The organism is Streptomyces sp. NPDC002867, from assembly GCF_053591895.1.
Window position 1 is genome coordinate 1 of sequence record NZ_JBSFUR010000041.1, and the last position, 54,953, is coordinate 54,953.

At 68.7% G+C, this 54,953-nt stretch carries 44 protein-coding genes and 7 pseudogenes; 25 read left to right on the plus strand and 26 right to left on the minus strand.

What is annotated here, in order from left to right:
- Positions 1-530 precede the first annotated feature (530 nt).
- Positions 531-1,457, minus strand: a complete 927-nt coding sequence (locus ACWD0A_RS27720; RefSeq protein ID WP_451302418.1) for a universal stress protein — start codon at positions 1,455-1,457, stop codon at positions 531-533.
- A gap of 396 nt (positions 1,458-1,853) precedes the next feature.
- Between ACWD0A_RS27720 and ACWD0A_RS27725 the strand changes: the two genes are divergently transcribed.
- Both ACWD0A_RS27725 and ACWD0A_RS27730 read left to right on the plus strand, forming a co-directional pair.
- Entirely contained in the window at positions 1,854-2,183 is a 330-nt protein-coding gene (locus ACWD0A_RS27725) for a DUF1490 family protein (RefSeq protein WP_451302420.1), read from the plus strand.
- Positions 2,184-2,185: 2 nt separating this feature from the next.
- Positions 2,186-4,375, plus strand: coding sequence for a heavy metal translocating P-type ATPase (locus ACWD0A_RS27730; protein WP_451302422.1), 2,190 nt, complete (start codon positions 2,186-2,188; stop codon positions 4,373-4,375).
- Between the two features lie 218 nt (positions 4,376-4,593).
- Here the strand turns inward: ACWD0A_RS27730 and ACWD0A_RS27735 are convergent.
- A pseudogene (locus ACWD0A_RS27735) lies at positions 4,594-5,409 on the minus strand (helix-turn-helix domain-containing protein); the annotation flags it as partial.
- A gap of 43 nt (positions 5,410-5,452) precedes the next feature.
- A complete protein-coding gene (locus tag ACWD0A_RS27740) occupies positions 5,453-6,361 on the minus strand; it encodes an aldo/keto reductase (protein ID WP_451302424.1) in 909 nt (302 codons plus the stop codon).
- Positions 6,362-6,428: 67 nt separating this feature from the next.
- On the opposite strand from ACWD0A_RS27740, the gene ACWD0A_RS27745 reads away from it, so the two are divergent.
- Complete coding sequence (locus ACWD0A_RS27745) at positions 6,429-7,424, plus strand: ArsR/SmtB family transcription factor (RefSeq protein WP_451302426.1); 996 nt, start codon at positions 6,429-6,431, stop codon at positions 7,422-7,424.
- Positions 7,425-7,611: 187 nt separating this feature from the next.
- Here the strand turns inward: ACWD0A_RS27745 and ACWD0A_RS27750 are convergent, their stop codons facing one another.
- Entirely contained in the window at positions 7,612-7,905 is a 294-nt protein-coding gene (locus ACWD0A_RS27750) for a hypothetical protein (RefSeq protein WP_451302428.1), read from the minus strand.
- 137 nt (positions 7,906-8,042) lie between these two features.
- Entirely contained in the window at positions 8,043-8,585 is a 543-nt protein-coding gene (locus tag ACWD0A_RS27755) for a GNAT family N-acetyltransferase (protein WP_451302430.1), read from the minus strand.
- 297 nt (positions 8,586-8,882) lie between these two features.
- Here ACWD0A_RS27755 and ACWD0A_RS27760 point away from each other — a divergent pair, with 297 nt between their 5' ends.
- The 4 genes from ACWD0A_RS27760 (at position 8,883) to ACWD0A_RS27775 (ending at position 11,814) form a co-directional block, all read left to right on the plus strand.
- Entirely contained in the window at positions 8,883-9,497 is a 615-nt protein-coding gene (locus tag ACWD0A_RS27760) for a maleylpyruvate isomerase N-terminal domain-containing protein (RefSeq protein WP_451302502.1), read from the plus strand.
- Positions 9,498-9,523: 26 nt separating this feature from the next.
- Positions 9,524-10,177: a M15 family metallopeptidase gene (locus ACWD0A_RS27765; protein WP_451302432.1), complete on the plus strand. Its 654-nt coding sequence runs from the start codon at positions 9,524-9,526 to the stop codon at positions 10,175-10,177.
- Positions 10,178-10,210: 33 nt separating this feature from the next.
- On the plus strand, positions 10,211-11,152 hold the full coding sequence (locus tag ACWD0A_RS27770; protein WP_451302434.1) for a MerR family transcriptional regulator: 942 nt from the start codon (positions 10,211-10,213) through the stop codon (positions 11,150-11,152).
- 77 nt (positions 11,153-11,229) lie between these two features.
- Entirely contained in the window at positions 11,230-11,814 is a 585-nt protein-coding gene (locus ACWD0A_RS27775) for a GNAT family N-acetyltransferase (protein WP_451302436.1), read from the plus strand.
- Positions 11,815-12,239: 425 nt separating this feature from the next.
- Here ACWD0A_RS27775 and ACWD0A_RS27780 read toward each other — a convergent pair whose 3' ends face one another.
- The 3 genes and pseudogenes from ACWD0A_RS27780 to ACWD0A_RS27790 form a co-directional block, all read right to left on the minus strand.
- Positions 12,240-12,395: a hypothetical protein gene (locus ACWD0A_RS27780; RefSeq protein WP_451302438.1), complete on the minus strand. Its 156-nt coding sequence runs from the start codon at positions 12,393-12,395 to the stop codon at positions 12,240-12,242.
- 361 nt (positions 12,396-12,756) lie between these two features.
- Entirely contained in the window at positions 12,757-13,506 is a 750-nt protein-coding gene (locus ACWD0A_RS27785; protein ID WP_451302440.1) for an MASE1 domain-containing protein, read from the minus strand.
- Between the two features lie 297 nt (positions 13,507-13,803).
- Positions 13,804-14,013 (minus strand): annotated as a pseudogene (locus ACWD0A_RS27790) (transposase); the annotation flags it as partial.
- Positions 14,014-14,324: 311 nt separating this feature from the next.
- Here ACWD0A_RS27790 and ACWD0A_RS27795 point away from each other — a divergent pair.
- From ACWD0A_RS27795 to ACWD0A_RS27805, 3 genes and pseudogenes are all read left to right on the plus strand, one after another.
- Positions 14,325-15,233 (plus strand): RNA polymerase sigma factor SigF, encoded by a 909-nt coding sequence (locus ACWD0A_RS27795; RefSeq protein ID WP_451302442.1) that lies wholly within the window; start codon positions 14,325-14,327, stop codon positions 15,231-15,233.
- A 454-nt stretch (positions 15,234-15,687) separates the two neighbouring features.
- Entirely contained in the window at positions 15,688-17,655 is a 1,968-nt protein-coding gene (locus ACWD0A_RS27800; protein WP_451302444.1) for a hypothetical protein, read from the plus strand.
- A gap of 150 nt (positions 17,656-17,805) precedes the next feature.
- Positions 17,806-18,393 (plus strand): annotated as a pseudogene (locus ACWD0A_RS27805) (Tn3 family transposase); the annotation flags it as partial.
- 424 nt (positions 18,394-18,817) lie between these two features.
- On the opposite strand, the gene ACWD0A_RS27810 reads toward ACWD0A_RS27805, so the two are convergent.
- Positions 18,818-19,006 (minus strand): hypothetical protein, encoded by a 189-nt coding sequence (locus ACWD0A_RS27810; protein ID WP_451302446.1) that lies wholly within the window; start codon positions 19,004-19,006, stop codon positions 18,818-18,820.
- 84 nt (positions 19,007-19,090) lie between these two features.
- Between ACWD0A_RS27810 and ACWD0A_RS27815 the strand changes: the two genes are divergently transcribed.
- Both ACWD0A_RS27815 and ACWD0A_RS27820 read left to right on the plus strand, forming a co-directional pair.
- Complete coding sequence (locus tag ACWD0A_RS27815) at positions 19,091-19,300, plus strand: hypothetical protein (protein ID WP_451302448.1); 210 nt, start codon at positions 19,091-19,093, stop codon at positions 19,298-19,300.
- A 398-nt stretch (positions 19,301-19,698) separates the two neighbouring features.
- Complete coding sequence (locus ACWD0A_RS27820; RefSeq protein WP_451302450.1) at positions 19,699-20,022, plus strand: hypothetical protein; 324 nt, start codon at positions 19,699-19,701, stop codon at positions 20,020-20,022.
- A gap of 471 nt (positions 20,023-20,493) precedes the next feature.
- Here the strand turns inward: ACWD0A_RS27820 and ACWD0A_RS27825 are convergent, their stop codons facing one another.
- The 7 genes from ACWD0A_RS27825 to ACWD0A_RS27855 form a co-directional block, all read right to left on the minus strand.
- A complete protein-coding gene (locus tag ACWD0A_RS27825; RefSeq protein WP_451302452.1) occupies positions 20,494-22,104 on the minus strand; it encodes an ADP-ribosyltransferase domain-containing protein in 1,611 nt (536 codons plus the stop codon).
- A gap of 61 nt (positions 22,105-22,165) precedes the next feature.
- A complete protein-coding gene (locus ACWD0A_RS27830; RefSeq protein ID WP_451302454.1) occupies positions 22,166-22,843 on the minus strand; it encodes a macro domain-containing protein in 678 nt (225 codons plus the stop codon).
- A 349-nt stretch (positions 22,844-23,192) separates the two neighbouring features.
- Positions 23,193-23,696, minus strand: coding sequence for a hypothetical protein (locus tag ACWD0A_RS27835; protein WP_451302456.1), 504 nt, complete (start codon positions 23,694-23,696; stop codon positions 23,193-23,195).
- 263 nt (positions 23,697-23,959) lie between these two features.
- Positions 23,960-24,100 carry a hypothetical protein gene (locus ACWD0A_RS27840; protein ID WP_451302458.1) on the minus strand — a complete coding sequence of 47 codons (141 nt, stop codon included), beginning with the start codon at positions 24,098-24,100 and terminating at the stop codon, positions 23,960-23,962.
- Between the two features lie 823 nt (positions 24,101-24,923).
- Entirely contained in the window at positions 24,924-25,832 is a 909-nt protein-coding gene (locus tag ACWD0A_RS27845) for an NAD-dependent epimerase/dehydratase family protein (RefSeq protein ID WP_451302460.1), read from the minus strand.
- 64 nt (positions 25,833-25,896) lie between these two features.
- The gene (locus ACWD0A_RS27850) at positions 25,897-27,018 is read right to left on the minus strand and encodes a polysaccharide pyruvyl transferase family protein (protein WP_451302462.1); all 1,122 of its coding nucleotides are present in this window, start codon (positions 27,016-27,018) and stop codon (positions 25,897-25,899) included.
- The gene (locus tag ACWD0A_RS27855) at positions 27,015-28,178 is read right to left on the minus strand and encodes a glycosyltransferase (RefSeq protein WP_451302464.1); all 1,164 of its coding nucleotides are present in this window, start codon (positions 28,176-28,178) and stop codon (positions 27,015-27,017) included. The genes ACWD0A_RS27850 and ACWD0A_RS27855 overlap by 4 nt, the downstream gene beginning before the upstream one ends.
- Positions 28,179-28,578: 400 nt before the next feature.
- Here ACWD0A_RS27855 and ACWD0A_RS27860 point away from each other — a divergent pair, with 400 nt between their 5' ends.
- The 5 genes from ACWD0A_RS27860 (at position 28,579) to ACWD0A_RS27880 (ending at position 34,267) form a co-directional block, all read left to right on the plus strand.
- The gene (locus tag ACWD0A_RS27860) at positions 28,579-30,006 is read left to right on the plus strand and encodes a carbamoyltransferase C-terminal domain-containing protein (RefSeq protein ID WP_451302466.1); all 1,428 of its coding nucleotides are present in this window, start codon (positions 28,579-28,581) and stop codon (positions 30,004-30,006) included.
- Positions 30,007-30,014: 8 nt separating this feature from the next.
- Positions 30,015-30,713: a DUF6071 family protein gene (locus ACWD0A_RS27865; RefSeq protein ID WP_451302468.1), complete on the plus strand. Its 699-nt coding sequence runs from the start codon at positions 30,015-30,017 to the stop codon at positions 30,711-30,713.
- Complete coding sequence (locus ACWD0A_RS27870) at positions 30,698-31,585, plus strand: glycosyltransferase (RefSeq protein ID WP_451302470.1); 888 nt, start codon at positions 30,698-30,700, stop codon at positions 31,583-31,585. The genes ACWD0A_RS27865 and ACWD0A_RS27870 overlap by 16 nt, the downstream gene beginning before the upstream one ends.
- Before the next feature lie 425 nt (positions 31,586-32,010).
- Positions 32,011-32,442: a hypothetical protein gene (locus ACWD0A_RS27875; protein WP_451302472.1), complete on the plus strand. Its 432-nt coding sequence runs from the start codon at positions 32,011-32,013 to the stop codon at positions 32,440-32,442.
- A 592-nt stretch (positions 32,443-33,034) separates the two neighbouring features.
- On the plus strand, positions 33,035-34,267 hold the full coding sequence (locus ACWD0A_RS27880) for a cytochrome P450 family protein (protein WP_451302474.1): 1,233 nt from the start codon (positions 33,035-33,037) through the stop codon (positions 34,265-34,267).
- 445 nt (positions 34,268-34,712) lie between these two features.
- Here ACWD0A_RS27880 and ACWD0A_RS27885 read toward each other — a convergent pair whose 3' ends face one another.
- Together ACWD0A_RS27885 and ACWD0A_RS27890 are read right to left on the minus strand one after the other, a co-directional pair.
- On the minus strand, positions 34,713-35,528 hold the full coding sequence (locus ACWD0A_RS27885) for a hypothetical protein (RefSeq protein WP_451302476.1): 816 nt from the start codon (positions 35,526-35,528) through the stop codon (positions 34,713-34,715).
- 246 nt (positions 35,529-35,774) lie between these two features.
- A complete protein-coding gene (locus tag ACWD0A_RS27890; RefSeq protein WP_451302478.1) occupies positions 35,775-36,434 on the minus strand; it encodes a hypothetical protein in 660 nt (219 codons plus the stop codon).
- A 1,677-nt stretch (positions 36,435-38,111) separates the two neighbouring features.
- Here ACWD0A_RS27890 and ACWD0A_RS27895 point away from each other — a divergent pair.
- Entirely contained in the window at positions 38,112-38,894 is a 783-nt protein-coding gene (locus ACWD0A_RS27895) for an alpha/beta fold hydrolase (protein ID WP_451302480.1), read from the plus strand.
- Between the two features lie 127 nt (positions 38,895-39,021).
- On the opposite strand, the gene ACWD0A_RS27900 is transcribed toward ACWD0A_RS27895, so the two are convergent.
- Both ACWD0A_RS27900 and ACWD0A_RS27905 read right to left on the minus strand, forming a co-directional pair.
- Positions 39,022-39,285, minus strand: a complete 264-nt coding sequence (locus ACWD0A_RS27900) for a hypothetical protein (protein ID WP_451302482.1) — start codon at positions 39,283-39,285, stop codon at positions 39,022-39,024.
- Between the two features lie 590 nt (positions 39,286-39,875).
- Entirely contained in the window at positions 39,876-41,078 is a 1,203-nt protein-coding gene (locus tag ACWD0A_RS27905) for a heparin lyase I family protein (protein WP_451302484.1), read from the minus strand.
- 472 nt (positions 41,079-41,550) lie between these two features.
- Here ACWD0A_RS27905 and ACWD0A_RS27910 point away from each other — a divergent pair.
- Positions 41,551-41,758: pseudogene (locus ACWD0A_RS27910) on the plus strand (ATP-binding protein); the annotation flags it as partial.
- Between the two features lie 39 nt (positions 41,759-41,797).
- On the opposite strand, the pseudogene ACWD0A_RS27915 reads toward ACWD0A_RS27910, so the two are convergent.
- A pseudogene (locus ACWD0A_RS27915) lies at positions 41,798-42,581 on the minus strand (GNAT family N-acetyltransferase).
- A 259-nt stretch (positions 42,582-42,840) separates the two neighbouring features.
- On the opposite strand from ACWD0A_RS27915, the gene ACWD0A_RS27920 reads away from it, so the two are divergent.
- Positions 42,841-44,010, plus strand: a complete 1,170-nt coding sequence (locus tag ACWD0A_RS27920) for an IS110 family transposase (protein ID WP_451302486.1) — start codon at positions 42,841-42,843, stop codon at positions 44,008-44,010.
- 71 nt (positions 44,011-44,081) lie between these two features.
- Here the strand turns inward: ACWD0A_RS27920 and ACWD0A_RS27925 are convergent.
- Positions 44,082-44,326, minus strand: a pseudogene (locus ACWD0A_RS27925) (transposase family protein); the annotation flags it as partial.
- Positions 44,327-44,547: 221 nt separating this feature from the next.
- On the opposite strand from ACWD0A_RS27925, the gene ACWD0A_RS27930 reads away from it, so the two are divergent.
- The gene (locus tag ACWD0A_RS27930) at positions 44,548-46,665 is read left to right on the plus strand and encodes a SpoIIE family protein phosphatase (RefSeq protein WP_451302488.1); all 2,118 of its coding nucleotides are present in this window, start codon (positions 44,548-44,550) and stop codon (positions 46,663-46,665) included.
- 526 nt (positions 46,666-47,191) lie between these two features.
- Here the strand turns inward: ACWD0A_RS27930 and ACWD0A_RS27935 are convergent.
- A pseudogene (locus ACWD0A_RS27935) lies at positions 47,192-47,364 on the minus strand (class F sortase); the annotation flags it as partial.
- Between ACWD0A_RS27935 and ACWD0A_RS27940 the strand changes: the two are divergent.
- On the plus strand, positions 47,312-47,950 hold the full coding sequence (locus ACWD0A_RS27940) for a hypothetical protein (protein WP_451302490.1): 639 nt from the start codon (positions 47,312-47,314) through the stop codon (positions 47,948-47,950). The pseudogene ACWD0A_RS27935 and the gene ACWD0A_RS27940 sit on opposite strands and share 53 nt — an antisense overlap.
- Here ACWD0A_RS27940 and ACWD0A_RS27945 read toward each other — a convergent pair.
- Together ACWD0A_RS27945 and ACWD0A_RS27950 are read right to left on the minus strand one after the other, a co-directional pair.
- Entirely contained in the window at positions 47,887-48,066 is a 180-nt protein-coding gene (locus ACWD0A_RS27945) for a hypothetical protein (RefSeq protein ID WP_451302504.1), read from the minus strand. The genes ACWD0A_RS27940 and ACWD0A_RS27945 overlap by 64 nt on opposite strands.
- Before the next feature lie 169 nt (positions 48,067-48,235).
- The gene (locus ACWD0A_RS27950; protein ID WP_451302492.1) at positions 48,236-49,354 is read right to left on the minus strand and encodes an NADH:flavin oxidoreductase; all 1,119 of its coding nucleotides are present in this window, start codon (positions 49,352-49,354) and stop codon (positions 48,236-48,238) included.
- Positions 49,355-50,353: 999 nt separating this feature from the next.
- Here ACWD0A_RS27950 and ACWD0A_RS27955 point away from each other — a divergent pair.
- From ACWD0A_RS27955 to ACWD0A_RS27965, 3 genes are all read left to right on the plus strand, one after another.
- A complete protein-coding gene (locus ACWD0A_RS27955; RefSeq protein ID WP_451302494.1) occupies positions 50,354-50,908 on the plus strand; it encodes a hypothetical protein in 555 nt (184 codons plus the stop codon).
- Positions 50,909-51,236: 328 nt separating this feature from the next.
- A complete protein-coding gene (locus tag ACWD0A_RS27960; RefSeq protein WP_451302496.1) occupies positions 51,237-51,818 on the plus strand; it encodes a protoglobin domain-containing protein in 582 nt (193 codons plus the stop codon).
- 827 nt (positions 51,819-52,645) lie between these two features.
- The gene (locus tag ACWD0A_RS27965) at positions 52,646-53,623 is read left to right on the plus strand and encodes an alpha/beta fold hydrolase (RefSeq protein WP_451302498.1); all 978 of its coding nucleotides are present in this window, start codon (positions 52,646-52,648) and stop codon (positions 53,621-53,623) included.
- A 474-nt stretch (positions 53,624-54,097) separates the two neighbouring features.
- Here the strand turns inward: ACWD0A_RS27965 and ACWD0A_RS27970 are convergent, their stop codons facing one another.
- Positions 54,098-54,784 carry a CPBP family intramembrane glutamic endopeptidase gene (locus tag ACWD0A_RS27970; RefSeq protein WP_451302500.1) on the minus strand — a complete coding sequence of 229 codons (687 nt, stop codon included), beginning with the start codon at positions 54,782-54,784 and terminating at the stop codon, positions 54,098-54,100.
- Between the last annotated feature and the right edge of the window lie 169 nt (positions 54,785-54,953).

The following is a 54,953-nucleotide window of genomic DNA, read 5'->3' on the forward strand; positions in this document are numbered from 1 at the left end:
ACGGCCTCATCGCGCGGCGTTGTCCCAGAGGGCTTGATTTCGGACTGGGCTTTGGCCTCAGCGTGACGGGCCGCGTGCGCCGGTGCGAACGGCGCGGCGGGTGCCAAGAACGGGAGAGCGAGCAGGAGGGCAGCGAGGACCGCGAGCATGGTCCGGGCCGTCGCACCTCGGAACATTCGCCCCCTCCAGGCAGTTCACACTTCTTACGCGTGCCAACGATTGGTCAATGACTGGTCAAGAAACACGTTAACTGGGCGGAGTTGTTTGCTGGGTTAACGCAACGTTTCCTGCTGGAGAGAGCCCGAAAATGGCGGCCAGGTTGGCCTGAACTGGCTCTTGATCTGGGAGTATCGGCACGGTATGAGATGCTCCGTTTCCCGTCACCGCCCCCACCGGGCTGTACACCCGCACACCCTCCAGTCCGGTCGGCTGACGTATCCGGGGCCCTCCCGGCCGCCGCTGGCCGGCGGAAGTGGCTCGCCCGAGGGCTCGCTGGTCTGCCGGGCGCTTCCGCCGTGGCCTGGGCTGCTTCAGGATGCGGCTCCGCGTTGCGGCACCACAGCGACAGGGCAGTCGGCATGCTGGAGCGCGGCGTGCGCCACACGACCGAGGGGCAGTGCGAGAGGCGGGTGGCGTCGAGGGGCTCCGAGGACGAGCAGGTCGGCCGTGGCCGAGTGCGTGAGCAGGACGTGGTGGGCCGGGCCCTCGGCGGTGACGCGGTGCACCAGTACGTGAGGGTGTTCGTGCTCTGCGGCGCGCAGGGCGTCGTCGAGCAGAGCCAATATCTGATCCTCGTAGTGGTGGGCGGGATCGCCGACGAGCAGCGGATGCGCCAGGGGTTTGTGGGCGGAGCGTCGCCAGGCGCGTACGGCGTCCAGCGCGCAGCGCCGTGCTTCGGCCTCGCGGAACGCGAACCGTATCGCCGCCGTGCTGGTTGCGGCATCGCCCACGCCGAGCACGATGCGGCCATTGGCTCCTTGCCGGTTGTGCGGGGTGCCACGTACCACGACCACCGGGCTGGAGGCATGTGTCGCCAGGGAGCGGCTGACCGAGCCCAGCAGCGCACCCGTGATCGGTCCTCTGCCCCGGCACCCGGTCACGACGGCGGCGGCGCGGCGTGCCTCCCGCAACAGGGCTGTCTCGGCGTCGTCAGGAATGATGTCGACCGTGATCTTGACGTCCGGGTTACGCTGCCGGGCCCGTTCGGCAGCGCGGCCGACGATGTCCTGTGCGAGGGCGTGCTCGGCGGGGACCTCGTCGGAGTCAGGGAAGACGGGGCCTTCGTAGCGTTCCCACAGGGAGGCGTGCACGATGCGCAGCTCTAGGCCGTGCAGGGCCGCCTCGTCCGTGGCCCAGTCTGCCGCCCAGAGGCCGGCCTCTGATCCGTCCAAGCCCACGACCAGGGGCAGCGTCATCGATCCCAGCGCCTTCGGCACGCGCCAGGATGTTGCCTTCATTCTCCCGCGCCTTCAGAACCCTGGCAGGGATCCTGAAAGCACGGCCGCTGATACGGGTTCGCGCACCGAGGAAGGCCGTCTCGCGCATCGCTCACGCGCGGTCCACGATGTCGTGGCCGGCGATCGACTTGTACGTGTCCGAAGGCACCGAGGCATGCCGAGACGAAGGCGTACCGATGGCCTTACGAGGACACACCCTGCCCTCTGCGGCTCACCCGCGCGCCCGAACCTGCTGCTGCCGGACCGTCTCCCAGAGGGTGGCAGGCATGTATCTCGCATCGCAGCGCCATCGGGCATGCGCCAGCAGCATCCGGCGGCGTTGGTTGCCAGTTACTTGTCCAGAGGTTCACAATTGATAAAGGTTGGGCTGGGGGCGCACTCGTAGAAGGAGCGCTCATGCATCCCGCTGCTCTGGTCGGTTCTGCCGCAGGTCGTGTGGCTCACTTCGCCGTCTCCGGCGTGGTCGGTGGACTGATTTTCCGTGGCGCGGCCAAAGCGGCGCCGACGGTGAAGCCTGTTGCTCGCAGGGCGCTGGTGGGTGGCATTGCTGGAGGGATCGTGGCGAGCCGGTGGCTCGGCTCCGCCGCCGAGGAAGCTCGGCTCAAGGCGGGGGACATGCTGGCTGAGGCCAGGTCCACCCTGGGGGAGGAAGCGCCGCCGCCGTCCGCGGTCGATGTGGAAGGCCACACCCACGACCACGAGCACGAGCACGAGCACGAGCACTGATCATGGCCGGAATCGTCGTCCGCTCCGTCGCCGCGGGCCGTGTGCGCCTCACCGTGCCGTGGCTTCAGGCCCGGCCCGGCTGCGCAGGACTGGTCGACGAGAGGCTCGCGGATGTCCGGGGGTTTCGTGCGCTGCGGATCTTTCCGCGTACCGGGAGTGTGGTGGTCTGGGTGGCGCCAGACCACCTGGACGTGGACGGGCTCGTAGCGGCTCTCCAAGAGGCGCCACTCCCGTCTGCCGTGCCCAAAGCAAGCCGCGCCACCCCCGACTCCTCCACGGGCGAGGTCGCCCGGCTGGTCGTCGGCGGCGCCGTACTCGCCGTCGTGGCCGTACACCGACTGCTGCTGCGTCGCCCGCCCTGGTCGTCCGGCGCCCCTCTCGGCTTCCTGCGCGTCGCCACGGTCTTCAGCGGCCTGCCCTTCTTCCGCGGGGCAGTGCATACCGTCCTGGGCCGCCGATATCCCGGGACGGACACGTTGGTCACCGCCGCGACGCTGATCTCGCTGGTGCTGCGCGAGAACGTGGTGGCGCTGACCGTGCTCTGGCTGCTGAACATCGGCGAGTTCCTGCAGACCCTCACCCTCCGCCGTACCCGCCGCGCCATCGAGGAGCTCCTGAGCGTCGGTGAGGAGCGGGTGTGGCTCGTACGGGACGGTGTGGAGATCGAGGTGGCCCTGGAGACCGTGGAACCGGGCGACCTCGTCGCCGTCTACGAGCATCACAGGATCCCGGTCGACGGCACCGCCGCCGCAGGCGCGGCACTGGTGGACCAGGCGGCGATCACTGGTGAAGCCCTTCCGGTCTACGTGCAGGAAGGCGGCGAGGTCTACGCCGGCACCATCGTCACCAACGGCTCCCTCACCATCCGCGCGACCGCCGTCGGCCGTGACACCACGGTCGGCCGCATCATCGGCCGGGTGGAGGAGGCGCAGGCCGACCGGGCGCCGATCCAGACCGTGGCCACACGTTTCACCCGCCGCTTCGTTCCCGTCTCCTTTGCGCTGGCAGCAGGCACGTATGCGCTGACCCGTGACCCCAGGCGCGCCATGACCATGCTGCTGATCGCCTGCCCGTGCGCAGCCGGTCTGGCCACCCCGACAGCGATCAGCGCGGCCATCGGCAACGGCGCCCGCCACGGCACCCTCATCAAGGGCGGCACCCATCTGGAAGGCGTCGGACGCGTGACCGCCGTGGTCTTCGACAAGACCGGCACCCTCACTCTCGGCCGTCCGCTGGTCACCAGCGTGGTCACCTTCCACGAGCACTTCACGGCCGACGAGGTGCTGAGCCTGGCCGCCTCGGGCGAGCTCCACGCTCGGCATCCGCTCGCCGAAGCCATCGTGCGCCGCACCGAGGAACAGCACCTGCACGTGCCCATCCACCAGGCGTGCGAGGTCGTCCTCGGCATGGGAATGCGCGCCGAACTGGACGGCAGCCGCCTCCTCGTCGGCAGCCCCGCCCTTCTGCGCCAGCACGGCATGGAGCTGCCCGACACGGCACAGCACTGGACGGAACACCTACGCGCCCAGGGTGAGACGGTCATCTGCCTGGCCCATGACGAAGATCTGATCGGCATGCTCGGACTCTCCGACGCCGTACGCGGCGGAGCCGAGACCATTGTCCGGCAACTCCAGGACCTGGGGGTCCAGCGCCTCATCCTGATGACCGGCGACTCCCCGGAGACGGCGCAGGCGGTCGCCGACGCCCTCGGCATCACCGAGGTGCATTCCCACGCCCTGCCCGAGGGCAAGCTCCAGCTGATCCGCGATCTGCAGGACGAGGGCCACCTCGTGGCCATGGTCGGGGACGGGACCAACGACGCCCCCGCCCTCGCCCTGGCGGATGTCGGCATCGCGATGGGCGCACATTCCTCGCACGTGGCGCTGGAGACCGCGGACATCGCGCTGGCGGGCAACGACCTCCAACAGGTCGCCGCTGTCGTCGAACTCAGCCGTCACACGCTCCGCGTCGTGCGGCAGAACTACGGTCTCGCCATCGGCGTCAACCTCATCGGCCTGGGCGCCGGAGCGGGAGGCTCGATCAACCCGGTGGTGGCCGCCCTGCTGCACAACACGAGCAGCATCGCGGTGGTCGGCAACTCGGCCCGGCTGGTCAACCACACCCCGCGCCTGCCGGGCGAACGAGGTCCGGCGCTGCACGCTGCGCCTCTCGAAGATCGCAGGGTGATTTGACCGGGCAGTCCAGACAGGCGTCGGCAAACCGGGCCTGGCCCGTGGCGCCTGTTCCCGGGGCGAGCGTTGGGCCCCAGCAGCGTGGTGCGGCTCACCAGGCGCGGTCGGCGGTCGGCGTCAAAGCGTTCAAGGACGAGCAGTTGAGGCCGGGCCACGGCGCCGATCAGGGCCTCGGTCGTTTCGCGGCGGCGGACCTTGCACCAGGCCCGGATGCGCCTGTCACGGCCGTGGACGACGACCTGGGCGGGCATGTGGTCCCCGGCCTGTCGGCGGGCCGCGTCGATCACCTGCCTCTGGGTGCGGTGCGGTTCACGGACCTGACGGCAGCCCTCCTTGTGGCCCGGCCGCGCTATGCGCGGGACCGGGCTGGCGCCCGGCGGAGGTGTGCAAGAAGGGGGCGAGGGTGGGGTGGCAGCGGCAGCGGGCCTGGATGGAGGTCTTCTCGTCCGCGCCGACGATGTATTCGTCGGCGCCGAGCGGTACCGCACCCCAGCTGCGGGCGTTACCGGTCCAGGACACGGGCTGCCTTGGGGCGAAAGCCGACGTCGGTGATGAAGATCCAGGAGTGGTGTCGCCAGGAGCTTGATCGCGTCCTGGTCCAGCCAGCGGCGCACGGTGGACGCCGAGAGGGCCGGTGCGACCCGGCGGGGCGGCGGCCTCGCACGCCAGTTCCGGGCACGACCAGCGTGGCAGCGGCGTGCCTCTCTCGGCGGGAAGCTGACACGCCAGGGCCTTGACTTGAGCGGCCTGTAGCGCGGTGAGGCGGCGGGCCGCCCCGGACGCTTGCGGTCGACCAAGCCGGGCAAGCCCAGGTCGGCGAACCGGCCCCGCCAAGGGCGCGCCGTGTCCACGTGTACTCCCACCTCGGCAGCGATCCGCGCGTTGGGCCTGCCCCGCGCGGCCAGGAGCACGATCCGTGACCGGATCCTGGTCTGGTGCGGAGTCTTGTGACCGTTGGCCGCCTTCTTCAACCATTGCCGCTCGGCGGTGGTCAGGACTATGGGGCGGGCGGCAGGAACAGGCAAGGCAGACAAGCCGATCAGCAGAAGTGGATCACGTCCTTCATGGGGGTCTTGTTCATGCTGTTTCGGGGTGGAGGCCGTCCAGGGCGGTGAGTTCGTCCTCGGAAAGGCGCAGAGAGGCGGCGGCCACGTTCTGGGCGAGGTGGTCGGGGTCGCCGGTGCCCGGGATGGCCAGGACGTGGGGGCCCTGGTGCAGGGTCCACGCCAGCCGGATCTGGGCTGCGCTCACCCCGCGGGCGCGGGCGATGGTGTGCACCTCCATGCTGTCGTCGGTGGTCGCGCCGCCTTCGCGTCCGGTGCCGGCGATCGAGTAGAACGGCACGAACGCGATGTGTTGTTCACCGCAGATGTGCAGGAACTCCTTCTGCTCGGGCGATGCGCCGATGCCGTACATGTTCTGGACGCAGACCACTGGCGCGATGGTCTGGGCCTCGACGAGGTGGTGGGGGCGGACGTTGGACAGGCCCAGATGACGGATGAGTCCGGCCTCGCGCAGTTCGGCGAGTGCGCCGAAGCGTTCGGCGATGGAATCGGTGCCGACGATGCGCAGGTTCACCACGTCGAGGTGGTCGCGGCCGAGCTGGCGCAGGTTCTCCTCGATTTGGCCGCGCAGTTGCTTGGGGTCGGCGTGCGGCAGCCACTGGCCCGACGGATCGCGGCCGGGTCCGACCTTGGTGGTGATGACGAGGTCGTCCGGGTAGGGGGCCAGTGCACTGTTGATCAGCTCGTTGGCGGAGAGCAGCGGCGAGAAGTAGAAGGCGGCGGTGTCGATGTGGTTCACGCCGAGCTCGACCGCGCGGCGCAGCACACCGATCGCCTGGTCGCGGTCGCGTGGGACGGCATCGGCTGCGAACGCCTCGCCGTGCTGGGGCAGGCGCATCGCGCCGAAACCGATCCGGTTGACCATCAGGTCGCCGAGATTGAAGGTGCCCGACGCCGCTGCGGTGGTGATCTGTGAGGTCATGGCGGGATGATCTCCGCACGGTAGGCTGGCACGCCACTGATTCAGATATGCCTGAATCCATTGGGGAGTGGTCGTCCTGGCAGAGTTGGCGTTCTCGGTGAGCGATCTGGCGCAGGTGCGGTTCGCCGTCTCACCGATGTGGGAGGTCGCGCCCAGCTTCCGGCTGCTGAGGTCCACCGCCGCGCATCCGGTCCACCGGTCCTGGGCCGATCAGGTGCGGCCCCGCGTGATGGCAGCCGGGCTCGACCGGGGCTGGCTTGCCGAGCTCATCCCGCCCAACGGATACGTCCCCGACTTCCTCAACCCGGCCCCCGCCGGACCGGCCCCCACACCGGAGGCAGAGCGGGATGCGATTCGGGCCTCGCCCGCCGACCGGGTACGCCAGGACCTCGACCACCTGGCCCGCCACCAGGGAAATCTCGGCCCCCGGCTGCGAACCCTGCACGCCGACCCACAGACCCGCCTGGCCAAGGTCACAGAAGAGATCGAAACGTACTGGGAGCTGGCACTCGCCCCCTACTGGGCACGGATCCAGGCAGTACTGGACGCAGACATCTTCTACCGGGCCCGCATGGTCGCCGAGCACGGCGCCGGCCGCCTCTTCAACGACCTGCACACCTCGGTGAGCTGGGACGACAACGCACTGCGGATGGCCCGCCGAAAGCAGCCGCTGACCCGCGAAACGGCAGGCACCGGACTGCTACTGATCCCCTCGGCCTTCACCGGACCGGGACTGCGCACCCGGACCACGCTGCCGGACCCACCCCAACTTGCCTATCCGGCACGGGGCGTCGGCTCGATGTGGAAGGCGCGGCGCGTCACCCGGACCGACACCCTCGCCGCAGTACTCGGCCGCTCGCGGACCCTGCTGCTGACCGAACTGGAGACCCCAGCCTCCACCACACAGTTGGCCCACCGCACCGGGCTCTCCCCAGCCGGGGTATCTCAATACCTCACCGCACTACGCAACGCGGGCCTGGTCAGCGCCCACCGCGCCGGCCGCTCCGTCCTCTACGCCCGCACCACCGCGGCCGAAACTCTCCTCAATGCCGCCTCCGCCTGAGACGACTCACCCCACCCCGAACGATTTCCGGAGCCGACCACTTCAGGATTTGTCCGGTCGATCATGTCCGTGAGCCAGATGGTGACGGCTGCGGCGGTTGCGGTGCCGATTAGACGTAGCGGCGCTTCAGGCGCGAGGACATCGCAAGGCCACGGCGGGGGCTGTGCCCGGTGAAGTGGATCTCCGGTCAGCCGGCGGCGGGCGTCGTGCCTTCGCCGAACGGCGGCACGTCGTCTGGAGTGACGTCCAGGCGCATGCGCACGTAGCGCAGGGGGTGGCGCCAGGCGCCGCGGTCGATGGCGGTGTCGGCACTCACCTCCGCGACGACGATGGGGACGACGAGGATCGGGTCGAGGATCTCGCGGCTGCCCCAGGTGACGCTGAACCGCACCCCGGTCCACGGATGCCCGGGGCCGGAGGCGGTGAGGTGGTCGGCGAGCTGCCGGGCGGCGTCGGGCCGCAGCGGCGTGGTGCGGCCCACCGGACGCAGCCGGTGGTCGGTGTCGTAGCGTCCGAGGACGAGGAGTTGCGGCCGGGCCAGGCTGCCGGTGACCGCGCCGATGACGGCCTCGGCGTCTCGCGCGGCGGACCTTGAACCCCGGTGTGCGACCGCCTAGCTCACGGCGTGGCTGAGGGCCACACGCCGAACCACTGCTCGGCGCCGTACTCCTCGAACCGCTCCACTTCGGTGAACCCCAGCTTCGCCGCGAGGCGCATCGCGCGGTCGTTGGCGGTTTGGGTACAGAGGACCACCGGCTCGCTGGGGAGGACGTCAGCGAACCACTTGAGTGCCGCTGCGCATGCCTCAGCGGCGTACCCGCGTCCCCACGCTTCCGGCAGGAACATGTAGCCGAGCTCGGCCTCTCCGGCATCCGGACGGACGTGACCCGGACGCTCTGCGTCGCGCCGATCGAGCGTGATCATGCCGATCATCGCTCCGTCGAGATCGATCACGAAAAGGCCAGGGCGCCGCCCGGGCACCTCAGGCACCGCGCGTTCGAGCTCGTCACGCGGTCGAGGGCCACCGATGTAGGTGCCCACCTCTGGCGATGCGAACAGCTCGATGAACGCCGCACGGTCCCGGGCCTCGGACTCGCGGAGCACGAGCCGTTCGGTCCTTATCGGGGCAGGTGGCCAGGCGACGGGGCCGAGTCCAGTCATGGCGGGCAACCTATCGCACGCCCGTGAGAGTGATCCGAAAGAGAAGGCCCAGCAGATCGCGGGGGGTGGGTATCTCCTCTCACGGCGAGTGCCATGAGGAATGGGCGGACAGCGAGGCGTCAACATTCGCTAGGTCGCCGATGACGCAGTGAGCGGGTGTCGCGCCCAGCAACTGCTCAACCTGCTGTCGACGGTGGCTTCCGTCTGCGCCTGTCCTGGTCGGGTAGCTTGATCGACATGGATCAGGGGCGGGTAGTTGAAGCGTTTCGTTGCGAGGCCGGACGGCTCGCTCGGGCGATGAGCGGGGTCTCGCAGGCTGAGTGGTCTCTCCCGACACGGTGTGCGCCGTGGACGGTAAGGGAGTTGTTGGCGCACGTGATCGCCTGGCTGCCCGGCATGCTGGCCGCACCGGCGCCGATCCACGCCGAGGTGTCTGCAGTGGAGTACTACCGGCCTGATGAGCGTTTCGCCCCGGAGACCAACGCGGCCCGGATAGCACTGGCTCAGGATCATGCAGCCGAAAAGCTCACCGGGGCCGCGCTCGCCCAGGCATTCGACGCCACCTGGCAGGAGGTGGACCGTCTGTGCCGTGTCGTGCCGGATGGGCGTGTGGTGCGTACCCGGCACGGCGATCCGATGCTCCTGTCGGAGTTCCTGTTGACGCGGGTGGTAGAGGTTGCCGTGCACGGCCTGGACCTGGCCGACGCCCTGAGGCGCGAGCCGTGGACAACCCCGCAGGCCGCGGACGTGGTGCAGGATCTTTTGCTCGGTCAGGACAGTGCGGCAGCCGTGGAGAAGCTGGGCTGGAGCCAGCTTCGCTTCCTGCGCAAGGCGACGGGACGTGACCCGATCACCAGAGAGGAAGCGGCGGAAGTCGACCGCCTGGGTACCCGTTGGCTGACGTTGGGCTGAGCCTGGCCTTGCGACATGATCAGTGCATGACCGAGATCGTGCTGATGTCAGATCCGAGGATCGCGGCGATCCCTGTGGTCGAGTGCGGTGAAAAGCTCCGCGATGTCCGGCTGCAGGAGTCTGTCGCCGTCGACCTACGCAAGGAGGACCGATCGGGGGCCTTCGCGCACCTGCGGGATGGCGTCCTGGCCCGTCTTCTGGAGGCCCAGAAGTTGCTCCCGGATGGCATCCGTCTGCTGTTCATCGAGGGGTACCGGCCGCCCGCGCTGCAGCGTTTCTACTTCGAGCGTTACGCCGACGAACTGCGGGCCGGCAATCCGGCCTGGTCGGCGGCCCAGGTGCGCGGCGCCGCGAGCCGCTACGTGTCGCCGCCCGAGATAGCTCCTCACAGTGCCGGCGCGGCGGTCGACCTCACGCTCATGTCCGCCGATGGGCGGGAACTCGACATGGGGACGCGGGTGAACGCCAGTCCGGAGGAGAGCGACGGCACCTGCTATACGGACGCCCGCAACGTCGCGCCTGGGGCACGCGACAACCGGCGGATGCTCGGAGATGCTCTGACTGCTGCGGGTTTGGTCAACTATCCGACGGAGTGGTGGCACTGGTCGTACGGCGACCGGTACTGGGCTCATGCCACTGGCGCGGAGCACGCGATCTACGGGCCGCGAGAGCGGGCTTGAGTCTCCCGTAACGGGAGACGTGAAGGTGAGGTCATGGACGACGGCACCCACTACTCAATCGGTGAACTGGCTCGACGCACGGGCCTGACGGTCAAGACCATCCGCTTCTATTCCGACCGCGGGATCGTGGTGCCGGCCGACCGCACCCCCGCCGGCTATCGCCGCTACTGTCCTGACGCCGTCGCCCGACTGACCCTGGTGCGGACGCTGCGCGAACTCGGACTCGGCCTCGACGTGATTCGGCAGGTCGTGGAGCGAGAGCTGACGCTCGGCGACGTCGCAGAGCAGCACGCAGCCGCGCTGGAAGTACAGATCGCCACCCTGCGGCTGCAGCGGGCGGTGCTGGTGGCCGTGGCCAGGCGCAGACCCACCTGTGAGGAGATGGAACGCATGCACCAGTTGGCCCAGCTCTCCCAAGCCGAACGTCGACGACTGATCGATTGCTTTCTCGACACCGTCTTCGAGGGGCTGGACGGCGGTCCAGGCTGGCACGCCGCGGCCCGGCGCTCCATGACACCGGAACTACCCGAAAACCCCACAGACGCACAGGTCGAGGCATGGGTGCAGCTGGCGGAACTGGCGCTGGACCCGGACTTCCGCGACCGTGTGCGGGGAGCGACCGAGACGTACGCGGCAGACCTCTCCGAGAGCGGATCCACACCACCGCGCCCGGGTGTCGTCGCCGTCGTCCGTGACCTCGCCGCAGCCGCCGTCGAGTCGGGGATCACCCCGGAAGCGCCCCAGGCCGACCCTGTCGTCAGGGAACTCACCGCCGGCTGTGCGCGCACCCTCGGCCGCCCCGGCGACACCGAACCCCACCTATGGCTACTGCCGCGTTTGGAGGCCGCGAACGATCCGCGCCGAGACCGGTACTTCCACCTGCTCGCAGTCATCAACGACTGGCCGGCCCCGGAGCCTCTGACACCGGCACTCGACTGGTCCGTCACGGCGTTGCGCTCACGGGCAGCACGATGACACGACACCTTCACCAGACAGGAGTCCGGCACCGATCGGCCCCGGACACCGCCGCAGCCGCCACGTACGCTCCGCCCATGGACAAGATCACCACCCCGCTGGAGGCAGCCGCCACGCCCTCGGCGCCCGCTCTCCTACTGCGCCAGTGGAACCTCACGGACGCTGCCGACCTGGTTGACCTGTACCAGGACAGCGCCCTGCGCCGCTGGACAAGTGCGGCCCTCGACGACGAGGCGGGCGCCATGCGATGGGTGCGGGATCAGCAGAAGGGATGGCAGGCCGGCAACCGCTTCTCATTCGCCGTTATGGAGAGCGAAACTCCGGGTCGGTCTGAGGAGTTGGTGGGCCACGTGGTGCTCAAGCGTGCTGCTCCTGGTGCTCCGTCGGCCGAGGTCGGTTACTGGACGGCGGCACACGCCCGGGGCCGGGGAGTGGCGCCCAGGGCGCTGCAGGCGTTGACGGAGTGGGCCATTACCGCCTTCGCAGGAGAGGGGCTGGAGCGACTTGAACTCCTGCACCAGGTGGACAACGCCGCGTCCTGCCGCGTCGCACAGAAGTGCCGGTACGAACTGACCACGCTCCTGCCCGCAGCACCGCCTGCGTTTCCTCTCGAAGGCCACCGCCACACATGGGTGCGCAGTTTCCCGGCCATAGAAAGTTGACGTCGACTCCAACACCATCCAGGAGCCGAAGACTGCCCGGCACACCGACCGGTCCGCCGCGGCCGTGGTGCCGCGCTGCTGATCACTCTGAGGTGAGGCGGCTGTGAGGGATAGCAGGAATGCCCAGGTCCACAGGGGGCAGCTGCTGCGAACGGTGGACCTGGGACCGCTTGGAACGCAGGAACGTCAGGGTCAGCTCGATGCCTTCGACTTCGCCCTTCCTACCCTGGGCGAGAGCGTGCTCGCGGCGGGCGACCAGGTCGTTCCAGCTCGTCCAGCCGCGGCAGCATCGTCGGGTTGACCGAGAGCACCATCAAGCCGCCCTCGATCAGACGACCGGCGTGTCAGCTCGGGGTGTTCCGAGGATCGCCGCCGTACGTGTACTCGCTCGCTCATGTCCTGTCTACGGTGGGCATCGGTGGTGGCTAATGTTCGGCGGCGCGGGCGCGCAGGCGGGCCATGATTCCGTTGGCCGGCTCCGCCTCCTCCGTGCGGCGTTCGGATTCGAGCTCGCGGCGCGTGTGCTCGCAGCGGGGGCACAGCCCGCCGTGCTCGGGCCGGTAGCCGTCCTGGCCCGTCATCCCGGTGTCGACGTCTGTGCCGCATGACGGGCACGACCAGGGCCAGGCCGCGTCGAGCCGTTCGCGGCGCTGCTGGTCCTCGAGCGCGCGTGCCCGTTCGCGTTCCGCGCGGCGCTGTTCCTCGCGTGCCTCGTGGTCGGCCTTCGTACGGGTGTTGGTCAGCGCGTCGGTCAGGGGCTGCCACGCGGAGCGGCCGAATCGGGACCCGCTGGGGGCCGCCGATGTCCCGCGCGGTTCTCGCCACCATCTCGGCGAGGCGCTTGCAAGCCTGTTCGATCTCTGCCTGGGTCCCGTTTCGCTCGGTGATGGCTGCGGAGAGCAGGAGCGCGGTCAGCGCGGCGGCGCCGTTGAATGCATGCAGTCAGATCATCTTGGTGAGCAGGGTGTGACCGGCAAATGGGCCTGTCCCGCTGATGGCGGCGAAGATCGCAAAGGTGGACATGGCCAGCGCGCAGGGCGTGGCTCCGGCGCGCTGGAAGCGGAAGGCCGCCCAGGTCAGCAGTGGGAAGGCAAGGAAGATCAGGGGTGCGGGGGCGGTTGCGAGGACACCGACGCCGATGGTGGCCGCCACGAGCAGCGCTCCCTCTCCCCACCGGGATGGTGGTGCGTTCTTCGACCGGCGCGCCGAGCGGAGCACGAGCAGCACTGGCGTGATCAGCAGAACGCCCATTGCGTCGCCGGTCCACCAGGCCCACCATGTGGGCCAGAACCCACCCGCGGGCAGAGCATGAGCAAGGCTCAGGATGCTGCTGCCCACGGTCGCGCTGATGAGCATGCCGGTGGGCGCGCCGAGGAAGACCAGCGCGAGCGCGTCCTGAAGGCGGTTCATCTGGGTGCCGAACCCGGTGCGGCGAAGGAGGGCGTAGGAGCAGAGGGGTACGAGGGTGTTGCCTGTCGTGATCGCAAGGACGGCGGGGATCGATGGCCCGAGTGAGACGTTGACCAGGAAGGCGCCGAGTGCGATCCCAGGCCGGACCCGCGGGCCGATCAAGAGCAGGCTGGCCAGCGCGATGCCCATCGGGGGCCACAGCGGCGTGACTTGGCCGCGTACGACCTGCTGGAGCAGCCCCAGTTTGCCCGAGGCGTAATACAGCACCGTGCGGCACTCCATCCCGACCTGGAGCCTCGAGGCGGCGTACGACCCACGCGACCCCGGCCGCGTACTTCCGCTGCAGCCGCGGGACCGGCGGATCCGGGACGCCATCCTGGTTGTCTTCACCCTCGGCATCGGCCTCCTCTTCACCGGCGGGGCCGGGCGGTGGTCGGCGCCTTCCTCGGCAAGTTCGACAGCCTGACCTGAGACGCGGCCACATGAGGCGCATCGACCTCAGTCGTGTCTTCAAGGGAACAGCGGGCCAGTTAGCCCGTGGCCGCCGCCAGGGACCTCGCACACGTCCGGGCGGGTGGCCTACTGATCGTTTGAGAATGAGGTTCGCAGGCGCCGGAGGCATATGAGGCTGCAGGCCAGTTCGAGCAGGCCTGATGGAAATCGACGCGTCGTTCGTATCGGATGCGGAGCCGTTTGAACTGATGCAGCCAGGCAAAGGCGCGCTCGACCACCCAAGCGCACCTTGCCCAGTCGGGAACCGCGGGCGACACCACGCCGCGCGATGAACGGCGCATTCTGCACCGTGCAGGCCAGCCGCAGCGGCGGGCCAGGTGAGGGCAACGGCAGTGGTGAAGGCGGCGGCGGCCGGAGTGGATCGGAGGAAAACGACGAGCTGTCCGGCCGATCGGCACCCCGGCTGGGGAGTCGACTTCCGATGTCGTATGCCACGTCGTGCCGGTGGTCGCCTGTCGCCCAATGTTCCTCCAACCCGACCGGTCCCGGCCACAAGTCACCCGAAGGGCCGGAACGGGGCGTGTGGGTGGCGGGAGGCCGGGAAGGCGCTGGGACAGCCGACCGTAATCTTCCGGGAAGGTTCTCTCGTGACATCGTCCACGGCCGCCACCCGCCCCAGCTCTCTCGGGACCGCCGTAGCGGAGGTGGCCGCTCAGGCCTACCCGGCACCGGAGGGTCTGCCGTGGGTCGAGGACGGCAGGAAGATCGCACCTCGTGACGCCCGTGAGCTGACCGGGCTGTTCATGCAGCGGCTGCGTGTGCTGGAGGAGGGCACACGTGAATATCAGTACGCCCGTAACACTTTGATCGAGATGAACCTGTCCCTGGTCAAGTACGTGGCCGGCCGGTTCCGCAACCGCGGCGACGGCGAGATGGACGACATCGTCCAGGTAGGGGCCATCGGCCTGATCAAGGCGATCGACCGCTTCGACCTCAGCCGCGAGGTGGCCTTCAGTTCCTTCGCCATCCCCTACATCGTCGGCGAGATCAAGCGGTACTTCCGCGACGCCAGTTGGGCTGTCCACGTTCCGCGCCGGTTGCAGGAACTACGGGTGGAACTTGCCCAGGCCAAGGAACGCCTGGCCACACAGCTCGACCACCAGCCGACCGTCAAAGAGCTGGCCGCGCACCTCGAACTGAGCGAGGATGAGGTCGTCGAAGGACTCGTGGCCTCCAACGGCTACACCGCCGGCTCGCTGGACACACCCAATGCCGACACAGAGGACGCCCCGGCCGCTATGAGCAGCGGCCGCTCCTACGCCGACCTGATCGGCACCAACGACCGGGACATGGAACTCGTCGAGGACTTCCACGCTCTCGCCCCGCTGCTGGCCGAACTGGACGACCGGGAACGTTCCATCGTGGAACTGCGGTTCGGCCAGGAGATGACGCAGGCCCAGATCGGCACCCGACTCGGCCTGTCCCAGATGCATGTTTCTCGCCTGCTGAGCCGCATCCTGTCCAAACTGCGCATCGGCATGCTCACCGAAAACTGACCCAGACCGCTCCAGCCGGTCTCCTCCTTTGCGTGCTTCGCGGCCCACTGCACAGCCGTCAGCGCCCCGCCAAGTTCACGCGAGGCCACCGCACGGCGTATGTGCGCGCCCCACGTGCGGCGTCCTCACGCATGACGCTCCCTTGGTCGCCGGTGTCGCATCCCGACGTCGGCGGGTGTCAGAGTTCGCGGGTGTCGCGGAGTTCGACGTAGGGCTCTTCCTCGAGTGGGTGGCCGGGGTCAATGCCGCGTTGGCGTTCGACGCCTACTTGATCTGTCTGGCGGTGAAACGGCTGCCTGATCATGCGCGGCCGCCGGGATAGAGTGATTCCGAGTAAGGGGGTCCGGGATTGAGCCCACGTGAGGTCGATCGAGAGCAGCCCAGTGGCCGACCGAGGTCCACCTGCACTTCAGAGCCCGCCCGCCCGACCGACTCTGGTGTTTGCGACCGTCAGTTGGTCACCCGGCTGCAGCGGCTGGTCGGCAACCGCAGTGTGGCCGCGCTGATGGCCGGACAGCCGGACCGGATCTTGCCGGTGCAGCGCGACGCCCGGACCCCGGGTGCTGTCGCGGCGATCACAAGCTTCGCGGGGATCGACGATGCGGAGCGGCTGCGGCTGATCAACGTGGTGCTGAACCAGACCTGGGTCGGTCCGAACGACGAGGCCGCCCTGGAGCGGATTTGGGGCAGCCTGGACGCAGCCGGGCTGGTCCGGTTCGCGGACGCCAACCCGCAGCTCTGGGACACCTGCATCCGGCGCGGTGCGCACCTGATCGGGATCCGGCCGTACCGGGACCTGCAGAACCAGTTCCGGGCCGACATCACCGCGCTCGGCCAGCACTACCTACGGGTCAACGAGGACCTGGTGAATCGGGAACTCAGCGCACTCGGCCCGGACCTGGGGCCACCGACCGGGGAGCAGGCCGGGCGGATCGCCGGACTGCAGGCGGCCGCCGCGGCGCTGTCCAACCTGCAGCGGGCGCAGGACGCAGCCCGGCAGGCCCGGGTCGGCTGGCGGATCGGCGACGGCGGTGACGTCGACCCGGACTGGACCGGCCGCCCGGTCAAGTACCAGGTGCCGTTCCAGTCCGGCCAGCCGCCGCAGCTGACCGAGGAACCGGCCGACGTGCCGCACGGCGACATCCTGCTGCACCCCACCGTGCCGTACGCGGACGTGCAGCAGGGCTGGGAGGCGGCCAGCCAGGCGATCGTGCGGCTGACCGCCGTCAACCCGGCACTGTACGGGCTGGTCCGGGCAGGCTCCAGCACCCGCACCGAGGCCTTCGTCACCGACAACGACGCCGGCTCCGCCCGTACCCGGCTGACTGCGCCGCTGCGCCAGGCCCTGGCCGACATCGCCACCACCCGGGGCAACCTTGGCGCTGCCCTGGACCCTCTGGACCTGGAACCACTGATCCGGCAGCTCTACGCCGGGCAGGCATCGGTCGGCGGCACCCGCTGGGCCGGCGGCTTCACCCACCGGGCAGCGGAGTCGGCCGCCGTCGGGCACGCCATCGAACAATCCCTGGCCCGAGCCGCATTGCAGAACGTACAGCAGATCGCGGCCCTGCTCGCGCCGTTCACCAGCGGCGCCTCGCTGCTGGCGCTGCTCGCCGTGGGCGCCACCGCGGCCGGCGTAGAGGCCTATGGCAGCCACCGCGAGGCCCAAGTGCTCGCAGCGGCTGAGGGCGCAGCGGTGAGCCCCGGCACCGAACTGGTCACGCCGGGCAGTGCCGAGCACGCCCGGATGAACGCCGAGGCCGACCTGGTCGCGTTCGGTCTGGCGCTGACGGCTCTCGGCGCCGAGGCATTCGCCGCATGGCGGGCCGGCGCGCAGGCCCGGCGGCTGGCGGCGGAGGAACGCGTCCGGCTGCACCACGGCACCGATCAGACCGGCTACCAAGGAATCGGTCCCCTGGACCGGGGACGGATCGACGTAACGCACGCTGCTGGCGCGCACCAGGATCTCGGCCAAGGCTTCTACCTCACGCTGGAACAGGACACCGGCGCGGTCTACGGGCTGCGACGGGGCGCGCAGCGCGGCGGCGGGATGCAGCACGTGCTCACCTGGGATGTGCCCAAGGCAGACCTCGGCGTGATCGTGGACGTCCGGCGCGGTGGCCCCCACCGGGCGCAGTGGGAGGCGTTCCTGGCTGAACGCCCGCCGTTTCCCGGCAACCGGCCGTTGCCCGGGTTCGAGACGAACCGGGCGCTGCTGGCCCGGGCACCGGAGCAACGCGGCGTGATCTTCGACCGGTTCCTGGAGCGGATCGGGATGCGAAGCAGCGCCGACACGGTATTCGCGCCGCTCGGCGACGATGTGTTCACCGGGATCACTGGCGGGTCGGAGGGCACCCAGGTCTGCATCCGCAGCCAACGGGTGGCGGACCGGCTGAACCAGCAGATCCTGACCGGGCACTGAAACGGCACCGGGGCGGTCAAGTAGGTACCGAACAGCTGCCGACGGCGGCGAGGGCCGCACGGTGCTTGCGGATGGTCGAGGCGGTGCGGCTTCCAGCCGTGCCGTTCACGGTCGCTTTCCATCAGCGCCACCCATCGCGAGGATCACTTCGTGCTGCACGAGATCCTCGGCAACGCCACCGACCTGCCGATCACCGAGCACACCACGGACACGTACGGCGTCACCCTGGTCAACTTCGGCCTGTTCGACCTGGTGGGCAAGCAACTCTCGCCGCGCATCCGCGACCTGGGCGAGATCACCCTCTACCGGATGGGCGCCACGAGCGACTGCGAGGAACGCTTCCCGAAGGCCGGCCCGCTGTTGACGAAGAAGGCCAACCTCGACTTGGTAGCGGCCCACTGGGACGCTCTGCTGTGGCTGGTGGGGTCGCTGAAGGACGGGCACGCCACCGCCTCTCTGATCGTTGGCAAGCTCTCCGCGTCCTCCCGGCAGAACGCTCTCACAGCGGCGCTGAAGGAGTACGGGGCTATTCGGCGCACGATCTACGCGACGAAGTACTTGTCGGACGAGGGCTATAGGCGCAAGATCGCCCGGCAGCTGAACAAGGGCGAGTCCCTCCACTCCCTGCGCCGCCAGCTCCACTACGCCCGCGGGCGCAAGATCGCCCGGCGTCAGCCCGAGCAGCAGAACGAGCAGGCGTGGTGCCTGACCGTCGTGACGAATGTGGTCATCTGCTGGCACACGGAGTACATCGGCCTGGCCATCGACCAGCTGCGCGAAGCCGGACGGGCGACACCATCCGCCTCCGAACCGGTCGGTCCCACGCGCAGCATGCGTGTTCTCTTGGCCGAGGGCCGAGACCGTGTCGCCCGATTCTGGACAGAACCCTGCTCCCCCGGCGAAGCCCCACCGGCGCCGGGCCCGCCGTCGCCGGGGCCGCTCCAGCCTTGGCACCCGCCGAAGTCTTCGACTCCGGTGACAGATCGAGCAAGCAGGGGCCCATGCGAGGCGGGCCGCGGCGTCGCGCAGGGCGTCGATGCTGCGGCGGCGTGGTGGCGAAGAAGATCTGGCGGTGCAGCATCTCGCTGCCTCGGCAACGAGCTGGCGGCGGCCGGGCCGCCCACAGGAGGCCCGGGACGTCGGCTCGCGAGCATCTACCCAGCTACGGCCGGGTGGCGATCAGGGCCTCGGTGTGGATGGTCTCCTCGTAGCAGGCCGACGGGTCGAACTCGAGCAGCGCCCGGCGCAGATCTTCCTCGAACGCCTCCCGCCGCTCCCCGAGATGGGCCGGGGTGGAGTAGGAGTTGCTCAGCTGCACCCCGATCAGCTCCTCCAGGCTGCGCACCACCACCTATCCGTCCTCGACATCCACGAGCCAGGCCGCAAAGGGTTCACCGCCGCCTACTTCCACACCGCCGACGAACTCGCCGAGGAAATGACGGCTGACGGACTGACCGACGCTCAGGTCATCGGAATCGAGGGCCCGTCCTGGAGCACACTGAAAGCCGCCGAGCTCCACACGGGCGAACGACTCGACACGAACGGGCCCCTGTTCACCGCCGCGCTCGAGGCCGCACGCCTCGCAGAAGACCACTACGACCTCCTCGCCTCCTCGTCCCACATGCTGGCCATCGCACGCGCCTGAACGTCTGGTTGCGTAGGTCATCTCCGAGAACGGTTGTTTGCGGCTCCCAGGAACGCTTCACGATCACCGACGTCCGGAATGCCGGCGAGAAATAGGAACACCGCCACGGGGGCGCACGAGTGCTGTAGGGCGTATGGGACCGGCACGACCGGACGGCCAGGACGCTGGCAGTGGTCACCCTCCGTCAGCGGTTGTCGGGGCTCAGGAGCGTGGCGGCCGCGGCGATGAAGGCGACGGATGCTTCCTTGGCCGCATGCCGCCGGGCGTCCAGCTCGGCCCGGTCGAGGGCCTTGCGCAGCGCGTACGTGGCATCTGCGGCCTGCTGGGCGGGACCGGCGAGTTCGGGGGACCAGGACCTGAAGGCGGATGTGGGGCGCGGTGATTGCAGCCCGGGTGTCGTGGGACCTCGTCTGGGCCTCCAGCTGGTGCTCGGTGCTTTCCTCGCCCAGGGCCAGACGCTCCCGATGGAACATCGCCGAGCGGTGCGCGTCCAGGGCGGCCGCGACGTCGGTGACGGCGCCGAGCTGGTCTTGGCGGTGGCTGTCGACGCGCTGCTCGACGCGTGCGGTGCGTGCCGAACGGTGCTGGAGGAGTCCGGCGGTCAGGGCGCCGTCGAGGGCGACATCCTCGCTGCCTGCACACGGCCGTCGTCCGTCGGCTGGAGGACGTTCAGGAACAACGAGGGCAGTGCCGTGGCGCCGGGAACGCGACGCAAGGCGTAGTGCCGGTAGGTCACCCGCGCCCAAAAGAGGCGCAGGATGCGCGGGCCAGTCCGCTCCAGTCCCCCACACGCCACCACAGGCCCGTCGAAGAGCGTGGGGTTGGCCCGGACTGCGTGTCCCACACCCGGTCCCGGGCCTCAGCATCCTGGGGCGGCAGCGGCGGCTCCGCAGCTTCGGTCAGCAGGAGCCGTTCAACGCCGAAGAGGTCAATGCCCACGGGGGGAGACTCTCGGTCACCGGCCCATCGTAGATCCCGCTCCAGCCTTGACCGCCGACTTCACATTCACGGCCGTGTACGTTCACGGAACTGCGGCCAGAGCCCCGAAGAGCAGCAACGGCGGCTGCCCGGGCTGGACGTGGCCTGCCGAGCGGCCTGTCCCTGCACCGGCAGCCGCCGCGAGCCCGCTGCCCACCGCGTTCCGCCGCGGCCTGGCCGCCCGAGCTGAGGTTCGAGGGCTGGCGGGCGGGTGGTCAGGAGACGAGGTGGGCGGCGTCCGCTTCGGTCAGCTTGACCGTGCACAGGCCGCCGCGCTCACTCTTCACGTCTGTCACCTTGAGCTGGGTGCCCGGTGCGAGAATGTATTCCTCCTCCCCGGTGAAGGCGGAGAAGCTCCTGATCCCCACCGCCCGCGCTGGGGTCACCTCAAAGAGTGTCCGCTTGCCGCGGCTCCCCAGGAAGGACCGAGCCACGCTCAGCTCGGAGGTGCACGAGGACACGCCCCACCAGGTCACCGTCTGCCCGACCGGGTACTGCGCCCGGAGATCCAGCGACACACCGCGCCACAGCGGCTGGGTACGGGCAGGCAGCCCCGAGACCGCCGAGAACAGCAGCCGCAGGTACGGGAGGTAGGGCACGACCTTGGTCCGGTCCGGGGAGCGGAGGACGGCGTTGATCTCGCGGTAGAAGGCGGATTCGCAGGTGTAGAGGTAGAGCGCGGCGATCGCGTCGGCGGACAGGCCGCTGACCGTCTCGTCCGCCCGCCGCTTGCCGAACTCCCGGGACCGGTCGATGTGCCGGCCGAGACCGGACAGCACCTCGGCGACCGGGGCGACGGCGTCCTGGAAGTCCATCAGCGGGGTGTCGAACACACCGGTGATCGCCGGGAGGACGAGCCCCTCGTCCTTGACGCTGGTGAGCCGCTCCAGATACAGCTGGTGCAGTTCCATGGTCGACGCGATGAATGCGCCCATGCGTGCCGCGACGTCGCCGTCGGTGCCGGCCGCCTTCTCGTTCCACCCCTTGCTCGGCAGCCAGTCGATGTCCTCAGCGCCCAGCGATGCGAGTGCTGCATTCACCGTGGCGAAGTGGTCGCCCTCGCAGAAGATGTCGCCCTGGGCCGCGGGGTTGGCGTGGTCGATGTGCCGGACCTCGACGTCCGGGTACTTCTCCTGGAGCCGCAGGACGACCTTCTTCAGGTTGCGCGCGTGGGCCCCCCACCAGGCGAAGACGACGCCGCGGTCCTCCTCGTCGGCGTCCTGCTTGGCCTTGAGGATTTCCTCGACGATCCGTTCGACGACGGGCCGCCAGAACGCGGTGTGCCGGTCGGTCCCCATCGCGCCGTCGCCACTGGCGGTGAGCGAAGCATTCAGCAGCAGCACGCCCTGCGTGAGCATCGCCTGGAACCACTCCGGCGGCTGGACCGTCTCTCGCTCCTTCAACAGGGCTCGGACATCGGCGATGGGCGTCTTCTTGGCGATGCCGTACTTCCACATGGCCGCCGCCTTGATGATGCAGCGGATGCTGACGACCCTGCCGAACTGGCTGTCCTTCCAGTCGTTGAAGGTGTTGTCGAACATGGCTATGCCGGTGGCGCTCTCCGGCCGCGGGTACGGGTTCTGACCGAAGACGACGACCTTCCACTTGTGCGGCGGGGTGGGCTTGAGCGCCTGGAAGGTCAGTTCCCGGACCGGGACGACCTCCGGACTGCGGCCCTGGCCGATGAACTGGGCGGCATCCGGCTGCGCCTCGATGACGGGCTTCAGGAGCGGAAGCCAGGGTTCACCGCCGCTTTTGAAGAGTTCGGTGAGGGCCAGCGGGTCGTTCGCGTCGGGCTGGGCCGGCGTGGGGGTGGCGTCACTCATGAGGGAAGGGCTCCCGGTCGTCGTACCTGAGGGATGGAGGTGGCCGGCGGGGTGGATGGGATCAAGGGCGAAAGGAATGCCCTTTGGGCGGCACGATGCGCACCCGCTTCGCGACCGGCGCGTTCTCGATGCCGTCGAGCTGCGCGGTGATCGTGGCGCGCAGCTCGTCGTCGTTCTCGAACCAGTGGTCGTGGAAGAGCGTGTAGCCGGTCCACATCAAGTTGGCGCAGACGCGGGCCGGCACCCGGCCGGTCTGCGCACCCATCCCGACCAGTGCCACCGAGCGGATGCTGCCCGACACCTGCCGGTTCTGCCGGTGGACGGCCTGGAACGCGGCGGCGCACGCCAGGGCCACGTTGAGCGTTTCACTCACGTTCTGCGAGGACTGCACCATGGTCGGCGTGGATATCAGGTACCGCGGGACGGTCGCCCCTGACGGGACGCAAACCGCGCTGCCGACCGGGAGGGTCCCGGTGAACCGGTCGCGGATCGCCCGCTGCACGCGCAATTGGATGCCGGCTCCGAGGTGCCGCTTGATGACAGCGTCGAGCCCGCCGTCCATCCGGCCCCGGGAGTTGGTCGGGGTGACCCAGGCGTCGACGTCCTCGTCGAGGATCGAGCCCCTGCGGATCTCGATCCCGGGAGTGTCGGCGAACGCCGCCCGCCACGCCTCCACCACCCGCTCGTTGACGTCGGTCAGCACCACCCGGAGCGCGGGCTTCACACGGTTTTCGGTCATCGTCCACTCCTGTCGGGAAACGGCCCTTCCAGCACCCCCGACGCTAGCGGCCACCACTGACAACCCCGCCGTAGGAAGGGCAAGATGAGCTGCCGTCACAGGCCCGAGCACGGCCCGGCCGGTGACCGGGCTCTGGCCGGCCGGCAGGCGTATGGGCGTGACCGGCGGGGAGCGGCCCGGCGACGGCGCGGCGGGGCAGTGACCAGGGCCCGGAGCGGCATCCGACGGTCCGGAAACTGCGCAACGACGCCTCACAACCGCGCGAGCGACCCTACAGAAACGACTCTGGCCGACGGACCCGGATCCTCACCCGGAGATGACCTGCATCAATCAGCCCCGAGTACTGCCCTCATGACCAGAGGTCAGCTCCGCCGCGCCCGCTGGGATCCATCGCCAGGAGGTCTTCATGCAGGCCCGACAGGGCCCGCCCAGTCGGGGAGCCATCTTCACCCGACTCCATGACCACCCAGCCGGCCTCCACGCCCGACACGTTCACATCGCCGCCCGCGTCCAGCTCGTCGAGCGTCACGAACACCGCCTCATAGGCAACGGCACGAACCAGGCGCACAAGGTCCTCCTCATCCGCCCCGGCGGCAAGAAGGCGCTGAGCGGCAGGCAGTTGATCGAGCGAGCCCGAGTCGGACCAGCCATCGATCGCACCGCGCCACAAGCTCCGCAGCAGCACAAAGCGCGCGAGCTGCGGAAGGTCTTCAACGACCTCAGACTTGATCAGATCGACAGGATCGGTCACGCCGAGCGCGCTGAACTGGGCACGCAGCGACTCCGCGGCGGTCTTCCGTGGCACGTCCAGGCTGTTCAGCCATTCCTGCCATGCTGGTTGAGAATCACTCACCGCAACAGCATGCCCTACGGTCGGGAGACGCAGCGATCGGCACATGTGTCGCTGCTGGCGCACCAGACGCTGTGGTTCACGGAACCGCGGCCAGAGCCGTGAAAATCGCCAGTCCTGCCCTCCCGTTCCCCACTCAGTTGAGCAGTCAACAGGCACCCCGGCGGGGCTTGCTCAGGTCGCTATGGCTATCTGAACGGGGCGACGCGCAGTTTGCGGAGGGGAGGCGGTAGGTCGGGCAGCTCCGGGCGACCTTCGGTGACGCCCTACTGCGCGTGCGCAACAGGAGGGCGACCCAACTGCGGTAGGGCGCCCAGATGCGTCTCGAAGAAGGCAGCGGCCGCGCCGACGTCACGCACCTGCAGCGCGATGAAGTCCGGCCCGGCGACGGAAACGTTGGTGGCCATAGGTGCTCCTCAGCCGTGCACAATGTCAGGACTTTGACATAAGTGACGGTAGGCGTCTCCGCTCATTGGGGGCCATGGTGTCGGAATGGACCGGTTGCGAGGCGGGAGCAAGAAGGGGGTCTACCGAGTTCACGTGGACGGGCCGCGTGCAGCGAGTGTGATCGTCTACAGCTGGGCCGAGGCCGAGAACTTCTGGTCAGCTGCGGAAGGCATCGACGCGGCCCACCCGTTCGCTCCTGTCTCCGGGCTGGTCCCCTTTCTGGCCGCTCAGCGGAGGCTGGACCGCCTCGGGGTCCGGGTTCCAGGGGTACTCCTGGTTGAGGGCAGCCGACGCCGCTACCCGGCGGATGTGGCGGTGGTCGAGGACGTTGCGAGCGGCACTCTGGAAGCACTCCTGGAGACGGATCCTGCACGCGCGTCAGAAGCCTTGAGCGAGCTGGCAGCAATGCTTGAGGTGATGCACCAGCAGCACACTGACTCCGGTATCCTGGTGATGCCTGGGCACGTCGGGACGATCTACGCGGCGACGAACGCGGTGCACGCCGGCCGGGCAACCGCCCCCACGGTGAAGCTTCTGCCGGACGGCACCGTCTTCCACGACCGGGCGGCGCAGAAGATCCGCCGCCTGGAACAGGGCCACGAGTACGCCGCTGCCCAGCTCGTCGCCCTCGGCGCTTCGCGGCCGCGGCGCCCACCGCTTCTGCAGACGGTTGCCACGTATTGCCGCTTGGCCGATGACGCCACCAGGACGAGGGACGGTCCGCCACCACCGGCCCCGGCGGACGGCATCTGGCGGGCGGTTGGGGTCCCGGGTCCTTCCGGATTACTGGCTGTCCCTGGGGCCCGGCCCCCCATGAGCCGAGAACGCCTCGATCAGTCGCCGCATGCCCTCCTCGATGTCCACCCGCGCGCACCATCCGAGTACGCGTCCCGCCCTGCCCGGGTCTCCGACAAACCTCTCGACGTCATAGGTCCGGGGCCGGCCCAGGGTCACCCGGCCGCCGCCCGCGGTCGCCACGGCAAAGTGCGCCAGTTCGGCCAGACGCGTCCCATCGCCCGAGACCAGGTGAAGCGTCGGTAGGCGATCGCCCACGGAGAGGATCTCGGCCATCCGCACCAGTGCGCCCACCACGTCGTCCAGGTGCGTGAAGTCCAGGATGGTGTCACTGCCGTCCACCCGCAGCGTGGTGCCCTGCGACGCCAGCCGGGCGAAGGCGGGGGCGACCCGGTCAGCGTGGTCGGCTATCGATCCGTACACGCTGGAGAACCGCACGATAGAGGCGTTCAACCCCGACTCGCGAGCGGCTCGCACCAGGGACTCCGCCTCCGTCTTGGAGCGGGCGTAACAGTTGAGCGGGGCGTAGGGAGCAGACTCGAGCACGGGGAGACGGACAGCCTGGCCGTACACCTCGCGGCTGCTTCCGAACAGCACCCACGGTGGAGTCCCCGCGGCCTTCGCCGCTGCGGTCAGCACGTTGCGGGTGCCGTCGACATTGACCCGTCGGCAACGGACAGGGTCGCGCTGGCCCCAGACCACCCGTGATACTCCAGCGAGGTGCACGACGCCCGAGCACCCGGTCATCGCCGCACTCAGTGCGTGCAGATCGGTGACGTCCTGCCGATGGTCGCCCGCTATGTCGTAGTGCACGGGCTCGTGGCCGCTCCCGGTCAGGGCTCTTACCAGCGCGGACCCTATAAGGCCTCGGCTTCCAGTGACCAGGATCCGTCCCATTCTTCCGTGTTCCTCTCTCGTTGGGCAGATCGGCCGTTCGGCGCGGCAGGGTCCGGGGCTCAGCTCAGTTCTGCGTCGGCTCGGACAGGGCCGCCTGGAGGTAGCGGCGGGAGTGCTGACGTAGGCCGTCGAGTGCGCGATTGACCGGGGCGTAGTCGATGTCGTGCGGGGGCAGTTCGCGGCTCACGTCCGTGACAAAGCGGTCGGACAGCCCCAGTGATGCCAGGAAGTCCTCGGCCCGCGAAGCGAAGAGCGGTGGCGCGATGGACACGAAGGGCTTGTTGAAGTTCACGGAAAAGGTCGTTCCGTGGAAGGAACTGGTTACCACGTAGCCGGCTCCGCCGAAGAGACCGAGAAACTGCTGCGGGGTAGTGAAGTAGGACGTCCGGTCCACTCCCTGGATTCTCCTTCGACGACCGCCGAAAGTGACCTGGACGACCGGGAGACCGTGATGTCGCGCCACATGCCGCGCCACCCGTAGTGCCTCACGCATCCTGTCCTCCTCCACCGAGTAGAGCAGCACGTAGGATCCGCGCACACTACGGCGGACGTCCGCGATGTCCGCCCATTGGCGGCCTGACAGCAGGAGCGTCGGGTCCAAGACCTGCGTGCACTCCGACACGCCCAACCCCCGCACGATGTCCACCGCGCCGCGCTCGCGCACCGAGACAGCGTTGTAGCGGGTGAGCAGCATGCGCGTGATCTCCCGTTCGGCGTCCGGGACCGCATCCATGCCGAAGCTCGCGGCGTAGGACAGCCTGCGGGTATCAGGGGGTCCGAAGTCGAGGTAGAGCGCCCGATCGATGCCTCCGTTGTACACGCTGTTCCACACCTGGTCGCTGCCCGTCAGGTAGGCATCCGCCGTAGGGGGGCGAATCGCCAGCTGCTCCGGGCTGATACAGCGGCGTGTGAGCGTGGTCTGGCCTTGCAGGAAGGCGGCGAAGCGGCGGCGTGCCACCGCGGCTTCCATACCGCGGTCGACGACGTTCCACAGCCGGACCGGCAGGACGTGGTCACCGTCGGTGAAGCGCTTCCTCACCAGTCCTAGGCCGCGCTGAGCGGGGCGATGGTAGTCGACCAACCGGACGTCGTGGCCGTCCTCGCGCAGGATCCGGCACAACGCGTATGCCTGTAAGGCCGACCCGAAGTTCAGCGGTGTGTGCAGGGTGAGCAGGGCGATCCTCATCGGATCGAACCCGCTGCCGACAAGCGCAGCCAGCTCTTGAGCACAATGTCCGCGGCCTGGTCCCAGGTCGGCAGTGAGTCCAGGGCACGCCCCGCACGAGCAGCCAGCCGCTGTCTTCCGTAGGGGTCCCGGAGGAGCGCGACGATGGCGTCGGACATGCTCCAAGGATCGTCGGCGACGGCCACTGCCGTGCCGGCCGTGGAAGGCAGCCCTCGCAGCGCGGAAGAGGAGCAGACTACCGGGCAGCCGGCGGCCAAGGCTTCGATCATCTTGACCTTGACTCCCGAGGCCGTCCACAAGGGACACACGAACAGGTCGGCGGCCTCCAACGTCGGCAGGACGGAGTCCACCTCTCCGACCGCAGTAACGCCTGGGGCGGTCAGAGCGGCAGCGCGTAGGTCGTCTGGCATCCCCGCTCCCACAAGCGACAGTCGGACGCTCGGCAGTCGCGCATGAACCCTCGGCCAGATCTCCCGAACCAGGCTCCACGCGCCTTGGAGCGTGGGACCCCAGGTGTAGTTTCCGACGAAGGCGACGTGCCGACCTTCAACCTTGTGTTCACGGGAAACCGCGATGCGCGGCAAGTGATCGGTTCCATTGGGCATCACGGCGACCGGCAGGTCCGGCAGGTCCCCTACCATCACTGCAACGTCCTCCTCACAGACACCGCCCACAAGCGAGGCCCTGGACCAGGCCCGGAGCTCCCTTGCGCGCGCGACCCGCCATGAGGCGGCGTACCGCTGGCCGGAGGCCGGGACCTGGCGATCGATCAGGTACTCGATGTTCTCCTCGACGAGAACCACCGGCAGGGCCAGATCAGGGGGCAGATGCTCAGCGAGGAAATACCCCTCGACGTGCACGACATCGACGCGTCGAGACACCAGGGCTTCTCGAAGGCAAGCATCGAAATCGACCGACTGGTATCGCCACACTCTCTCCGGTACGACGTCAGGAGGTCTTATTCCGAGCGGCGTCGTGCTCTCGTGCACCCAGACGCTGGTGCACAGCGGTCTCATCAGCGGGGCGTTCGCTGCGTCGCGGTCGTAGTGCTCGGTGAGGACGAGCAGATCGACGTCAGCCGTCCGGCCGATCCGTGTCAGCAGCTCCGCCTCGCGTAACTGCCCTCCACTATGGGCCGGCAGCGGAATCTGGTTGGTCACATACACGACTCTCAGCGCGCCCTGCCCGCGGTGGCCCTGCAGAAATCGTTGCCTCGGCATCGGAAACGCAGCACCTCCGTGTGAGCCTCGAAGGATTATCGAAGCCCCGCCCTCTCGTGTACACACCGCGTGGCCTGTGAGCTACGCCCCTGAGCGCATGGAAGAACCGTCGGTGGGGTAGGGAGAGGGCGGCCATCCCAAGGCCTTAGGCGGAGGTGTCGATGATCAGGTTCTTGGCGTGGATCACCGAGCCGTACCGACGCAGGGCCCGCCGCCGAAAGCTGCGACGGAATGACCCGTTTCTGTACAAGTAGGAAGCCGCCTCGTCCATTGCTGGTTGGGTTCCCAGGGAGGGGCCGTGCGCTATTGGGGGATGTCTGCCCTGTCACATGACGCCTCGTTGGCCGTCGTCGAGGACGGCCGGGTCGTCTTCGCAGGCCATTCCGAGCGCTACTCCCGCAAGAAGAACGACCCCTTGTTGCACGAGGATCTGCTCGACGAGGCTGCGGCCTTCGGCCCGCCGGATCGGATCGCCTGGTACGAACGTCCGCTCCTGAAGAAGCTGCGTCACGTCAGGGCAGGCCAGTGGAGCCACGCGGCTTCCACGTCGGACCTCCCCCGGCGCTACCTGGCCGCCCTGCACCTGCCGTTTCCGCTCCCGGAGATCGAATACGCCGACCACCACAGCAGCCATGTGGCGGCCGGCTTCGCCACCAGCTCCTTCGAGGAGGCGGCGGTCATCGTCGCAGACTCCATCGGAGAATTCCGTACCTTCACCATCGGGCATGCCCATCGAGGCGGAGCCCTGTCCACTCTCCACCAGCGGTCGTATCCCCACAGCCTCGGGTTGCTGTACAGCGCCTTCACGCGACGCTGCGGCTTCCGGCCGAACGAGGACGAGTACATCATCATGGGTATGGCCGCCTACGGGCGGCCTCTTCACGTGGACGCCATCCTGGAAGACCTGGTGGAACTGACCCCTCCGACCTTCAGGTTGAAGCGCAACGTCCACCGTGGCATCGGCGATTGGCTACCCGAAGCCACCGTTGAGGACCTGGCGGCCAGTGTGCAGCGCGTTGTGGAGACCGTGATGCTCGCCGCCGCCACATGGGCCGCGCAGCAGACCAGGTCACGCAACCTGGTCCTTGCCGGCGGGCTCGCCCTCAACTGCGTAGTGAACAGCATGCTCGCGCGCGAGGCCGGCTTCGACAACGTCTGGATCCTCCCCAACCCGGGTGACGCCGGATCGAGCATCGGCGCCGTGGCCGCCGTGACCGGCGAGACGCTGTCCTGGCCCGGCCCGTACCTGGGCACGCCCCTGGCAGGGGACTACCCCGTGGCCGCACTACTGCACGAGCTCGACACGAACGGCCTGGTGGGAGTGGCGAATGGCCGGGGCGAGTTCGGCCCCAGGGCACTGGGCAACAGGTCCATCCTCGCCGACCCCCGCCCATCGGGAATGAAGGACAAGGTGAACGAGATCAAAGGACGGGAGCGGTTCCGCCCGTTCGCCCCGGTGATCAGGGCCGATCGGGTCCACGACCTGTTCGATCTCCCGGTGGCGACTTCCCCGTATATGCAGTTCACCGCCCACTGTCTGTCGCCCGACGACTATCCGGCCATTGTTCACCATGACGGCACCAGCCGGGTCCAGACGGTAGAACGCGCCCAGCACCCCGGCCTGTACACGCTGCTGGAGGAATGGGAATCGCTTACCGGCTGCCCGGTCCTGCTCAACACGAGTCTCAACGGAAGAGGAGAACCTCTGTTGAACTCAACCGACGACGTGCGCAGATTCACCCGCCGCACCGGCCTCACTGTCTGCTAGGGACCCGCATGGTCAAGCTTCTGGTCACTAACGGCTGCAGCTGCACCCGGGGAGAGGAGCTGCGTGACCCCGCCTCCCACGCGTGGCCCATCGTCCTAGGGCACGAATTGGGAATCGACGTGGTCAACTTGGCGCGGGACGGCTCGTCCAACCGGCGGCTCGTGAGGAGCACCGTGGCCCAGCTCGCCGACGTCTGCGCTGAGCGCCAATTGCGGCCGACGGAAGTCATGATGCTCCTGGCATGGACCCAGTCCTCGCGTCACGAATACCATGCGCTACGCGAGCGACCCGAGGTCCGCACCGGACCGGCCGACGGTCCCGTCGACCACGGATGGCAACGGATCGGCCCCTGGCGGCAAGACGCGGGCCACAAGCCGTCCCGCGCCTTCTACGATCACCTCTGGTCCGAAGAAGGACAACTCGCCAACTTCTTCCTCGACTGGGCTCTCCTGGACGCTTTCCTTCAGCACAGCGGCTTCCACGCCCGGTATGCCTTTGCTTTCCCGCTCCCCAGGACGGTGCCGGACCTCGCGCGGCCCTTCACCCGCATGCTGCGCAACGACACGGTCTGGGGCGGACTGCCCCCACGGCCAGGCTACTCATTCCTGGAAATGCCAGACGGCCTCGCACGCGGCCCCGGCGGACACCCCCTCGAAGAGGGCCACGCCTGGTTCGCCATATCCCTCAGGAAATGGCTGTCCACATGACGGTCCGTCCCACGGCAAGCGTGGTGATCCCCGCCCGCAACGCTGCCCCCTACCTCGAAGGCCAGCTCACCGCACTGGTCGAACAGAATTTCGCCACCCCCTACGAGGTGCTCGTCGCCGACAACGGTTCTACCGACGCAACCGCGGCAATCGCCCGGCGCTGGGCCGCGCGCCATGCCTTCATCCGGCTCGTCGACGCTGGCGCCCGACCGGGCATCGGCTATGCCCGTAACACGGGGGTCCGTGCCGCGAACGGCGACGTCGTGCTCTTTTGCGATTGTGACGACCGAGCCGCTCCCGGCTGGATCGCGGAGATGGTCGAGGCACTCAAGCGGGCAGACGTGGTGGGCGGACGGCTGGATCTCACGCATCTGAATGCGCCAGCGGTCCGCGCCTGGCGAGGTGACCCGGAACTGTCCCGTCTTCCCGTGACGATGCGCTTCCTGCCCTACGCGACAGGGGCGAACCTCGGCGTACGCACGTCCGTCTACCGCGACCTCGATGGCTTCGACGAGGCCTACACAGGCAGCCACGACGACGTCGAGTTCTCCTGGCGCGCCCAACTCTCCTCCTACTCCATCGCCTACGCACCCGATGCCGTCATGCACTACCGGCTCCGTGAGGACATCCGCGCCCTGGCGAAGCAGCGGTCCGGCTACGGGCGCTCCTACGCTCAGCTGTACGCCCAGTACCGTCACCTCGGGATCCCACCGGGGAGTCTCCCCAGCGAGGCAAGGACCTGGGCACGACTGGCTCTACGCTTGCCGCACCTGGCCACCACCGCCGGGCGAGGGCGCTGGATGTTCGATGCGGCGTGGAACTACGGCCGTCTTGCGGGCATGGTGAAGTACCGCAGGTTGTGCCCCCTGTGAGCCGGTCCTCGCACCGCCGTGCCACCGCACGGCTCACGGACGCAAGACTTTCGAGGAGAACGACACCTTCTGCTGCTACGCCTCCGGGACAAGACGTAGGTGCCGGCCCCAGCAAAAAGCCCTGGGAGGTCTACGTCGTCAAGGCCGACGCCGACACGCTCGGCCAGAGCGCCGAAGGCGCGCCGGAAGCCTGCTGCACACTCGAGGAGAAGGCCATCGACCCCGCGATCAGACGCCGGCCGGGGCAAAGGCGACGTCGATTGGCCTGCGGCAGCTGACCGGCCGCGCCGGGGCATCGGCGGCGGCCGGGTCGACGCCTGGCCAGGCCGGTGACGCCCTCGCGGGCGCCAGGTCCATTTCGAGGGCGCTGTTCGCTTCCCTCGGGGCTTGACTCTCAAGCTCCAGGACGTGAACGACGGGGCGAGTTGCTGGCTGAGGGCCCGAAGGCCGTCGCGCTCGGCGCGGATGCGGGCCAGGTCCTCCTCCTGCTCCCGGCGCCTGGCCTGTTCGGTGTCGCCGGGCCGGCTGGGGACTGCCTGGCGGGTCTTGACGAGGGCATTGAAGAGGTCCTTGAGGCCGGTGTACTTGTGGGTGAGCTTGTTGCGCCGAAGTCCTGCTCGGTGGCGAGCGCGCCGATGGTCGGCTTCCCGTCGGAGCGCAGAGGCGCGCCGATCAGGAGCCGGATCACGGCCTCGGGGATGGCCTGGATCTCCGCCGCGTCCGCCGAAGTACGGCCACTCGCCCGGGTGGTGGGCCAGGGCCTCGCCGACGATCCGGGCGAGATCGGCGGCCCGCTGCTCGCCGGGGCCGAGCCCTGCGACCTGGTCAGCTCCGGTGTGGCCATCGTCGGCTCCTGATGTCGTGCGGTCGTGGGCGGCTTGGTGACGGCGACCGCCGTCGTGCCGGCCAGGGCCTCCGTCAGTGGCCGCGATGGTGGTGCCGGCCTCGAGGAGCTTGTCCTTGAGCTGGGTGGCGAACTGGCGTAGGCGGGGAAAGCTCACCGCAGACGGTTTTCAGCCAGCCTGCACGCAGACCGAACCAGGGTGCGTGACGCTCTCTGCGCCCTCCTCTAAACTGACCCGCCGCTGGCGAACCAGTGCATCACCTGTCCCCTACCCCGCGGACATCGATGCCGTCCTGTTCCCGACGCAACAGCCCGTCGTCATGTCCGTGGCAGCCTGCAACAACGACCCCCAAGTGACCGAAGGCCGGGGCGGAATCGCGGGGCACCCGCGCCCCCTGGCCTGGAGCATCGGCCCCACACCTGCCCGGCCCGCTCCGACACCGACCTCGTCGCCGAGACCGCGATCAGCTACCTGCTCGATGCCATGTCCGGAACAGAACTCGCCGTCCCCGCCGCTGAGCCGCGGCTGGCAGCCCGGTCCCTTCCACCGCCACGTGGAAGCCCTCCCCGTCCAATTGCCGACTACCCCGCTGAAGGAGAACGCAGTGTCTCAGCAGCCGATACTCGTCCTGGACCCCACCGGCTCCGACCACCATGCGGAGCACCAGGCCCTGCGCACCCGCGGTCCGGCCACCCGCGTGGACATCCTCGGTGTGACCGCGTGGTCCGTCACCGATCCCTCTCTCCTCAAGGAACTCCTCACCAGCCCGCAGGTCTCCAAGGACGCCCGCGCCCACTGGCCGGCTTTCGCCGAGACCGTCTCCACCTGGCCCCTCGCCCTGTGGATCGCCGTGAACAACATGTTCACCGCCTACGGCGGCGACCACCGAAGGCTCCGCCGTATGGTTGCGCCGGCGTTCAGCGCCCGCCGCATCCAGGCCATGCGGTCCGCAGTCGAGAAGGTCATCACCGCACTCCTCGACGACCTCGACTCCAAGCCGGCCGGTGAAGTGGTCGACCTGCGCAAACACCTCGCCTACCCGTTGCCGATCGAGGTGATCGGCCAGCTCATGGGCGTCCCCGATGAACAGCGCGACGGCTTCCGCGCCGAAGTCGACGGCGTCTTCGACACCACCCTCACCACCGAACAGGCCACCGCGAACACAGCTGCCCTGTACGAGGCCCTCAACGAGTTGATCGCGGTCAAACGGGCCGAGCCCGCCGACGACATGACCTCCCTCCTCATCGCCTCCCGCGACGACGAAGGCGACGGCAGCGCACTCACGGACAACGAGTTGCGCGACACGCTCCTGCTCATGATCTCCGCCGGATACGAGACCACCGTCAACGTGATCGACCAGGCCGTCACCGCCCTGCTGACCAACCCCGAGCAGCTCGCCCACCTCCAGTCCGGCCGCGCCGACTGGAGCAGCGTCGTCGAGGAGACTTTGCGCCACGAGCCCGCGGTCAAGCACCTGCCCCTGCGCTACGCGCTCACGGACATCCCCTTGCCGGACGGGCAGACGATCGCCCAGGGCGAGGCGATCCTCGCCTCCTATGCCGCCGCCAACCGCCACCCCGACTGGCACGGGGAATCCGCCGACTGCTTCGACCTCACCCGACCGACGAAGGAGCACCTGGCCTTCGGACACGGCGTGCACTTCTGCCTCGGCGCCCCGCTCGCCCGCCTCGAAGTCGCTACCGCCCTTCAGCAGCTCTTCGAGCGCTTTCCCGGGATCGAACTCGCCGTGCCCGCCGAGGAGCTGAAGCCGCTGCCGTCCCTGATCAGCAACGGGCACCAGGCCCTGCCCGTACGCCTGCGACCGGCCGCCCGCTGATCCCCGAACCCATCAGGAAAGCCGTCATGACCGCCACTGCCTTCCCTTTCACACCACTCAGCCCGGCCGAGCGGCGCTGACCCGGGCCTGGAAGTGGAGGCGGGTGGCATCGCCGGACCGAGGCCGCGCCCGCTTCGGCGCGGCCTCGGGGTGATGTCCGGGAACAGGATGAAATCCGGTACGACGTACGACACCCAGGAACCCGGTCAACGGCGCTTCAGCTGTCGTGCAGGTCCTCCACTGGCAGCAGCGCAAGCCAGGCGGCACGGACCCGCTGCGCGCACCTGGCTTCAACCGCCGGGACCAACACAGCTCCCGTCTCCGGGCTGTGCCCCGGGCCATCGTCTGAATGCTCGTCAGTACGACTGCGCTGCCTGCGGTTGACCAAACCCGGAGGCAATCTCGTAGTGGCGGGCCGGCACCGGTCCTGGACGATTCTATGAGCTCAGTCGTGCCCGGCGCTGCTGTGGTTGCTCTGCCCGGTGCCAGAGCGGGTACCGGGGGTGGAGGTATGCATGGTGAAGGCGGCGGTGCGGACCGTACCTCCATGCTTGAAGTCGAGGAAGAGCCGGTAGGCGCCGTTGCTGGGGGCTGCGGCCATGAAGGAGATGTCGGGGCCAGGTCTGGTGGTGCCGTCGCCGGGCTCGCCTTCGGGGTGTACGTGGAGGTAGGCGAGGTCTCCGGAGCGCAGGGCGACGAGGTGACCGTAAGCGCCGAGGTAGGGCTCGAGGTCGGTGACAGGTCTGCCGTGCTTGGCCACGCTCAGCGTCAGTTCGCTCATCGTGCCGGCTGTGAGCGCGCCGTCCACGGTGACGGTGTAGCCGTCGACCTCGACCGTGGCCTTCTGAGCGGGCAGGTCCCGGGGCTGGTAAGAACCGGCGACCGCGAGGTCGGCGCCGAGGGTCAGGGCGTTGGCGCCTTTCGCGGCTGGGGTGAAGTCGGCGAAGACGCGGTAGTCGCCTGCCGCGGGCAGGTCGACAGTAATGCTCCAGGTCCCGTCGGACCCGAGCGTGGGATGCACGTGGCGGAAGGTGTTGAGGTCGCGCGAGGCAAGAATGAGGTGCAGATCCTTGCCATGGGTCATGTGGTAGTCGGTGACGGCCTTCCCCGTGTCGTCATTGATGGCGAAGCGCAGAAGGGTCTCCTGTCCGGCCGTGATGCGCGGGGTCTTCAAGTCGAGGGTGTAGCCGTCCTGCGAGACCTGCAGTCCTCCCGGGAGCACTGTGGCGTGTCCGGTGTGCTCGCCGCTGCTGTTATTCATCGGCTCGTTCTCCTGGTGCGTTGCATGGTGTATCGACGTCAGCCCGGCCCCGCCGTCGCGCGGGACGCCCCGCGCGCGACGGCCCAGGCGGATCAGTGGCTGCCCCCACCCATGACCTGGCCGCTGCCAGGGCAGCGAGCGCCCGGAGCGGTATCCGCATCGTCGGCGGCGCGCGTACAGCGATCGCCTCAATCCTTCGAGCGCACGGCCGGGATGAGGTGCACGGGCAACCGCCGGCCCGCCTGGTCAGCCTTTGGCTGGGCGCCGGCCACGCTCGCGCATCCCGGTGACGAGCACCCCGACGGCGAAGGCAAAGACGACGACCAGGAAGGCGATACCTAGGACATCCTGAAGCCCACTCGCCAGACCGTTGTAGCCCACGTCCACCCCAATCGCCACATAGAAGAGGCCCCCGAGAACGGCCGCCCAGCCCAGCCAGCCAGCGACCAGACGACCAGCGAGAATCGCAGCCCCGAAAAGCGCGAAGGTCAGCCCGAGCAGGACGCGGAAATAGCTCTGGAACCCCCATTCGAGCCAGCGCACAGTCTCGGCATTGGCAAAGCGGATCTCCTTCTCCGCCCCGGACGCGCTGTCCCAGGCATCGACCGCCTCTTTCAGCCCCACGCCGTCGAGGCCCTGCAGAGCTGCCCAGACCGCAGCGGTCGCAACGGTCGCCGCGGCCGCGAGATGCGCCGGCAGAGGAGCCCGGCCGGCACCGCGCATGGCGCGGTAAAGAACAAGCAGACCACCCAGCGCGCTGAGAACGCCAACGAACTGGCACAGATGAACCGCAACCCAGGGGCCGCTGTCTGCATACTCGGTAAAGATCGCCCTGTGGTCGTCTTCCTCTCCCGACGGGTGAAAACCCGCCGTCACTACGACATTGAAGAGCAGACCCACGACCATGAGCCCGCCAGCGATCCTCAACTGGCTGCCTCCCGAGTCGGCCGTCTCAGGCCCTCGTCGGGAGTCGATGTCTGGACTCATGAGCCGACCCCAGTCCTCTCGATTGCATCAGTCGACATACTTGGGGGTCTCCAGACGCGGCCAAGGCCGGCCTGCAGATCCTTTAGCCGGTCCCCACCTCGTCGGAAGCGGCCACCGTATTGCGCCGGGTCTCGCTGTCGATCCCATCACCGCCGCACCACTCACTCGAACGAGTCGAGCGATCCACCGGATGCTGGGACGCCCGGATGAAGCTGGGGAAGGCTCCGGTAGTGCCTCGACGACGACCACGACCGCGCCACCATCGACTCCAAAACGTCAGCGCAGAACTCGGCGTACGTCAGGCGGTGTCGCCGCTTACGGCCCCAGGGGGTGAATTGAGAAAGTGTGCGCCAGCGGGAGCAGGCCTCGGGTCAGCGGCGGGAGAGCCAGAGGGTGCCGAGGCACTCCGGCAACGCCGGGGCAGGGGGGCGGGCGCGGAATGCGCCCGCCCCCCTTTGAGTGCCCGAGTCAGTTCTTGCCGAGCAGCTTGCTCATCTCGGTGATCTCGGCGGTCCGGGAGCCGATGATCGCGCTGGCCATGTCCTTGGCCGCCTCTCCCTCCACGGCGCGAGTACCTGCGCAACGCGCGCTGAGCATGCAGTCGGCAGCCATTTCCCGTGGAAACGACCGCCGTTCAGCGAGGTGCGCCGACGTCTGGATGCGACGGGTCAGGTGGGATTCAGCGGGGTGATGCCCGTTCCCGCGTACAGCTCGGGCTCAAGTGACAAAACCGTGAGCGGCGACAAGGCCGCCGCGCACGAGATCAACGGGCTGCTCACCGACGAGCGCTGCCTGGCACCCGTCCTCGGCGGGGACGGCTGACCGCAGAAGAGGCAGCTAGCGCCGACCACTACCGCCTCGACACACTCGGCCTGTCCTCACCCGCTCAGCGCCCCGCGCCGGGAGAGAACGGGAGCTGCGCCCCCCACGGTGCTGCACCCGGCCGGACCGCCGCCGGGCTCCCCGCGGGCGGCGACGCCCCGCGGCTCCGGCGAAGCTCCGGCCGGCCTCCCCTTGCCCGGCGACCGCAGGGAGTCCGGAGAGGTGCGGGGCACAGCCGGACGACTGCGCCCCTGATTGAACCGGCCCCGCCGGCATGGCCGGCTGGGATCAGGCGGACGAGAACAGCCAACCCGCACAAGAACACCGTCCGCCATCTACGCCTGCCGACTAGGAATTGCGAATGATCGCTCCGTAGGGAATCGACAGCGAGGTCGTCCGCGTACGGGTCAGTCAGCCGGTAGCGGACATCATCGCTGCCCAGGTAATCGGCGCGGGCGCAGTAGAAGCAGTCGCAGGACTGGGCAAGGTAGAGACCGTGCCGGTTGGTGATGCTGCCGTGATAAAGGACGAGATCACCGGGCTCGATGAGGTCGAGGATGCGGAGCAGGGTGTCAGACGTGCCACGTTCCTCCCAAAAGGGTTGTGTTGTTGGGGCTCGCTGAAACTCCTCACGGGCGCTCATCTCGTTCGCCGGACCTGCTCTTGTTCCTCACCCCGGCGACAGGGCTGATGCCGGCGGGGCGGGTCCGTGGCGGCGATCACGGCTGAGATCCCGCTGGCGGGCGCCCGTACCGTTCAACCAGACTGGAAATCATGGAAACCAAGGTGCCTGCAAGCAACGGTGAACTGTGGGCAGACGATTCGGGAGGAGACGGGATGCCCCTGGTCCTGCTCCACCCTGGCGTCGGCGACTCAACGATATGGGACCCCGTTCTCCCGGCGCTTACCGCACGGCGCCGGGTAATCCGCTACGACTCCCGCGGCTTCGGCCGCTCGCCCGCGCCGACTGCTGCGTATTCCCTTGTCGAGGACCTTGCCGCGGTCCTCGACCACTTCGGGCTGAGCCGTGCGGTGCTGGTCGGCTCCAGCATGGGCGGCGCCACCTCGATCAGTCTGGCTCTGGACGCCCCGGACAGGGTTGCAGGCCTTGCACTCTTCATGCCTGGCGTCACGGGGTACGACGGGACTCCGCCCGGGTTCTACGAACAGGTGGGGAAGCTGGCCACGGCCGGCGACATGGAGGGCATCGTCCAACTCGCGCTCGGCATCTGGGGGCGGGCTGGCGGCGGCACCCCGACGGCCGATCCGATTGCAGCCGCCCAGCTCCGGGGTGTGCTGCCCGCCTGGTTCAGCATTGCCGGTCACCAGAGGACCGACGCCCCCGCATTCGACCGGCTCGGGGAGATCGCCGCGCCCGCGCTGCTGGCGCTGGGGGAGCTGGACCAGCCCGAGGTGGTGCGCTGCAACGAGGAGATTGCGGACCGGATCCCCCGCTGCCGCCTGGTCCGACTGGCCGCCTCCGACCACTTCCCGACGCTGCGCGAGCCGGAGATCGTCGTCCAGCTGATCGAGCGACTGTACGCCGACGCGCGATGAGCACGACCAGGGGCTTGACGGACGATCTACGCGGATGTTCCTCAGCCCCGAGCCGCCCCCTTCATTGAGTGCGCAAGCGAGTACTGCCGGCCTGACCGCAGCTCTGTCGCTCAACGAGCGGAGCGGTTCAGCTGATCGCAAGCAGCACGGGATCCAGGCCCAGCTTGCTCCGGCATGAGTCGACGGCCCGGGTGCCCCAGACGGTCACCGCGTCGTGATCTGCTGCGATCGCGTGAAGCTCATGTGCCCTCTCCTTGGCTTCGACCGTCCAGGGCGCCAGCGCGTCCTCTCGTATGACTCGCTCGAAGAGATCGCGGGCCGTGTCCGGGTCCCCGACCAGGGCGGCTGCGATCCCGGCGTCGAAGCTCTCCCAGAGGAATCCCCGCCGCACCCCTTGAGCAGGGGTGTTGCGACGACCACTAGAACGAAAGTCTGCGGGGCCCTCAGCAGTTGCCGCCGGCCCGCGTCCCCGGCACCGTTGCGCGGCTAACCACCGCGTCGTGCAGTCCATCCAGCCCACCCAGGACAACTCCTGGCGGTCCGGCTGCTGTCTGGCCGCCAGTCCGACACACAAGAGCAGGCACTCCACTCTCCACCGACCATGCGCGGACCGTGCACGCTCGACTCCCTGAGGAGGAACACCATCATCACCACGACCAGCCGAACCCGCCGCGCGTCGCGCAGCCGGACGAGAGCTGCACCGATCCCCACCTCTGCGCGGCCGTCGTCGGCCGCCTCACCTTCAACGGCCCCGAGCTACCGTCTCAAGAACCGCCTCGCCGCCATGGAACGCGACACCGATGTCGCGTGATCACCCACCGGGGCGGGGAACTCGGGCCACCGCCCACGGAGACCCGCTCCCCCGAGTCGTCGTACGGTGTGCAGGTCTACGCCTGTTGCCGTCCACCCCGCCGGTCACCGCGACGACGGGGTGGAGGTTCGACCAGGACGATGCGCACGCCGGCTGTGCGCGCTCAGTCGTCAGAGGCCGAGTGGCCTGGCTTCGGTGATACTTGCCCAGTCGTTCTCGGGATTCGCCCAGAAGGAGATCTTGAGGTAGCGGGCGTCCAGGGATCCCGTGGTGAAGAGCACCGTCTCGGGTGCGGTGGTCGTCCCCGAGCTACGGCCTTCCCACACCTTGGTGTAGGAGATGCCGTCCTGCGAAGAATGAATGGTGTAGTCGTTCCACCGCAGGTCACCGCGGTGCCAGGCCACCGTCGCGCCGCACAGTTGGCGTGGCGCACCGGTGTCGAGGATCAGCGCAGCGCCGAATCCCTGACCGGACCAGCGGGTCGACAGGTTGCCGTCGACGGCGTTGGCGGGCGGGTTCGCCGGCTCGTACGTGGTGGCGGACGCGGAGGCCACCGACGGGGCTCGCGTACAGGTCCTCTGGGGTGCGACGTCCCTGTGGACGGCACGCTCGTCACCCAGGCGCAGGGCGTCGTAGTACATCACACGCTGGTTGGTGCTGGAAGGAGCGCCGGTGTTCCAGTCCCATTTGTAGATGCCGAACTTGAAGTAGGGCGATCGCGGACCCCCGTCGTGGGTGGCGCCCGTACGGTGCACGACCCGTTCGCCGTTCTTCCAGACCTGCAGCAGGCCGGTGCTGTCCGTACGCCAGGTCACGTGGAAGACCCAGTCGACCCAGACACCCGTGCTGTACGCGCCGAGATCGATGAACTGGCCGCGGAAGTCGATCTTCCAGCGCCCCTCGTCGGTCAGAAGTGCCAAGGGCGGTGAGCCACCCGGGCAGCCGACGTCACACTGATGCCACTGACTCACGATCTCGGCCGAGGTGTCGTGGGCCCATGTCGTCGCCAGATTGATGCTGAAGCCGTACCACCGCTCGGCATTTGCTGGTTGCTCGTCGCGCTGCGATATCTCCGCCCGCTTGCTGCTTGAGACGAGCGGGTCGGATTTGCGGAGCTCGAAGCGGGCGGCGTAGGAGCCGTCGCGTGTGGGGCTGGTGACGTTCGTGGCGCCGTACGACGTGGCCCACTGCTTGATGAGGTTGGGAGGTGCGGCGGCGGGGAGAGTGCGGTCGGCCGACTGTTCCCAGTCGAGGGTGCGTTCGACACCGGCGGGCTCGGCCGAAGCAGTCTGCCCGGGTGATAAGGCGACTCCCGCGGCCAGCATGGACCAGATGACTGCCAGGAGCCAGGCTCTGGGGCGCGATCTTTTCATGGTGGAGCTCCTCCATGGGACGCCACGCGGACGGTTCCGCAATGCTTCTGTTCAGTTGCGGGCCCCGACTCTTCTCCCGGGGAGGACTGTGGGCAAGGGCCGACGGCACGGCGTGCGGGAGCATCCAGATCTCGTCCTGTACCACCGTCCACTGGCCGATGCCGCCGCCCTCGATGGCCGTACTCGCCTGCCGACTACGCGTAGACGAACCGGACGCATCCAGTTCCCCGGCGCGTCATGATCCGCCACTTCTCCCAGGCCAGGCCATGGGAGTCATGCCTACGCCCGATCGTCACCACCGCCGTGGCCCGGACCTGCGCGGCGGCGTGCACGGATGACCAGGTCCGGCCTCGATGTCCACGAGCAGTACTCCAAGGCCTGCCGTCTCCGGCTGGAGGCCGCGCCGGTACAGATCCGGCATACCCAGGTTCTGGTACGCGAACTTCACCGACATCAGGTCCTCCGAACCTACCTCGACCGTCACGGCGCCGAACTCCTCTTCCAGGTCTTGACCGAGCGCGAGGAGAAGAACAGTCCTCGCCATGGGATCCAACGAGTCCTTCGGCGGCTGAACCAAGACCTTCACCGATCCCCGCCTCTGCGCGGCCATCGTCGAACGCCTGACCTTCAACGGCACGATCATCGAGACCGGTACCGACTCCTACCGTCTCGCCGGCACCCGGGCACGAGCCGAGGGAGGCGGCGAAGGCCGGCTGGGCTCAGGGCGACCAGACATACGGTGTCGTCGTGGTGACCGCGTGCAGGCCAAGGCGGGTGAGGATCGGGGCGCTGTCGGCTGAGGCGTCGACGTAGACGTAGGGGACATCTCGGGCAGCGGCGAGTTGGGCTCGGTGGGCGACCATGGCCCGGTAGATGCCCTGTCCGCGCCATTCCTTGAGCGTTGAGCCGCCCCAGAGGCCGCCGAAGTCGACGCCGCCCTTGAACATCAGCCAGGCGGCGCAGACGACTTCGGTGCGTGCTTCGGCGACGAGGACGATGGTGTTGTCGGGGGCGATCTCGATCCGGGCGGCCAGGTCGTCGGCAAGCCAACTCCAATCCTCGCCCCAGACAATGCTCTCCATAGCGGCGATGCGCTGGAGGTCTGATCTGGCGGTGACACGGCGGAGGGTCACGCCGTCGGGCAGGACGGGGGCTGCGGCAAGGTCTGCGGACTGCCCGATGAGCACGGTCTCGCTGTCCTCGGCGACGAAGCCGGCCGCAGTGAGTCGGTCAGTGAGGTCGGCGGGGAGGTCATGGGCGCGAGTCTTCCATTCGACCGCCTCACCCCGGGCGGCGTAGAAGTCACGCTGCCGCGCTATGAGCCTGTCGAGTTCTGCCCCGCACACACCGAGGTCGCGTGGGCCCGTGACGAAGCCACGGTGCCAACCGACGACACGGGTCAACGGGCCGTCTCTCGATGTGGGCGCTGCCGCCAGGCGGGGTGACACCCCGGAGTTGGGCGTCATACGCGGTGCGGAGTTCGTCGATCAGGATGTCCTTCACCCGAACACCGTACGGACCGGGTCAAGTGATCAAAACGCCGGTCGAGACCGCGCGAACATCAAGGGCTGCGCTCTCTCGCCCGGAGATCAGAAACCCAGGTATGGCTGTATGGGCTGAGCCGCTCGATGGCTTACGGGACTTGGCCGCCTGGAGCCCCGTGACGGCCCGACCGCCAATTGGGGTACGCGATTCGATCGCTGAGTAGGACAATGTCGGCGAGGTCGTCTGCGGGACTGTCTGTGACGACGCGTTGGCGGAGGTGGCCGTCCCAGAGATCTGGGCCGGGGTGGACATCGGCAAGGAACATCACCACTGTGCGGTGATCAACGGAGATGGCGGACGGCTGCTGTCACGCCGGGTGCAGAACGACGAGACCGAGCTGCTTGAGCTGATCGGCGACGTGCTGGCGATATCCACCGAGGTGCTGTGGGCCATCGACCTCAATCACGGTGCCGCCGCCCTGCTGATCGGCCTCAGCCATGACCAGCCGATGGCCTACCTCACCGGCCTGACTGTCCACCGCGCCTCGGCGACCTACAAGGGCGAGGCCAAGACGGATGCGAAGGATGCGTTCGTCATCGCCGACCAGGCCCGCGTCCGTCGAGACCTCGGTCTGCTGCGGCCGGGCGATGAGATCGCCGTCGACCTGCGCACGCTGACGACCCGACGCCTGGATGTGGTCTTCGACCGCACCCGGCAGATCAACCGCCTCCGAGCCCAGTTGCTGGAGATCTTCCCGGCGTTGGAGCGGTCGCTGGATCTGACCAACAAAGGTCGGGTGATGTTGCTGACGGGATACCAAACCCCGGCAGCGATCCGCCGCACGGGTGTGAAGCAGATCGAGACCTGGCTGAAGAATCGGAAGGTCAAAGGCGCCGCCACACTGGCTCGCACCGTGTTGGAGGCAGCCCAGTCCCAGCACACCGCTCTGCCCGGCGAGCAGCCGGCCGCCGCCATGGTGATGGCGTTTGACGAGGAGATCGCGGAACTCGACGCACTCATCGAGGCCCGCTTTCACGCGCACCCACACGCCGAGGTGATCCACCGCCTGCCCGGCATGGGCATCAGGCTCGGCGCCGAGTTCATCGCCACGACGGCCGGTGGCATGGACACCTTCGGCAGCGCCGACCGCCTGGCCGGCTTCGCCGGCCTGGCCCCACAGCCCCGCGACTCCGGCCGCGTCAGCGGCAACCTGCGCAGACCCCGTCGCTACCACCGCCGCCGGATGCGAGCCATGTACCTGCCAGCCCTGGCCAGTCTCAAGTCCTGTCCCGCCTCCAAGGCGTACTACCAGCGCAAGCGGGCTGAGGGGAAGGGACACAAGCAGGCTCTTCTCGCGCCGGCCCGCCGTCGCATCAACGTCTTGTGGGCAATGATCCGTGACACTGAGTGCCATCAACCATCACTTCCCGTCACGGCGACCGCTTGACATCAGCATGGGGAAGTCCCGTAAATGATCTCCAGGTTGGTGCGGCTGTCGTCCGGCAGCGGGCCGCCCGGCTATCCGTCAAGGGTGAGATTGTGCAAGCGGGCGATGCCGAGCATGGCGTGGTGGACACCGTCGCCTTTGAGACGGCAGTCGCGGAGGATCTTCCAGGTCTTCATCCGGGCGAAGACGTGTTCCATGCGTGGCGCGGACCTGTTTGTGCGACTTGTTGTGCGCTGCTTTCCAGCCGGGCAGGTCTTCGCCCCTGCGGCGCCGGTAGGGCATGACGTCCGGTGCCCGGACACCCGCCGTCGGCAATCGGGTGGTGCGGTCGAACGCGACGACGTTGCCAGGACGCGGCCATCGAACTCGGCATGCCCGCCCTGCGCCGAGCCCTCCACACCGACGACACCGCCCGCGCCTGCCCTTCCTCCCGGAAGCCTCGGATAGCCTGATTGATAGCAGTTTGCGTCTGAGGAGCTTGTGCCTGAGGACCTTGCGTCTGAGAGGCTGAACCGATGGCCGTGGGGATGGGTCACTGTGGTGGACACGCCGACGAGTGATGTGCCGGACCAACCGCCTCAGCCGGCGGTCGGGTACGCGGGTGTGTTCCGTGAACTGCTGCCGATCGCGCTGTGGAGGGCCGATGCGGAAGGGCGCATCGTGCAGTGGTCCCTCGCCGCCGAGGATCTGCTCGGCTACCCACCAGAGCAGCTGCTGGGCCGGTACGGGACGCCGATCCTGGTGCCCGAGGCGAACAGGGAGCTGGCCGACGAGCTGACGCGGAAGGTCAAGGTGGGCGAAGCCGTGCTCGGGTGCCTGCCGGTGCGGCACCGTGACGGGCACATCGTGGAGATGGAGATGTGGATCTGCCCGGCTGCGGACGCGCAGGGTCGGACCGGTCTCCTGGCCATCGCCGCCGAGACCTCCGCGGTGGTGCACATGCGGGATTCGCTGGCGGCACTCGAGGGACTGTTCACCCAGTCCCCGATCGGTCTGGCCATGCTCGGCCCCGACTTGCGTTACCTGCGGGTCAACGACGCCCTGGCGCGGATGAACGGCATCCCCGCGGCCGAGCACATCGGCAAGCGGGTGGGCGAAGTGGCGCCAGAGGTCAATGCCGCCGAGCTGGAAACGGTGATGCGGCAGGTACTGGATCGAGGGGAGGCGGTGGTGGACTTCCGCCGCGCCGGTCGCACCCCCGCCGACCCCGATCACGACCGGACCTGGTCCTGCTCCTACGCCCCGCTACTCGGTGGCCCCGGTCAACCGCTGGGACTGATCGCTTCCCTGATCGACATCACCGAAGGGCAGCAGGCCCACGTCCGGGCCGAGCAGGCGCGCCGGCGCTTCGCCCTCCTGGCCGAGGCCGGCACGCGCATCGGAACAACCCTGGACCTGCGGAAGACCGTCGAGGAAGTGGTGCAGGTCCTGGTGCCCCAGCTTGCCGACTCGGCCGACGTGCACCTGCTGGACAAGGTGCTCGCCCCCGATCAGGCCGCCGCGTCGGCTCACGGCGTGGCGCGTCGTATGGCGGTTCTCTACACCGATCCGGCCGCACCGGCCGAGGACCTGGCGGTGGGCAAGACCTACCAGGTCCCGCCTGGCTCGGTGTACGAGCGGGTCATCGACGAGGGGTGTCCCCTGAACCTCTACCTGACCGACATCGACCCCCTGGTCACCGATCCGGGCAGCGAGCAGTTGCGTGACTACCTTCGCACCCGTGTGGGCTCGGCGCGCATGGTCCCCCTGCTCGCGCGCGGCAGTCCGCTGGGGGCGGTGCTGGTGACGCGTACCCGTGACCGAGAGCCGTTCGACGACCAGGACATCGTGCTCATCGACGAGCTGGTCGCCCGCGCGGCACTGAACATCGACAACGCACGCATGTACACCAGCCAGCGGCATGCGGCGCTCACCCTGCAGCGCAGCCTGATGAACGCCTCGCTGCCGACAGTGACGGGGCTGGAGCTCACCGGGCGCTACCTGCCCGCCAGCGATCATGAGGTCGGCGGGGACTGGTTCGATGTCATCGCGCTGCCGCGCGGCAGAACAGGGCTGGTCATAGGAGACGTGATGGGGCACGGGATCCATGCCGCTGCCGTCATGGGGCAGCTGCGCACCACTGTGCGAACGCTGGCTCGCAGCGACATCGCGCCGGCCCAGCTGCTCTACTCCCTGGACGCCACCGTGGCCGACCTGGGCGAGAACGCGATGGCGACGTGCGTCTACGCCGTCCACGACCCAGCTACCAGTAGCTGTCTGATCGCCAGGGCCGGCCATCCACCGCCGGCCGTGGCCGACGCTCAGGGGACGGTCACCTTCCTGGAAGGCCCCTCGGGCACGGCGCTAGGGGCGGGCGGACAGGGCGGCTTCACCGACGAACGTGTTTCGCTGCCCCCGCACAGCCTGCTGGTGATGTACACCGATGGACTCATCGAGACCCGTGACAAAGACCTCGACCAGGGCATGCAACAGCTGTCCCAGGCCCTACGGCGCCCCCACCTCCCGCTGGAGGAAATCTGCGACCACCTCCTCCGCCGATTGCTGCCGCCCATGGTCCACGACGACGTGGCGCTGCTTCTCGTCAGGCCCCGGCCCGAGTCCCGTCAACCTCCGGCCAAACCAGACGAACCGCCGAACCGCACGTCAACCTCGTAGGTGCGCGCAGAGATCCTCATCTGCTTCTGTAAGAGCACGGAGGCCTGCAGGCTGTGGATGATCTCGGGCTTGCTCTGAGTGCGCAGCTCGGTGCCGGCGAGGTTCTCGACGCGCGAGACAGGTCGCAGGTGCGGCTGTGTATGGCCCAGCTGCTCGGCGGGCCCGCCCCGGCGGTAGGCGTCGGGGCCGCGCCAGGTGCCCGCCGGCACGTCGCGCGCCGCACGGCTGCCGCCGCGGTGCGCAATGCCGGGCGTGCACGTGCCGGGAGGGCGGCAGGGCCGCTGCTGTCGCCTTCGGAGACGCCGTCGGGGTCGGAGTCTCCCTCGCCGTTGCCCTCTCCTTCGCCGTGGGCCACCGCTTCCGCGTCCCCAGGGTTCCTTCGGTGCCTGCGGCTCCTTCGGCCTCGGTGAGCACCGTGGCGTCGCCAGGGCCGGCCGCAGCGCTGCCCACCGCCGAGCTGCTGCCGGTTCAACGCCCGGCGGCCGCGGCTTCGGCGGTGAACACGACCGGCTGACCGGGCCGCCGGCTATCGGCGCAGGGTGGCATAGACGATGAGGTTGTTCAGGGGGTGGCCTTCGTCGTCGAAGGCCCCGTCGCAGGTGACGAAAGCAGGGCGCGGTCGTCGGTCGCCCCGTAGACCCGCTCGGTGGGGAACGCGTTCTTGCTGACCGTCTCGGTGCCGGTGACGGTGAAGCGGGACGTCTACTTCGAGCGAGCCGCGGTCGGCGTCCGAAAGCGCACCGACCATGCTGGAACGCCGGGTGCGGACATACTCAAGCAGGTTGTTGACCTCGTAGCGCGTCGCGGAGAATTGGTTGCGCCACCCATCAAGGTGAAGGCCCGTCAACCAGCGCCGCAAGCCTTCGCTGTCGATTCCTTGGGCAGCGGCGGTGCGGCCGATGTCATGAGCGAGTCGGCGGGACGTAACGCCAGCGTTGAGCAGCGCGAAGCGCGCGGTCACGGTGTGGGCGGGGCGCTGCTGAAACGCCGCGCCCAGGTGTCTGGAGCTCGGCTTCATGTGCTCAACCCAGGTGAGACCACAGATGTGGGATTCGTCCTGACGGGGCGCCCCATCGGTCTGGGCGCCGGCCCGGGCAAGCAGATCTTCATCCGCTGGAACCGCTGGGCCCGCCAGCCGCCGGCGCGGTACCAGCCGCCGTGGAGTCAGCCGACCTCACTTCGGTCCCGTAAGCACCAGGGCACCCACGGTGCTGCACAAGGTCAGAGCCGTCGCAAAGGATGTCTCGCGACAGGGGCTTCGTCGGCGCCGGGTGAGATCCGGTAGACGCCCTCGTCGTGCTCCAGCGTGCCGCCCATGGCGAGGAGGCCGCCGTCGGGCGTGGGTGTGAGGGACGTGACGTGTTCCAGCAACTTGCGCGGTTCACCGCCGCCCACGGGCACAGCCGTCAGCGGAAGGAGCGGGTCGGAAGCGTCCCGTGCCGCAGAGGGGTGCTCTCGGCGTACCCGAAAGTCGACCGCGGCTACCTCGGTGGGTCCCGCGTGCACAGCTCGCAGCCGACGTCGAACCGGATCCGCCCCGAGCGCAGCACGACGTCATAGGCGCGAACGCTCAGCGCAGCGTCGTCAGGTCGTCCCTGGTGAACGGACGGAGGTCGTCTGTGCGGCCCGTGAGGGTCTTCACCGCCCAGTCGGGGTCGCCCAGGAGCGCGCGGCCGACCGCCACCAGGTCGAACTCGTCGCGCTCGAGGCGGTCGAGGACCGCGTCGATGCCCGCGACACCACTGGTCTCGCCCTTCAACGTGCCGGTGAACTCGTTGTCGAGGCCGACCGATCCGACACCGATCGCGGGCTTGCCCGAGAGCTTCCTCGCCCAGCCCGCGAGGTTGAGGTCCGAGCCTTCGAACTCGGGCAGCCAGTAACGGCGGGTGGAGCAGTGGAAGACGTCCACGCCGGCCTCGGACAGGGGTGTGAGGAGGGCGGCGAGCTCCTGCGGGGTCTCGGCGAGGCGGGCCTGGTAGTCGCCCAGCTTCCATTGGGACGTCCGGAAGATGATAGGGAAGTCCGGTGACACGGCGGCGCGGCAGGCCGCCACGATCTCCGCGGCGAAACGGGTGCGGGACACGAGGTCCCCGCCGTACGCGTCGGTGCGGCGATTGGTGCGGGCCCAGAGGAACTGGTCGATGAGATAGCCGTGGGCGCCGTGAAGTTCGATGCCGTCGAACCCGCGCGCCTCGGCTGCGGCGGCGCCCGCGGCGAACGCTTCGATGACGTCGTCGAGATCCTGCGACGTCATCGCACGGCCGGGCTCGGACCCGTCCAGGGGGATGCCCGACGGGCCCATCCGCGGCGCCTCTTCGACCGGCGGGGCGCCGACGTTGCGGACCAGGCCCACGTGCCACAGCTGTGGCACGATCCGCCCGCCCGCGCGGTGCACCATGTCCGCGACCCTCGCCCAGCCCTCCAGCGCGTCCTCGCCGTGGAACCGGGGAACCCGGTCGCTGGTTCCCGCGGAGTCGTGGCCGACGTACGTGCCCTCGGTGACGATCAGACCGACCCCGCCCGCCGCGCGCCGGGCGTAGTACTCCGCCACGTCCGCGCCCGGCACACCGCCGGGCGAGAACTGACGGGTCATCGGCGCCATCGCGATCCGGTTGGCAACCGTGAGGCTCCCGACGGAGAACGGGCGGACGAGCACGTCCCTGGCACGTGCGGCGGCGTTGCTGAACATGAGGGCATCACCTTCGGTCGGAGAACGGTCCGTCGTCGCCAACTGCAGGGCGTGGCGGGTCCATTCCCGCCGTGACGCATGCCTCAGTGGATCTCCGTGACCACGACGTCCAGCGCCCACGTCCTGCCCGCCCGGCCGGGAGCCTCGCCCTCGCCGGCGTAACCCAGATCCCGCAGCGCATCCTTCAGATCCGGGGGCGTTGCGCGGCACGGCGCCCGTTAGGTCCAGCGCTGGGCCGAACACAAGGATTCCCGCACCACCGGCCGCTACAGCAAGCGCAAGGAACTACTGGACGCAGTCCCGGATATGGCCTCGCCGCCGATGTCGCCGGCGCCCTGCTCGACGCAACCGCACCCACCCGTCCACTGCTCCCCCGCAAGTGATCCGGCGCTTCGCCCTGGCGTCCCAGCCGGTTCAAGGCGGCCTTGCCCAGCGCATCGGGACTGACCGTGTCCTGACAGAAAGTCATCTCTCGCATGCCGTATGCCTGACCTCATACGCACACCCGGAGGCCAACTCCTGCGCTAATGTGGCGCTTTGATGGGCAAAGGCTTGATACTTGAGGCAAAGCGGGCGCTCTCTCTCGCCGGATGGCAGACCAGCGACAGGGAGGTCTGGCCCGGTCCGGAGGGTTCCTTCATCGCCGTGGTCGAGCAGGTCAAACGGCTTACCGACGTGGTCAAGCTGCCGTCCACGACGCTGCATGGCATCCTCCCGTCCGGTTCACAGCGCACAGCGGGAGTGCACTGAGCAGTTCCACCGGCCGCCCTGCGCAGAGCGGCCACGGTGACCGCCAGGGACACGGATCGAGCACGGGGGGGAAGCCGGATGGTGCGCAGCGGGGATCGGCAGGCTCGGTTGAGGGTGCGTCGGCGCCCCCGGCCGGTTGGGGCGAGGGACCGCGGGGCCGAGGCGGAGCAGGCACGGGCGGTCGGTCCGGAGCCGGTCCGGCCGTGGTGGCACCGGTTCGACTGGGCCCTGTACGCGACCATCCTGTCCGTGCTGGTGGCGGCCGGCGGCCTAGCCTTCACCGGTGTCAGCACCTACTACGCCACCCAGGTGGCCATCGACCAGCTGGAGCAGTCCCGGGAAGACGCAGGGGCGCAGGAGCGCAGACAGGCGGCCATGGTCTCCGCCTGGTCGGAGCGGCAGAAGAACGGCGGGATCAGCGGCGTGCTGGCGAACCGGTCGCTGGATCCGGTGACAGCCGTCTACGTCAAGGGCACCGCCACGTCCCCCGGAGACATGGACGGCCGGAGTTTCCTCGTCCTGATCGAAACCCTCCCACCGTGCTCGAAAATCTCTCTCCCGCCGAACGTCGTGGGGCGCGAGGCAGACGAGTTCGCGGCTGACGCGCGGATCTGGGTGGAGACGGTCTGGTTCCGTGACGCGCAGAGCCTGTGGAGGCGCCAGAGCGACGCGCCTCTCGCCCTCTCGCCAGGCCCTCAGGAGCTTCCCGAGCTGAGCGGAAACACGTCCAACAGCAACGACTTCAGCAAGCGGCTCGCAGAAGCGGTGGCCGCCGCCAAGCCGATGACCAAGTGCGGGGAGTGATCAGGCCACCGTCAGGGTTCGGCGGTTAGCCGGGCGAAGAGTCAGGATCTGTAGGAAGTGTTCGTCAAACTGTCCCGCGTGATGCCACTACTCGTTGAATGCCACCGCCCTGCTGGAATCGCTGCGCGGCCGGGGTCTGGTCGACGCCACCCGACCACCCGACCACCTGATCACCTGATCACCTGATCACCTGAGGCGCGCATCGCCATGTCACGAGGCATCAATTGGTCGTCTGGTCGTCCGACACGCTGCAATTGGGTGGCTGTTCTCCCTCCCCTGTGTGACAACGCATTCAATGGGACCACGACGGACATGAGAGGCGATCCGCATGACCACGCAACCACCACCCGGTTACACCTACGGCTCCACTCCGCCCAGTCCCGTCTCGAGGGATGAGCTGGCCAAGCTGGAAGCGACTGTTCTGTTCACCGCCGATGACGTGCAGAACCTGCGCATGGCGGGAGAGGTTCTGGAGGACCAGGTTGAGGACATCCTGGACGTCTGGTACGGATTCGTGGCCTCGTATCCGCACCTCGTAGCCTATTTCGCCACCCCGGATGGAAGGGTCCTGGACGATTACCTGGCGCGAGTACGGCAGCGATTCGGCCAGTGGATCATGGACACCTGCCATCGTCCCCACGAGGAGGAGTGGCTCTCCTACGCGCACGAGATCGGACTCCGCCACACACAGGACAAGAAGAACCAAACCGACGGTGCCGCATCCGTACGCCATATCCCCCTGCGCTACATGGTGGCGTTCATCTACCCGATCACTGCCACGATCCGCCCTTTCCTGGCGAACAAGGGCCACGACGAAGGAACTGTGGAGCGCATGTACCAAGCTTGGTTCAAGTCGGTGACGCTGCAGACCGCGCTTTGGCTCCAGCCGTACGCCGCCGACAAGTGGTGATCGAACCGTCGTCCGTGCCAAGAGCCGTCACTCATGCCCGGCAGCATCGAAAAGGCCCATCAGCAGGTCGTCGGCGCCCCCGACCTGGGAGGACGTAGAGAGAAGGCTGTGGGTCACGGGTCCGCCTCGCTTTCTGGTGGGTGTTCTCGGCGCGGCGGGGCTGCCACTCCCCCGCCGGACGGCGGGGCGCAGCAGGTCGGCTTCGCCCCGGGGTCGGGTCAGTCCTGGACGAGCCGCAGGTACCGTGCCTGGGCAGCAGGGTCGAGCGCCGGGGCGCACCGCTCGATGCTGTCGAGGACGATCAGGTCAGTGACGTCATCGAAGCCCTTGGGGCGCCGGCGAGCAGCCGTGACCTGTCCGCCGTTCCCAGCCCCGGTCCCGACACGGCGTCGATTTCCCCTGCTCGCAGCGGTTGCTGGCCCCGGGGTCGGAGCACTGTGCGGGCCGCGTCGCCGCCCCATGGCCCGCAGCGTCCCCGTTCGACCGGCTGTCGGCCCCCGGCGCGTGACGAGACACTCGTGTGGTTGGAAGAGGCCCGCAAAGGACATCCTGCGAAGCCGACCAGGGCGCGATTCACCAGGGCGGCTCCTATGCAGCCGCGTCCACTACCGAGACCGGAGGCGAGGATCAGGCCGTTTCTTACGGATCACTTCATGGGCCAGATCACGTGGCCGCGCCCGGCATTGCGTCCGCGGTTGACGATAGGGTCAGCGGACTGCTGCCCGGATCTAGGGCTGAACTGCGCGCAGCAGAACCGAGGTTGAAGCGGGGACCATGGGCATGAAGACGCATGGTGCGGGATTTGATCAGTGCCGACAGGAGGAACAATGAGGGGCTTACTCGCGGGGAGTGCCACGCTGGCCGCCACAGCCGTGGGGTGCGGTCTCGCTGCGCGCGCCGTGGCCACGGAGATCGAACGCCTGCCGGATCCCTTCCCCTACGAGCGGCTCTCGCGGGAGCCCGAGGGTGAGGAGGTGTCCGTTCCTCGCCCTGATGGGACGGTGCTGCGCGTGATTGTCGCGGGGCAGGGCCCGCCGGTGGTACTCGCCCATGGGTACGGTGTGTCGCTGCTGGAGTGGAACCTCGTCGCTGAGGCCCTTCGCGCGCGGGGGCGCCGCGTCATCGTCTTCGACCAGCGCGGTCATGAAGGGTCCACGCTCGGCCACGACGGCGCCGACTCCCGGGCCATGGCCGGGGACTATGCGGCCGTTCTGGAGCACTTCGACGTACAGGACGGAGTGCTGGTCGGCCACTCGATGGGCGGATTCGTCGCGATCCGCGCGCTGCTCGACCATCCCCGTCTCGCTCCACGTCTTCGCGGCCTGGTGCTGTTCGCGACCTGGGCGGGGCGGATCTACGACGGCGCGCCGCAGAACCGGCTGCAGATACCCCTGCTGGAGAGCGGCCTCGTCCAGCGGTGGGCGCGTACCCGTACCGGCGGCGTGCTGTTCGGAGCCATGCAGTCGGGCAAACGGCCCTCGCCGGCAATGATCGCTGTCTACAGGGAGGTGTTCCTTCGCCAGAACCATCGCCCGCTGCTGCCGATCCTGCGGGCTTTCGCCCGCGAGGACCGCTACCCGCGCCTGGCCGAGGTGAGGGTGCCGAGCATCGTGATGGTCGGCTCGGCCGACCGCTCCACCCCGCCGAGCCACTCCCGGCGCCTCGCCGCCGGAATTCCCGGCGCACGACTGATCACCGTGCCCGACGCCGGCCACATGCTCAACTGGGAAGGGTGCGACGCCCTGGTCGAGGCCGTCACATCTTTCCCGCCTGCCTCACCCCCACAGACGCCCAGCCAGATCTGAGCAGCGCACGACGGGCATTGTCAGTGGCTGCTGCCACCATCCGGCCGTGCCCATCAGCCGGTGAGTACGTGCATTCCCTCTCCGCGGCCTGACGCAGAACGCGGCGGTCTCCCTGTCTGCCGTTACCCGCCACCTGCACGCACGCTACGACCGGGGCAACTGGCCCATGAACTTCTGATGGGGAGCGGACGCGGACTCCACCTACGAGGCGGACCCCAGCACCCCGCACCCGGGGCCGGAACAGAGCGCTGCGCCCCCCGATGTTGCGCCTGGCCGGACACTGCCCGCCCTCATCTCGCGCACCGGCTCGTCCGGTTGGCTGCCGCCCCCCGGCGTTCCGCCGCCGCACCCCGTGAGGTTCCGGATGATCGACCGCCCGCCACCCCATGGCTTTCTGTCGGACGGGAGCGGCCGTCGCGCAGCTCGCATTCCTACGGGCGTCGGTGCGCCGGTGACAACGCCGACGTGCGCCCATCAACCCCACCAGCGACTCGCCGCCCAGGCGAGTGCGTAACCCGCACTGTTGAGGGCGCAGTGCAGCGCCACGGGTGGGATGAGGCTGCCGGAGCGGCGGCGGAGCTCGCAGAGAAGCACACCGGCGAGGGCGGTGCCGACGACCGCCGCCGTCACGGACAGGGCGACGCCGACCTGGCCGGCTCCGAAGACCGCTTGGGCCGCCGCGTTCGCGCGTGTGAGCCCGCGTGACGGCTGTACGTGCCAGAGCCCGAAGAGCACCGAGGAAACGACGGTGGCCCATACAGGCCCCCACCGTCGCCGAACCATGGCCCACAGCACACCGCGGAATGCGATCTCCTCGAGCAGCACCGTGCCGAGCGGTACGCGGACCAGTACGCGGTACACCAGTTCCTCGGGAGACAGGCCCGCGGCCCGCTCGTCCTGGAATGCCTCCCGGGTGACCGGCAGTGCCACGCCCACCAGAAAGACCACGAGAACGGCTCCGACCAGGACCAGGCCCCAGCGCAGACCGCGGCGGGCCGCGGCCCTGCCGAGCCCCAGGTCGTCCCAAGTAAGGCCGGACCGGCGGGCGATCAACACAAGCAGTACGGCCGCAACGACACAGATCGGCACGTACCAACCGGGCGCGAGCAGAACGTTGAGCGCGTTCACGGCCGCGAGCACCACGACGGCCAAGAGCAGCATCCACATGGCTGCACAAGGATTGCCGACGTCCGTGAGAACGGCCCGCAACGCGCTGTTCCACGGCGCGCCGCCTTAGAGGTCATCTCATTTGGTGAGTCTGCGGTAGCAGATGAGGCTGCAGGCGATGCTGGCGAAGGCGAGGAAGTGGTCGGCATTGCGCTCATAGCGT

Bases quoted from the DNA above. Each gene is read 5' to 3' on its own strand.
- ACWD0A_RS27720 (WP_451302418.1), bottom strand. From the start codon at position 1,457: ATGAAGGCAACATCCTGGCGCGTGCCGAAGGCGCTGGGATCGATGACG.
- ACWD0A_RS27725 (WP_451302420.1), top strand. From the start codon at position 1,854: ATGCATCCCGCTGCTCTGGTCGGTTCTGCCGCAGGTCGTGTGGCTCAC.
- ACWD0A_RS27730 (WP_451302422.1), top strand. From the start codon at position 2,186: ATGGCCGGAATCGTCGTCCGCTCCGTCGCCGCGGGCCGTGTGCGCCTC.
- ACWD0A_RS27740 (WP_451302424.1), bottom strand. From the start codon at position 6,361: ATGACCTCACAGATCACCACCGCAGCGGCGTCGGGCACCTTCAATCTC.
- ACWD0A_RS27755 (WP_451302430.1), bottom strand. From the start codon at position 8,585: ATGACTGGACTCGGCCCCGTCGCCTGGCCACCTGCCCCGATAAGGACC.
- ACWD0A_RS27760 (WP_451302502.1), top strand. From the start codon at position 8,883: ATGAGCGGGGTCTCGCAGGCTGAGTGGTCTCTCCCGACACGGTGTGCG.
- ACWD0A_RS27765 (WP_451302432.1), top strand. From the start codon at position 9,524: ATGACCGAGATCGTGCTGATGTCAGATCCGAGGATCGCGGCGATCCCT.
- ACWD0A_RS27770 (WP_451302434.1), top strand. From the start codon at position 10,211: ATGGACGACGGCACCCACTACTCAATCGGTGAACTGGCTCGACGCACG.
- ACWD0A_RS27775 (WP_451302436.1), top strand. From the start codon at position 11,230: ATGGACAAGATCACCACCCCGCTGGAGGCAGCCGCCACGCCCTCGGCG.
- ACWD0A_RS27780 (WP_451302438.1), bottom strand. From the start codon at position 12,395: ATGACGGGCCAGGACGGCTACCGGCCCGAGCACGGCGGGCTGTGCCCC.
- ACWD0A_RS27785 (WP_451302440.1), bottom strand. From the start codon at position 13,506: ATGGAGTGCCGCACGGTGCTGTATTACGCCTCGGGCAAACTGGGGCTG.
- ACWD0A_RS27815 (WP_451302448.1), top strand. From the start codon at position 19,091: ATGACGGCTGACGGACTGACCGACGCTCAGGTCATCGGAATCGAGGGC.
- ACWD0A_RS27825 (WP_451302452.1), bottom strand. From the start codon at position 22,104: ATGAGTGACGCCACCCCCACGCCGGCCCAGCCCGACGCGAACGACCCG.
- ACWD0A_RS27830 (WP_451302454.1), bottom strand. From the start codon at position 22,843: ATGACCGAAAACCGTGTGAAGCCCGCGCTCCGGGTGGTGCTGACCGAC.
- ACWD0A_RS27840 (WP_451302458.1), bottom strand. From the start codon at position 24,100: ATGGCCACCAACGTTTCCGTCGCCGGGCCGGACTTCATCGCGCTGCAG.
- ACWD0A_RS27845 (WP_451302460.1), bottom strand. From the start codon at position 25,832: ATGGGACGGATCCTGGTCACTGGAAGCCGAGGCCTTATAGGGTCCGCG.
- ACWD0A_RS27850 (WP_451302462.1), bottom strand. From the start codon at position 27,018: ATGAGGATCGCCCTGCTCACCCTGCACACACCGCTGAACTTCGGGTCG.
- ACWD0A_RS27865 (WP_451302468.1), top strand. From the start codon at position 30,015: ATGGTCAAGCTTCTGGTCACTAACGGCTGCAGCTGCACCCGGGGAGAG.
- ACWD0A_RS27870 (WP_451302470.1), top strand. From the start codon at position 30,698: ATGGCTGTCCACATGACGGTCCGTCCCACGGCAAGCGTGGTGATCCCC.
- ACWD0A_RS27885 (WP_451302476.1), bottom strand. From the start codon at position 35,528: ATGAATAACAGCAGCGGCGAGCACACCGGACACGCCACAGTGCTCCCG.
- ACWD0A_RS27890 (WP_451302478.1), bottom strand. From the start codon at position 36,434: ATGGTCGTGGGTCTGCTCTTCAATGTCGTAGTGACGGCGGGTTTTCAC.
- ACWD0A_RS27895 (WP_451302480.1), top strand. From the start codon at position 38,112: ATGGAAACCAAGGTGCCTGCAAGCAACGGTGAACTGTGGGCAGACGAT.
- ACWD0A_RS27905 (WP_451302484.1), bottom strand. From the start codon at position 41,078: ATGAAAAGATCGCGCCCCAGAGCCTGGCTCCTGGCAGTCATCTGGTCC.
- ACWD0A_RS27950 (WP_451302492.1), bottom strand. From the start codon at position 49,354: ATGTTCAGCAACGCCGCCGCACGTGCCAGGGACGTGCTCGTCCGCCCG.
- ACWD0A_RS27960 (WP_451302496.1), top strand. From the start codon at position 51,237: ATGACCACGCAACCACCACCCGGTTACACCTACGGCTCCACTCCGCCC.
- ACWD0A_RS27965 (WP_451302498.1), top strand. From the start codon at position 52,646: ATGAGGGGCTTACTCGCGGGGAGTGCCACGCTGGCCGCCACAGCCGTG.
- ACWD0A_RS27970 (WP_451302500.1), bottom strand. From the start codon at position 54,784: ATGCTGCTCTTGGCCGTCGTGGTGCTCGCGGCCGTGAACGCGCTCAAC.